64 protein-coding genes and 1 pseudogene (1 of these 65 cut by a window edge) are annotated in these 54,496 nt (G+C 56.7%); 43 read left to right on the top strand and 22 right to left on the bottom strand.

The window, feature by feature from the left end; genetic code table 11:
* From Q7U49_RS02830 to Q7U49_RS02790, 8 genes are all read left to right on the top strand, one after another.
* A protein-coding gene (locus tag Q7U49_RS02830) for a multiubiquitin domain-containing protein (protein WP_304762238.1) crosses the window boundary here: on the top strand, positions 1–181 show its 3' end. The gene continues 749 nt to the left of window position 1, outside the view; only the last 181 of its 930 coding nucleotides appear in the window; its start codon lies beyond the left edge, outside the window; the stop codon is at positions 179–181.
* Complete coding sequence (locus tag Q7U49_RS02825) at positions 181–1,587, top strand: ThiF family adenylyltransferase (protein ID WP_304762237.1); 1,407 nt, start codon at positions 181–183, stop codon at positions 1,585–1,587. The genes Q7U49_RS02830 and Q7U49_RS02825 overlap by 1 nt, the downstream gene beginning before the upstream one ends.
* Positions 1,588–1,591: 4 nt before the next feature.
* Entirely contained in the window at positions 1,592–1,930 is a 339-nt protein-coding gene (locus Q7U49_RS02820) for a DUF6527 family protein (protein WP_304762236.1), read from the top strand.
* 32 nt (positions 1,931–1,962) lie between these two features.
* Positions 1,963–3,906 (top strand): hypothetical protein, encoded by a 1,944-nt coding sequence (locus tag Q7U49_RS02815; protein ID WP_304762235.1) that lies wholly within the window; start codon positions 1,963–1,965, stop codon positions 3,904–3,906.
* A 622-nt stretch (positions 3,907–4,528) separates the two neighbouring features.
* The gene (locus Q7U49_RS02805; protein WP_304762267.1) at positions 4,529–5,584 is read left to right on the top strand and encodes a hypothetical protein; all 1,056 of its coding nucleotides are present in this window, start codon (positions 4,529–4,531) and stop codon (positions 5,582–5,584) included.
* Positions 5,585–5,620: 36 nt separating this feature from the next.
* Positions 5,621–6,379 (top strand): hypothetical protein, encoded by a 759-nt coding sequence (locus Q7U49_RS02800; RefSeq protein ID WP_304762234.1) that lies wholly within the window; start codon positions 5,621–5,623, stop codon positions 6,377–6,379.
* The gene (locus Q7U49_RS02795) at positions 6,376–6,987 is read left to right on the top strand and encodes a hypothetical protein (protein WP_304762233.1); all 612 of its coding nucleotides are present in this window, start codon (positions 6,376–6,378) and stop codon (positions 6,985–6,987) included. The genes Q7U49_RS02800 and Q7U49_RS02795 overlap by 4 nt, the downstream gene beginning before the upstream one ends.
* Complete coding sequence (locus Q7U49_RS02790) at positions 6,869–7,582, top strand: lytic transglycosylase domain-containing protein (protein WP_370653951.1); 714 nt, start codon at positions 6,869–6,871, stop codon at positions 7,580–7,582. The genes Q7U49_RS02795 and Q7U49_RS02790 overlap by 119 nt, the downstream gene beginning before the upstream one ends.
* Here Q7U49_RS02790 and Q7U49_RS02785 read toward each other — a convergent pair.
* Positions 7,512–8,066: a hypothetical protein gene (locus Q7U49_RS02785; RefSeq protein ID WP_304762231.1), complete on the bottom strand. Its 555-nt coding sequence runs from the start codon at positions 8,064–8,066 to the stop codon at positions 7,512–7,514. The two genes, Q7U49_RS02790 and Q7U49_RS02785, sit on opposite strands and share 71 nt — an antisense overlap.
* 32 nt (positions 8,067–8,098) lie before the next feature.
* Positions 8,099–8,455, bottom strand: coding sequence for a hypothetical protein (locus Q7U49_RS02780; protein ID WP_304762230.1), 357 nt, complete (start codon positions 8,453–8,455; stop codon positions 8,099–8,101).
* Between the two features lie 221 nt (positions 8,456–8,676).
* On the opposite strand from Q7U49_RS02780, the gene trbB reads away from it, so the two are divergent.
* The 3 genes from trbB to trfA all read left to right on the top strand — a co-directional run bounded on the left by trbB (position 8,677) and on the right by trfA (position 11,417).
* Positions 8,677–9,642: a P-type conjugative transfer ATPase TrbB gene (gene trbB, locus Q7U49_RS02775; RefSeq protein WP_304762229.1), complete on the top strand. Its 966-nt coding sequence runs from the start codon at positions 8,677–8,679 to the stop codon at positions 9,640–9,642.
* A gap of 12 nt (positions 9,643–9,654) precedes the next feature.
* A complete protein-coding gene (locus Q7U49_RS02770) occupies positions 9,655–10,131 on the top strand; it encodes a hypothetical protein (protein WP_304762228.1) in 477 nt (158 codons plus the stop codon).
* Positions 10,132–10,535: 404 nt separating this feature from the next.
* Positions 10,536–11,417 (top strand): plasmid replication initiator TrfA, encoded by an 882-nt coding sequence (gene trfA / locus Q7U49_RS02765; RefSeq protein WP_304762227.1) that lies wholly within the window; start codon positions 10,536–10,538, stop codon positions 11,415–11,417.
* A gap of 14 nt (positions 11,418–11,431) precedes the next feature.
* Here trfA and Q7U49_RS02760 read toward each other — a convergent pair whose 3' ends face one another.
* Positions 11,432–11,575 (bottom strand): hypothetical protein, encoded by a 144-nt coding sequence (locus Q7U49_RS02760; protein WP_304762226.1) that lies wholly within the window; start codon positions 11,573–11,575, stop codon positions 11,432–11,434.
* A gap of 414 nt (positions 11,576–11,989) precedes the next feature.
* On the opposite strand from Q7U49_RS02760, the gene Q7U49_RS02755 reads away from it, so the two are divergent.
* From Q7U49_RS02755 to Q7U49_RS02705, 11 genes are all read left to right on the top strand, one after another.
* Positions 11,990–12,331: a TrbC/VirB2 family protein gene (locus Q7U49_RS02755; RefSeq protein ID WP_114969351.1), complete on the top strand. Its 342-nt coding sequence runs from the start codon at positions 11,990–11,992 to the stop codon at positions 12,329–12,331.
* Between the two features lie 26 nt (positions 12,332–12,357).
* Entirely contained in the window at positions 12,358–12,681 is a 324-nt protein-coding gene (gene trbD, locus Q7U49_RS02750; protein WP_011801884.1) for a conjugal transfer protein TrbD, read from the top strand.
* 3 nt (positions 12,682–12,684) lie between these two features.
* Complete coding sequence (locus Q7U49_RS02745) at positions 12,685–15,129, top strand: helicase HerA domain-containing protein (protein ID WP_304762225.1); 2,445 nt, start codon at positions 12,685–12,687, stop codon at positions 15,127–15,129.
* Positions 15,130–15,287: 158 nt separating this feature from the next.
* The gene (locus Q7U49_RS02740) at positions 15,288–15,989 is read left to right on the top strand and encodes a hypothetical protein (protein WP_304762224.1); all 702 of its coding nucleotides are present in this window, start codon (positions 15,288–15,290) and stop codon (positions 15,987–15,989) included.
* A gap of 14 nt (positions 15,990–16,003) precedes the next feature.
* On the top strand, positions 16,004–17,680 hold the full coding sequence (gene trbL, locus Q7U49_RS02735; RefSeq protein ID WP_304762223.1) for a P-type conjugative transfer protein TrbL: 1,677 nt from the start codon (positions 16,004–16,006) through the stop codon (positions 17,678–17,680).
* Between the two features lie 9 nt (positions 17,681–17,689).
* Positions 17,690–19,186, top strand: a complete 1,497-nt coding sequence (locus Q7U49_RS02730) for a toprim domain-containing protein (RefSeq protein ID WP_304762222.1) — start codon at positions 17,690–17,692, stop codon at positions 19,184–19,186.
* A 185-nt stretch (positions 19,187–19,371) separates the two neighbouring features.
* Complete coding sequence (locus Q7U49_RS02725) at positions 19,372–19,956, top strand: type IV toxin-antitoxin system AbiEi family antitoxin domain-containing protein (protein ID WP_304762221.1); 585 nt, start codon at positions 19,372–19,374, stop codon at positions 19,954–19,956.
* Positions 19,949–20,821, top strand: coding sequence for a nucleotidyl transferase AbiEii/AbiGii toxin family protein (locus Q7U49_RS02720; RefSeq protein ID WP_304762220.1), 873 nt, complete (start codon positions 19,949–19,951; stop codon positions 20,819–20,821). The genes Q7U49_RS02725 and Q7U49_RS02720 overlap by 8 nt, the downstream gene beginning before the upstream one ends.
* A 162-nt stretch (positions 20,822–20,983) precedes the next feature.
* Entirely contained in the window at positions 20,984–21,637 is a 654-nt protein-coding gene (locus Q7U49_RS02715; protein WP_304762219.1) for a VirB8/TrbF family protein, read from the top strand.
* Positions 21,580–22,764 carry a TrbG/VirB9 family P-type conjugative transfer protein gene (locus tag Q7U49_RS02710; RefSeq protein ID WP_304762218.1) on the top strand — a complete coding sequence of 395 codons (1,185 nt, stop codon included), beginning with the start codon at positions 21,580–21,582 and terminating at the stop codon, positions 22,762–22,764. The genes Q7U49_RS02715 and Q7U49_RS02710 overlap by 58 nt, the downstream gene beginning before the upstream one ends.
* Positions 22,716–24,233, top strand: a complete 1,518-nt coding sequence (locus Q7U49_RS02705; protein ID WP_304762217.1) for a TrbI/VirB10 family protein — start codon at positions 22,716–22,718, stop codon at positions 24,231–24,233. Before Q7U49_RS02710 ends, Q7U49_RS02705 begins: the two co-directional genes overlap by 49 nt.
* Before the next feature lie 138 nt (positions 24,234–24,371).
* Here Q7U49_RS02705 and Q7U49_RS02700 read toward each other — a convergent pair whose 3' ends face one another.
* The 4 genes from Q7U49_RS02700 to Q7U49_RS02685 all read right to left on the bottom strand — a co-directional run bounded on the left by Q7U49_RS02700 (position 24,372) and on the right by Q7U49_RS02685 (position 27,398).
* A complete protein-coding gene (locus tag Q7U49_RS02700; RefSeq protein ID WP_304762216.1) occupies positions 24,372–25,082 on the bottom strand; it encodes a UPF0149 family protein in 711 nt (236 codons plus the stop codon).
* Between the two features lie 411 nt (positions 25,083–25,493).
* Positions 25,494–26,228, bottom strand: a complete 735-nt coding sequence (locus Q7U49_RS02695; RefSeq protein ID WP_304762215.1) for a cytochrome c biogenesis CcdA family protein — start codon at positions 26,226–26,228, stop codon at positions 25,494–25,496.
* A gap of 12 nt (positions 26,229–26,240) precedes the next feature.
* Positions 26,241–26,621, bottom strand: a complete 381-nt coding sequence (locus tag Q7U49_RS02690; RefSeq protein WP_304762214.1) for a thioredoxin family protein — start codon at positions 26,619–26,621, stop codon at positions 26,241–26,243.
* 69 nt (positions 26,622–26,690) lie between these two features.
* Positions 26,691–27,398: a hypothetical protein gene (locus Q7U49_RS02685; RefSeq protein ID WP_304762213.1), complete on the bottom strand. Its 708-nt coding sequence runs from the start codon at positions 27,396–27,398 to the stop codon at positions 26,691–26,693.
* On the opposite strand from Q7U49_RS02685, the gene Q7U49_RS02680 reads away from it, so the two are divergent.
* A complete protein-coding gene (locus tag Q7U49_RS02680) occupies positions 27,386–27,667 on the top strand; it encodes a hypothetical protein (RefSeq protein ID WP_304762212.1) in 282 nt (93 codons plus the stop codon). The two genes, Q7U49_RS02685 and Q7U49_RS02680, sit on opposite strands and share 13 nt — an antisense overlap.
* An 8-nt stretch (positions 27,668–27,675) precedes the next feature.
* Here Q7U49_RS02680 and Q7U49_RS02675 read toward each other — a convergent pair whose 3' ends face one another.
* On the bottom strand, positions 27,676–28,032 hold the full coding sequence (locus tag Q7U49_RS02675; RefSeq protein WP_304762211.1) for a hypothetical protein: 357 nt from the start codon (positions 28,030–28,032) through the stop codon (positions 27,676–27,678).
* A 252-nt stretch (positions 28,033–28,284) separates the two neighbouring features.
* Between Q7U49_RS02675 and Q7U49_RS02670 the strand changes: the two genes are divergently transcribed.
* The 5 genes from Q7U49_RS02670 to Q7U49_RS02650 all read left to right on the top strand — a co-directional run bounded on the left by Q7U49_RS02670 (position 28,285) and on the right by Q7U49_RS02650 (position 31,429).
* Positions 28,285–29,430: an FAD-dependent oxidoreductase gene (locus Q7U49_RS02670; RefSeq protein WP_304762210.1), complete on the top strand. Its 1,146-nt coding sequence runs from the start codon at positions 28,285–28,287 to the stop codon at positions 29,428–29,430.
* A gap of 118 nt (positions 29,431–29,548) precedes the next feature.
* Positions 29,549–29,773 (top strand): nitrate/nitrite transporter NrtS, encoded by a 225-nt coding sequence (nrtS, locus tag Q7U49_RS02665; protein ID WP_304762209.1) that lies wholly within the window; start codon positions 29,549–29,551, stop codon positions 29,771–29,773.
* 29 nt (positions 29,774–29,802) lie between these two features.
* Positions 29,803–30,399, top strand: coding sequence for an RNA polymerase factor sigma-70 (locus tag Q7U49_RS02660; RefSeq protein WP_304762208.1), 597 nt, complete (start codon positions 29,803–29,805; stop codon positions 30,397–30,399).
* Positions 30,396–30,590 carry a zf-HC2 domain-containing protein gene (locus Q7U49_RS02655; RefSeq protein WP_304762207.1) on the top strand — a complete coding sequence of 65 codons (195 nt, stop codon included), beginning with the start codon at positions 30,396–30,398 and terminating at the stop codon, positions 30,588–30,590. Before Q7U49_RS02660 ends, Q7U49_RS02655 begins: the two co-directional genes overlap by 4 nt.
* A 116-nt stretch (positions 30,591–30,706) precedes the next feature.
* Complete coding sequence (locus tag Q7U49_RS02650) at positions 30,707–31,429, top strand: transglutaminase-like cysteine peptidase (RefSeq protein ID WP_304762206.1); 723 nt, start codon at positions 30,707–30,709, stop codon at positions 31,427–31,429.
* A 9-nt stretch (positions 31,430–31,438) separates the two neighbouring features.
* On the opposite strand, the gene Q7U49_RS02645 is transcribed toward Q7U49_RS02650, so the two are convergent.
* From Q7U49_RS02645 to Q7U49_RS02625, 5 genes are read right to left on the bottom strand one after another with little or no spacing between them, the layout of a single operon-like run.
* Positions 31,439–32,206: a YiiX/YebB-like N1pC/P60 family cysteine hydrolase gene (locus Q7U49_RS02645; protein WP_304762205.1), complete on the bottom strand. Its 768-nt coding sequence runs from the start codon at positions 32,204–32,206 to the stop codon at positions 31,439–31,441.
* Between the two features lie 41 nt (positions 32,207–32,247).
* Positions 32,248–32,742 carry a DoxX family protein gene (locus Q7U49_RS02640; RefSeq protein WP_304762265.1) on the bottom strand — a complete coding sequence of 165 codons (495 nt, stop codon included), beginning with the start codon at positions 32,740–32,742 and terminating at the stop codon, positions 32,248–32,250.
* Positions 32,743–32,758: 16 nt separating this feature from the next.
* Complete coding sequence (locus Q7U49_RS02635; RefSeq protein ID WP_304762204.1) at positions 32,759–33,544, bottom strand: DUF2063 domain-containing protein; 786 nt, start codon at positions 33,542–33,544, stop codon at positions 32,759–32,761.
* Positions 33,541–34,434, bottom strand: coding sequence for a DUF692 domain-containing protein (locus Q7U49_RS02630; RefSeq protein ID WP_304762203.1), 894 nt, complete (start codon positions 34,432–34,434; stop codon positions 33,541–33,543). Before Q7U49_RS02630 ends, Q7U49_RS02635 begins: the two co-directional genes overlap by 4 nt.
* A gap of 28 nt (positions 34,435–34,462) precedes the next feature.
* Positions 34,463–34,777, bottom strand: coding sequence for a DUF2282 domain-containing protein (locus Q7U49_RS02625; RefSeq protein ID WP_304762202.1), 315 nt, complete (start codon positions 34,775–34,777; stop codon positions 34,463–34,465).
* A 237-nt stretch (positions 34,778–35,014) separates the two neighbouring features.
* On the opposite strand from Q7U49_RS02625, the gene Q7U49_RS02620 reads away from it, so the two are divergent.
* On the top strand, positions 35,015–35,650 hold the full coding sequence (locus Q7U49_RS02620; RefSeq protein ID WP_304762201.1) for a DsbA family protein: 636 nt from the start codon (positions 35,015–35,017) through the stop codon (positions 35,648–35,650).
* A gap of 37 nt (positions 35,651–35,687) precedes the next feature.
* Here Q7U49_RS02620 and Q7U49_RS02615 read toward each other — a convergent pair whose 3' ends face one another.
* The 5 genes from Q7U49_RS02615 to grxC form a co-directional block, all read right to left on the bottom strand.
* Positions 35,688–36,803, bottom strand: a complete 1,116-nt coding sequence (locus Q7U49_RS02615; protein ID WP_304762200.1) for a YeeE/YedE family protein — start codon at positions 36,801–36,803, stop codon at positions 35,688–35,690.
* Positions 36,804–36,864: 61 nt separating this feature from the next.
* Positions 36,865–37,341: a DUF302 domain-containing protein gene (locus Q7U49_RS02610; protein ID WP_304762199.1), complete on the bottom strand. Its 477-nt coding sequence runs from the start codon at positions 37,339–37,341 to the stop codon at positions 36,865–36,867.
* 39 nt (positions 37,342–37,380) lie between these two features.
* Positions 37,381–38,097, bottom strand: a complete 717-nt coding sequence (locus Q7U49_RS02605; protein ID WP_304762198.1) for a hypothetical protein — start codon at positions 38,095–38,097, stop codon at positions 37,381–37,383.
* 19 nt (positions 38,098–38,116) lie between these two features.
* Complete coding sequence (locus Q7U49_RS02600) at positions 38,117–38,797, bottom strand: c-type cytochrome (RefSeq protein ID WP_304762197.1); 681 nt, start codon at positions 38,795–38,797, stop codon at positions 38,117–38,119.
* Positions 38,798–38,887: 90 nt separating this feature from the next.
* The gene (gene grxC, locus Q7U49_RS02595) at positions 38,888–39,145 is read right to left on the bottom strand and encodes a glutaredoxin 3 (protein ID WP_304762196.1); all 258 of its coding nucleotides are present in this window, start codon (positions 39,143–39,145) and stop codon (positions 38,888–38,890) included.
* A 102-nt stretch (positions 39,146–39,247) separates the two neighbouring features.
* Between grxC and Q7U49_RS02590 the strand changes: the two genes are divergently transcribed.
* The 7 genes from Q7U49_RS02590 to gor all read left to right on the top strand — a co-directional run bounded on the left by Q7U49_RS02590 (position 39,248) and on the right by gor (position 47,412).
* The gene (locus Q7U49_RS02590; RefSeq protein ID WP_304762195.1) at positions 39,248–40,093 is read left to right on the top strand and encodes an AraC family transcriptional regulator; all 846 of its coding nucleotides are present in this window, start codon (positions 39,248–39,250) and stop codon (positions 40,091–40,093) included.
* Between the two features lie 159 nt (positions 40,094–40,252).
* Positions 40,253–41,035: a 3-hydroxybutyrate dehydrogenase gene (locus Q7U49_RS02585; protein WP_304762194.1), complete on the top strand. Its 783-nt coding sequence runs from the start codon at positions 40,253–40,255 to the stop codon at positions 41,033–41,035.
* Between the two features lie 14 nt (positions 41,036–41,049).
* Positions 41,050–41,844: an acetoacetate decarboxylase gene (locus Q7U49_RS02580; protein ID WP_304762193.1), complete on the top strand. Its 795-nt coding sequence runs from the start codon at positions 41,050–41,052 to the stop codon at positions 41,842–41,844.
* 3 nt (positions 41,845–41,847) lie between these two features.
* On the top strand, positions 41,848–42,948 hold the full coding sequence (locus tag Q7U49_RS02575) for a patatin-like phospholipase family protein (RefSeq protein WP_304762192.1): 1,101 nt from the start codon (positions 41,848–41,850) through the stop codon (positions 42,946–42,948).
* A 16-nt stretch (positions 42,949–42,964) separates the two neighbouring features.
* Positions 42,965–43,903, top strand: coding sequence for a DUF3179 domain-containing protein (locus Q7U49_RS02570; protein ID WP_304762191.1), 939 nt, complete (start codon positions 42,965–42,967; stop codon positions 43,901–43,903).
* Between the two features lie 11 nt (positions 43,904–43,914).
* Positions 43,915–45,987 carry a bifunctional diguanylate cyclase/phosphodiesterase gene (locus Q7U49_RS02565; RefSeq protein WP_304762190.1) on the top strand — a complete coding sequence of 691 codons (2,073 nt, stop codon included), beginning with the start codon at positions 43,915–43,917 and terminating at the stop codon, positions 45,985–45,987.
* A 48-nt stretch (positions 45,988–46,035) separates the two neighbouring features.
* Positions 46,036–47,412 (top strand): glutathione-disulfide reductase, encoded by a 1,377-nt coding sequence (gor, locus tag Q7U49_RS02560; protein WP_304762189.1) that lies wholly within the window; start codon positions 46,036–46,038, stop codon positions 47,410–47,412.
* Between the two features lie 23 nt (positions 47,413–47,435).
* Here gor and merR read toward each other — a convergent pair whose 3' ends face one another.
* On the bottom strand, positions 47,436–47,855 hold the full coding sequence (merR, locus tag Q7U49_RS02555; RefSeq protein ID WP_304762188.1) for an Hg(II)-responsive transcriptional regulator: 420 nt from the start codon (positions 47,853–47,855) through the stop codon (positions 47,436–47,438).
* Between the two features lie 79 nt (positions 47,856–47,934).
* Here merR and merC point away from each other — a divergent pair, with 79 nt between their 5' ends.
* Both merC and merA read left to right on the top strand, forming a co-directional pair.
* Positions 47,935–48,357 (top strand): organomercurial transporter MerC, encoded by a 423-nt coding sequence (gene merC / locus Q7U49_RS02550; RefSeq protein ID WP_304762187.1) that lies wholly within the window; start codon positions 47,935–47,937, stop codon positions 48,355–48,357.
* A gap of 75 nt (positions 48,358–48,432) precedes the next feature.
* Positions 48,433–49,824 (top strand): annotated as a pseudogene (gene merA, locus Q7U49_RS02545) (mercury(II) reductase); the annotation flags it as partial.
* A 29-nt stretch (positions 49,825–49,853) separates the two neighbouring features.
* On the opposite strand, the gene Q7U49_RS02540 reads toward merA, so the two are convergent.
* The 3 genes from Q7U49_RS02540 to Q7U49_RS02530 form a co-directional block, all read right to left on the bottom strand.
* Positions 49,854–50,090 (bottom strand): zf-HC2 domain-containing protein, encoded by a 237-nt coding sequence (locus Q7U49_RS02540; protein WP_304762186.1) that lies wholly within the window; start codon positions 50,088–50,090, stop codon positions 49,854–49,856.
* Positions 50,087–50,707, bottom strand: a complete 621-nt coding sequence (locus Q7U49_RS02535; protein WP_304762185.1) for a sigma-70 family RNA polymerase sigma factor — start codon at positions 50,705–50,707, stop codon at positions 50,087–50,089. The genes Q7U49_RS02540 and Q7U49_RS02535 overlap by 4 nt, the downstream gene beginning before the upstream one ends.
* A 233-nt stretch (positions 50,708–50,940) precedes the next feature.
* Positions 50,941–51,240 (bottom strand): DUF4148 domain-containing protein, encoded by a 300-nt coding sequence (locus Q7U49_RS02530; protein WP_304762184.1) that lies wholly within the window; start codon positions 51,238–51,240, stop codon positions 50,941–50,943.
* A gap of 278 nt (positions 51,241–51,518) precedes the next feature.
* Here Q7U49_RS02530 and Q7U49_RS02525 point away from each other — a divergent pair, with 278 nt between their 5' ends.
* From Q7U49_RS02525 to Q7U49_RS02505, 5 genes are all read left to right on the top strand, one after another.
* Positions 51,519–52,088 (top strand): carboxymuconolactone decarboxylase family protein, encoded by a 570-nt coding sequence (locus tag Q7U49_RS02525; RefSeq protein WP_304762183.1) that lies wholly within the window; start codon positions 51,519–51,521, stop codon positions 52,086–52,088.
* Positions 52,089–52,100: 12 nt separating this feature from the next.
* Positions 52,101–52,409 (top strand): hypothetical protein, encoded by a 309-nt coding sequence (locus tag Q7U49_RS02520; protein WP_304762182.1) that lies wholly within the window; start codon positions 52,101–52,103, stop codon positions 52,407–52,409.
* Positions 52,410–52,428: 19 nt separating this feature from the next.
* Entirely contained in the window at positions 52,429–53,124 is a 696-nt protein-coding gene (locus Q7U49_RS02515; protein ID WP_304762181.1) for a haloacid dehalogenase type II, read from the top strand.
* Entirely contained in the window at positions 53,121–54,095 is a 975-nt protein-coding gene (locus Q7U49_RS02510) for a YeeE/YedE thiosulfate transporter family protein (protein ID WP_304762180.1), read from the top strand. Before Q7U49_RS02515 ends, Q7U49_RS02510 begins: the two co-directional genes overlap by 4 nt.
* Positions 54,096–54,231: 136 nt before the next feature.
* A partial coding sequence (locus Q7U49_RS02505; protein WP_304762179.1) for a DUF4372 domain-containing protein occupies positions 54,232–54,496 on the top strand: 265 nt, incomplete at its 3' end.

The raw sequence follows: 54,496 nt of genomic DNA, 5'->3' as shown, positions 1-54,496 counted from the left end.
CAACCTCTGGTTGACATTGGTGTCCGCAGGTCGCTACCCGACATGCGCGGATCAGCCGCACGCTTTCATGGGCCACAACTGGCAACGCTGGTCTCGCCACAACAACAGCTGGCGGCCGGGTGTCGATGGCCTGCACACGATGATCAAGCGCATCGAGCACGCGCTGGCGGAGGCCAAATGATGTCGGCCGTAGCGTTGGACATCATTTTGCTGGAATCCCATGAAGCGGCGCTGCGCGCGCTGCTTCATCGAGAGAACGGTTCGGAGGCAGCTGCCTATGTGCTGTTTGGCAAAGCCGAAATTGCGGCCGATCCTTGGTCCAAGCAGCCGCGCATCCGCCTGATCTCGCACGAGGTGGTGCCCATCACATCCGACGAGATGGTCTCGTCCTCCTCGGTGCACGTGACGTGGTCAACGCAGGGATTCATGCGGCTGCTGGGCCTGGCACAGCACCGTAACCTCGTCCCCGCACTGGTTCACACGCATCCAGGCGCGGGTGCGTTTTTCTCCGACCAGGACGATCGCAACGAAGCTGAGCTGGCGCGCACCACCTTCAACAAGGGTGCACAGGGACTTGCCAGTATGGTCTTCGGTCAGCACGATGCCATCGTGGGGCGCCTGTGGAAATCAGCCAAGGCATCCACGAAGGCGTCGTCCATATCCATTGTCGGAAGCAAGATCAAGATCTGGCGCGCGGACGCTGAACGCGAAGATACGGAGTTTCTAGCTCGGCAGGCAGCACTGTTCGGCAAGGGCTTCAATCCCATCGTGCAGGCACTGCGGGTAGGGGTGATCGGTTGCGGCGGAACGGGCAGTGCCGTCGTTTCGCTGCTGACTCGGCTGGGTGTCGGGCATCTCGCATTGATGGACAACGACACGATCGACACGACCAATCTCAACCGTGTCCACGGATCGCGCGCCGCCGATGTACCCGCGAAGCTGGCCAAGATAGACATCCTCGCACGTGAAATCGAGGCTTGCGGCTTGGGCACCCAGGTTGTTACTCGGCGTGCATGGGTGGGCGACCCATCGCTACGTGACGTTCTGCGGTCTTGCGATGTGCTTTTCGGCTGTACCGATGACAACCAGGGTCGGCTCACCTTGAACCGACTTGCCCACTACTACGGCATTCCGTTGATCGACGTAGGGTTGCGCATGCGGTCGGCCAAAAGCGGTGTGGACTACGATATGACTGGCCGCGTCACGACAATCAGGCCGGGTAACCCTTGCCTGATTTGCCTTGGCGTCGTCAACGCCCAGCGTGCTGCAGCTGAAGGATTGCAGCGCAATGATCCGGCAGAGTTTGAACGCCGCAAGGCCGAGGCGTATGTGGAGGGAGGTGGCGACCCAGCCCCAGCAGTGGTCACGTTCACTACCAGTATTGCTTGCGCCGCAGTGGATGAGTTGATCCAGGGTTTGACAGGTTTCCGCGGCCAAGGTGGAATGACGCACAACCGCATTCGCCGATTCGACCGTGTGGAGGATCGTTCAATGACGTGTCGACCGATTCCGACATGCCCTGTTTGCGGAACCGAGGCCACCTGGGGCCGCGGTGACGTGAACCCCTTTCTTGGCGTGATCGGGTAACTGTATGAACCGCTTCTTTGCGTTGATGCTGCGCCGCCTCGGGCTTCTGGACTTCAACTTTCTCGTGAAACGAGTCGATCGGCATCCGGGCAAGATCGAGATACCTGCCGGCGAACTTTGGTTAGTGGTGGCCGGTGGGGTAAAAAAATGGGCGTGCTTGAGTTGCCCAGGCGGATGCGGTGTTCAGATATCGCTTTCGCTAAATCCCGAACGTCGTCCACGTTGGGAGGTTGAGCATGATTTTTGGAGGCGCCCAACGGTTTCCCCCTCGATCCATCAGCAGAAAATGTGCAGATGTCATTTTTGGATCCGGAAGGGACTGATCGAATGGTGCAAGGCTTGAGTACTTGGAAGGTTAAAACCAGATCGGAGACCATGCGGAACCCAGCCGTCGACGCCACTACGGTGCCGTTAAAGTGGGCGCACGACGCGCAAACCGGCGAGCCGCGTTACATCCACGATCCCGAAGTCGCGCAAGGTGGGTGCGTATGCACCTGCCCCGCGTGCAAACTTTCGCTGATCCCCGTGATGGCAGGCCAGCCGCTTCGAACACGCCCCACGGCGCATTTCCGTCATCCAGCAGGCGCGCAGAAGGATGACTGTTCTGTGGTTGCAGCACGCCTTGCCGCCACGCGACACCTGCTGGAGACAGGCTTTATCGATCTTCCACGGCGGAGAATGTCGGCGACTGCCAAGGGCTTCAGCGGCCAGGGCTATGAGGTCTGGGTTGAAGCCCCGGCCGCACGCGTTTCCATTGTCAGCGCGGCATTGCATGACTACGCGACGGCCCTGCTGACGCTCGACGATGGACGAGAGTTGCTGGTCGACCTGACAGGTCTTCGCGAAACCGACAGCGACGGCAGCGGACGCGCCATCGTCACGCTGTCGCTTTCCGATCCAACTATCGCGATGCTCGGACCCGAGGAGATTCGCGCCCGGCTGCGCATCCTTCCGGACATCCGGTGGTGCGCCCATTGGAATGATCAAGAGCTAACCACAGAGGCCAATGCAGCGGCCACGCAGGCCGCACGAGATGCTCTGGACGGCTGGCAGGAGACCGACGAATCGGACTTTCGCTCGCACCTGCCGCTCGACACGGACGCCGCAACCATACAACGCTGGCGCCGCGAAACGCTGCTTCACCGCGAAGTCAAGGCTATCCTTGAGCAAGCCTCGTCGATTGCGACGCCCGGCCTCGAAGTCGAGGTCACCCGCGATCCGCCCGAGGAGTTCGGTGGCGACTGGGAAGAGGACAGAATTCGTAAACTTTGGATGACGGCCTCTCGCAACCTGGTGTTGGATGAGGTACGACTGGAGCGGCGCCTGGGCAGCATCGTGCCTGACGTGATCGCTACGCTCGGAGGACGCCAGATTCATACCCACGGCGGCACCATGACGATGGTCAGCGGAGACTTCGAGGAGGATGTCGAAGACACCTACAGCCAAGCTTGGCCGCTGACCTTATTGGCCGAAGTCACGGTGACCCATGGAATCGACGAAGAAAAACTACGCCGCATCCGCGAACTCGATCTGCCAACACTGGAGATCAACATCGGCTCATTCGGGGGGCGAGTGACCTTGGACGGGCTGCGCACCCTGATCGTCGACCAGACGATAGGCAAACGCTGGGTTCACCATCCCGTCTGGCGCATCAAGCGGAAGATGCTCGAAGCAGAAATGGACCGACACCCGATCACCGTTCGCTATCAAGAGCGGCTGCTTGAATTGAGACGCCCTCGCCTCCTCGCCACACCGGCCTCAGAGTGGGCCGTCACCTACCTCTCGGCGGCAATGCGGTTCTACGACGCCAACGCCCGCATTAAGAAAGCACGACGGACACATCGAGGCAACGAGCCAAAGCCCTCGCTCCTCGGGCCAGACAGCGAACAGTGGGTGCAACTCATGGAAGCCGCTGAGGCCCTCGCGGCACATGGCATGCCAGGCGCTGCCGATGTGGTCATGGTAGAAGATGCTGGCGTCATTCCACGCATCCTGTCCATTCAGCAGAACCGCGGCGTCGGCTACGCAGTCGACACCGGGTTTCAGGTTCTCAACGCCGTCATGCAAAGCGGCACCGATACCCAGCAGTGGAATACGCTCTACCCTATGGCAGTCAAGGCCTACGGCCTTGAGGCGCAGTTCACGCAGAAGCAGGCCGATCTCTATGCAGCATGGCGCCAATCCATCATCGACAAAGTAGCGTCAGGCGATGAAGCATGTCTCCGACCCGCGCGGTATGACGCAGTGCTGAGCTTGCTGTTTCCCGAACTTGCTTCTCGCATCGCCACCGGCTATGGGCGTATGCAGGAAACGCACTAGCTACAACTCGGGCAGAAGCTCAAGTCATCCCCCCGCGAGCGCCAAAGATGGCGGGCAAGGCAGTGCAACATGGGACTCAGTCCCTCAAGCCAAGTGCACACAACCAAGCATCGGGCTGACTAAAGCATCCTGCTGCCACCGCTCGCCGTACCAGGTGAACCGCATGATCCGAGCGATCACCGTCATGCACTTCACAGCCCACGATCTTGCGGCTGGACAACTCCAGAATCAGGTACAAATGAAACCAACGACCCATCACAGTCGCAGGCAAATAGGTCAAATTCCAACACCAGACCTGGCGTGCTGCGCTGGCAAAGTGTGTCGTGGGCGGTCGCACTGTTTTGGGCGCTTTGGCGCGTCCTCGGTGAGTGGTTTGTCCTTGTGCCCGTAGTACCCAGTTAAGCTGGACTCGCTGGCCAGATGCACGCCTTCGTAAGCCGACATGGGAACGATACGGGCAGGTGGTACTACGCAGAAGCGCGACTCATTGGTCACGCTAAGCAAGATGGCGCGATCGTCTAATCTCAATGCATGGCAGGGTGTGGGACGCACCGCTTGTGGTCCACCATCGCCCTTGACCAATCCCTCATGGGCTTGCCAGCATTGCAAGGTGCGCGCGTCAATGCCTGCGATCCTGCAGGCTAGGAGAAGTCTCGCTCCAGCCTCAGTGACCGTCGTGATGCCCAACTTCAAGTCAAGCGAAGCGCGACGCGTGGTGTTTGAGTGCGGGTCTCGGGGCAACGCCCTGAGCAGGGGGCCGCTGCCAAGTTTTTGTGCAGCAAAAAAACGTGGGCACAAGGCCCTTACCCTGCACACTTCAGTTGCGGCTACCCCCCACGTTGCTGGTGAATTGATTCGCCTGTCAGCGTGCCTGTCATGCAGGTTGTGCCTGCTGTCGTGCCGCCTGTCGCACCACAACTTGCACCCTGTCGGTATGGGGATTATGCAAAGCATCAGCTCAGAAATCGATTCAATTCTTCGTGAAGAAATTGAACTTGCCCAAAAGGACGACCCCGCTCTGATCGTGCGGTCGGCCTTCGAGGTCATTGAAGATTTTTTGGGTCAGGGCATGTCGCTGGAGAGAATCGCATCTGCGCTTCAAAAACATGACATAAAGATCACCAAGGGGCACCTTGTTCGCCACCTTGGCATAGTTCGGGAAGAGCGCGGGCTGAAGCCATTAAAAAGAGGCAAAAAACCCAGGTTCCCCGGTGCAGCGGCTCCGGCCCCATCAGCGTCATGTCTTCAAATTCAACCGCTTACGCCTGCCAAAGCTCAAGGTGATACGCCCTACTCTGCTCTTGCTGCCGAGACGGACTCCGCGCCCATGGCAACCGAACTGACTCGCAACCCTGATGAACAGGCAAAGCCGGTGACCACAGATACGGCGCGGTCAGGTGGAAAACATGGCGCAGCCCAACCAATTGGGGCAAGTCAAACTGTATTTCCAGACGAAATCACCAGGCTCAAATTCATCGAAGTGAAAGGCGAATTGCTGGACGTCACCAGGATGAATATTGATGACTATTTGACCGTCTCCAAGACTATCCCTGACAACGCAAAAATCCCCGACGGCATGTTCGAAATCATTGCCGCAGAAAACAGGATACGAGGCATGTACGAACGCGCGCTACTCCAGTATGACGAAGCCATCGCCAAGTGGAAATCAAGCCAATAGCTTCTTGCACGAATTTAAACAACTCAAAGGATGGTCATGATCAAATCGTATTTTGTGGACGGCGACAAAGGCGGCGTGGGCAAAAGCTTCGTCTCCCGGTGCCTGGTAGACAGCTTCATCAACCATGAAGTGTCGGGAATGCCAAAGATTGACAAATTGATTGTCATTGACGCGGATCCCATGAACCCGGATGTGGTGTGTGACAACGGCTACAAAAATGAGGCTGTCAACAACATCCATGTCATAGGCCTGCAACGCCCAATCAAATCAGAAGACGACTGGCTGAATCTGATCAACGAATTGGCTGAAACCCAGATCAATGAAACGGACAAAATCCGCCTTGTTTTTTCCTTGCCGTCTGCGGCCGGTCTTTACATCACGGAGTCAGTGTTAAGCCTGATGGCATTGATGAATCCGACACCGATCTGGGTGATGGGCATTGATGCATCGAGCACGAATCAACTGGAGGCCCGCGTTGGCAAAAGCCCCATGTTTTACCAAAACGGGGTGGTGCTGATCAATCTGAAGCACGGGCCCGGCAAGTCTTTTGAATTCTGGGACAAATCAAGCATCCGGAAGACCCTCTTAAGTGGCGAGGACTATGCATGGTCGGAGCTGGAATTGCCTGCCATGATGCCGCGCGCGGCCGAGTTAATCGGTTCGATGCCCCTGCACACGGTGATCGACAAGGGCAATTTTCCGGGATCCGGTGTGGCCATCGGCACGCGCACGGTCGCCCAAACCTACCGTGGCATTGCCGGACGCAAACTGGCTGCCCTTGAGTCTTCCAGATGAGTGGTGCTGATGATGAAGATCGGCGCATCGGCAACTCCATTTCCGGGGTCATCTCGCCTTTGCCCGCCGCGGCGCTTGCACGCCGCGCTGGCACCTTGATTGATGAACTGGCGGCCCGGCTCGCGCCCTCTGGCCTGCCATCTGATGTGCAACACATTGTTGACGTGGCGGTGCGTGCCGGCATGGGTGAGAGTGATCCCAACTGGATCTGGCTCTTGCCAGTATTGTTGCGCCAGGTGCCTGCTGCAGCCATGCGCATCGAATTTGAAGCGCTGTCTGGCGCATTGGTCAAAGGTGCGCCGGGGCAGGCGAAAGGACCTGGTCACGATGATGACAGCCTTGAGTCGATTGTGGTCATGATGACTGCCATGCGTGGGGAACTGCAAAAATTCCCGCGCCGTGTCGGTGAGACGCTGAAACCTGCAGTTGCTGAGGCGGTAGTGGATGCTTTGGAGGCTGCGCCTGGGCGGGTCAAAGTTGACCTGGATGATGCCAAGCTCCTGGCTGCAGCCCGCGAGGCATTCATGTCGCTTTACGTGTTGGCCGCTGTCGGGTTGGGTGCGTTTTCAACCGTGGCGGCTTTCATCATCGGCTCCAAATTTGGGTGACGGGGGCGCCGTGCTTGAGCTCTTGATGATGTGTGCACCCGCCGTCGATACGGTCACCATGGCCGCTGTTGTGAAGCAGGAATCCGGCGGCCAGTCCTGGCTGGTCAACAACAACACGACAAGAAAATCAATGGCCTTTGAGTCCAAAGCTGTGGCCGTGGCCGCTGCGGTGGCGGCTGTCGGCCGTGGCGAAAGTGTTGATATGGGGTTGGCGCAAATCAATAGCAAAAATTTGCCCGCGCTGGGGCTGACTGTGGAACAGGTGTTCGACCCCTGCACCAACATTGCTGCCGGGGCAAACATTCTGGCTGCGAGCTATGGAAGAGCCGGCTCGCTCGGCGGCGCCCTGAGCATGTACAACACCGGCCGGTCGGATTCAAAAATCGGGGCTACCTACGCCCAAAAGGTGTTTGGACAAGCCGGAGTGAAGGTGCCAGCGATACCCGGTGGACATCTGGCAAAACTTCCTGAAACATCTTCTTTTGCAGCCAACCCTGCCGCCATGGCGGCCGTGCGACTGACGGTTACGCCGTCGCCGTTTGCTGCCGGGCTTTCGCCCGTGAGGACGGCTTTACAGCCCGCAAATTGGCGTTGAACCGCTTTTGTGCGCTGGCGACAATTTGCTTTTTGAGTTGGGACAAAACGGCCCGGCCATTTGCACCCGTGAAGCCAAAGGCATCGCCCAAGTCGCTACCGGCCAAATTGTTCAGTTCATCAATTTGGTCCAGTTCCTGGCAGAACACCTGCTCAAATTGCAGCCGCTTGTCGAGCTGATCGGCCTTTTCATTTGGCGACTCAAACTCGTCGTGAATGTCGATCTCGCCAGCATCGTCTTCGTCACCCACGCCACCCAATCGTCTGCCACTGCCACCCAAGCTTTCCAGGTTGTTGCCCCTGATTTTGTGCTTCAGTAGCTCAAACAGTGCGCCTTCATGGCCGGGTCGAAAGATATCCAGGTTCTTGTTTTCTGATTGCCGAGTGAGATAAAAAACAATAATTTCCTGCTCAATATCCCGTGCATCTTCACGCAGTTTGAAAGCCCATTTTTTCGACAAGGATCTGAAGTGTTTTGTATCCATCAAGAACCACCTTTGCGGATTTATTAAGCTATTCACCAAGCAGGCGATATTTGCAAGCTATTCGTCTTGATTAGTTTCTCAATCTGCCTTTTCAATGAATCTGGCAACTCGGCAAATTCTGTCAAGCGTTTGAACCCGGCCACCATCGCCTTGAGTGCGGCCTGCAGCGCTTTGATGGTAATTTTCCATGTACGGGCTTGACCTAATTTCTGCCAGGTTCGGCTCAGCAAGAATGCCTTCTGTAGCAATTTTTGATACGCTTGGTATTTCTTGACTGCCGCCACAAACGCAGAGTCACTGTTGCAAACCGTCTTCAAGGTTTGAAGACTTTTGAGTTCATCCGAATTGGCCGTTTGAACGATGTGGTTGGCAACTTCCGATACCTTCATTTTGATCCCCTGCGAATGTGTTGATGTCGGTAAATGTACCGAGTGGCCACAATTTCACAAGCAGAATAAATACCTCGAAATAAGGCCAGTGTCTGGCCAATATTCAGACAGCCGACAGCCAGTATTCAACCGCAATACCCCTCAAATTCAGTCGTCTTTACGGGTTGACTTACCTCAAAAAGTGGTTGCGCCGACTGATTGCGGATGTGCGGTATGCCCGCATGAGCCCACACCAAAACACGTCCAGCCATGAGTTCCACCGCAGGTCGGATGATGCGCTGCGGCGCGCCCTCGGGACTGACATCCTGGCCGCCCTGGCTGATGACCAGGTGGTGGAGATCATGCTTAATCCGTCTGGCGACCTCTGGACCGATTCCCATGTAGGTGGGATGCAATGCATTGGCAAGATTGACCGTGTACGAGCCATGTCCATTGTTGCCACGGTGGCGGCCATGCTGGGTACCACGGTCAACGCGGACAACCCGATTCTGGAATGCGAGTTGCCCTTGGATGGTTCGCGGTTTGAAGCCTTGATTCCACCGGTTGTGCCAGCGCCAACTTTTGCCATCAGAAAAAAGGCAACACTGATTTTCAGCCTGGCTGACTATGTTCGCACGGGAGTGATGACTGAGCTGCAAGCCACATTGATCAAAACGGCGGTTGCAGACAGAAAAAATATCCTGATTGCCGGGGGCACTGGCTCTGGCAAAACGACTTTGGCGAACGCCGTTTTGAATGAGATTTCCAACATTACCCCGGATCACCGGATCGTGATCATCGAAGACGTACTGGAGCTGCAATGCAGCGTCAAAAACACGGTATTTTTAAGAACGTCTGCCAATATTGACCAAGTCAGTTTATTGCGAGCCACGCTTCGCTTACGGCCAGACCGGATTGTTGTGGGTGAAGTCAGGGACAAGTCGGCTCTGGCGCTGCTCAAGGCCTGGAATACAGGACACCCTGGCGGCATTGGCACTGTGCATGCCAATTCCACTGGTGCGGCTTTGGTAAGAGTCGGCCAACTCATTCAAGAGGCTGGCGTACCCGCAGCGCCAAAGTTGATTAGCGAAGCGGTCAACCTGGTGATTTCAATCAAAAGAAATTCAACTGGTCGGATGATCGATGAAGTCGCCGAAGTTACCAATTGGTCGAGCGCCATTGGTTTCGAGCTGAGACGACTTGGATGAGTCAGAAAAATCATGCGTGACCTTGCGATATTCAATCACCGTCATGACAAGCTCATCAACACCATTTTTATTCAAAAAACATATGGCAAGTTAATGTTGGCCCTTGAGTTGCTGCTTGTCTGCGCCATGCAATTCGAAATTGTTTCCGGCAATTTTTATGGTCAAGCTGCATGTCTTGTGCTTGGCATGATATTTGTCAAATTGGCACACCTCGCAACACAATCAGGAAACGGTAAGGCGGCTCAAATAGAGTACGTAATCAAACAAAAAAACAGGGTCAGGGATGAACATCAACAAAATATTGTCAGGATACTGCGGCGCGCTGCAATCGCAAGGGTTGTGGCGCAATCATCGGTTCTTTGGTCGGCCATAAAAGCAATCGTTGCAGCAGAACTGCACGTGCGTTCAATCGTCAAATCGGTCCTGTGCACGGTGACCGACACGCTCACGCCCAAGCTTTCTCCGTGCCCGCCAACCGCCTGCGCGTGAGCGTCGGCGGGTTATCGATCCCGTCCGCCGACTGCGTGGGCGCGCAAAACCTCCAAGAATCTCGCTGGGATCAACTTTCAAAAGTTGATCAGAATGCAAAGTTTGGAACTCCTGGCTGCTGCTGATGTTGCGGCAATACTCAAGATCAGTGAAGCATCTATTTGGAATTGGCAATACGGGCGAAAAACACCGCCAGTCGGCTTCCCTCCCCCTGTAAAAATTGGCACATCGGTTCGGTGGCGGTCATCGGACATTCAGGCGTTTATCTTGGGTTTGCCACCCACGACCACCGGCCGCATCGCAGTGCCCGGACTGGCACAGGCAACCTCGACCACGGTCGTACTGACCAAGCCGGTACGTGGCCGTGGTCGGCCTCGCAAGAATCAGACTGGCGCGTCGGGTTGATGCGGCAAAAACGAACTTTTGAAGAAAACCTGGCACTGGCCAAGGCACGGGTGCAACAAGCTGCGGCACTGCAAACCGTCGTTGCAGAAAAGTCTTTGGAGGTGCAGTTGCCACTGTGGGCAGAGGTTTGCCGGGGAGTTCCCAACAGCGTCCTGAGATCGGCACTTTTTGGCGTGGTGCGACGTGGCCCAAGGTCTTTCCAGCAGCGCGTGCAGAAGGCCAGCGTCGAAGGTATCAAAATCATTCACACCGGTCCGCAACTGGATCAGCCTGATTTGGACGTCTGGGAACAAGCCCTGCAACTGGCCAGAACTGGCGGGCTGGGGTGCAGGATTCAGTTCACTGCTTCACAATTCTTGAAGTGCATTGGACGTGGCAACGGCAAAAGCCAGCATGAGTGGCTGAAAGGCGCATTTGCGCGCTTGGCGGCCAGCGTGGTAGAAATCAAGGATGGCCACCGGGCCTATTTTGGGGCCATCCTGAGCCATGGTGGCAGGGACGATCAGAGTGGCCGTTACGTGATTGAAATGAATCCGAAGCTCATCGAGCTCTATGGCCTGGACGGCTGGTCAAGTGTGGAATTTGGCCAGCGCATGGCACTCAAAAAGCGACCCCTTGCCCAATGGCTGCACGGGTATTACAGCTCTCATGCCAAGCCCTTCCCTGTCAAAGTTGACACCCTTCATCGGCTGTGCGGCAGTCAAAATTCAGCCATCAAAGGGTTCAAGCAGGACCTGAAGTCAGCCCTGGAAAGACTGGAAGAAGTCACCCACTGGACCTGGAAAATCGATGCTTCAGACTTGGTGCACCTGTCAAAACTGCCAACTGCAAGTCAATCAAGGCACCTGCTGAAGCGTGGTCGATTTCGCGGACTGCCCTGAGCCCGAGCGTCAAATCAAGTAACTGTGACCCAGTTGCCTGGCTGCAAGCCAGGCAACTTGGCAAACTCGCGGGTGTTGTCGGTGACCAGCAGGGCCTGTTGGCTCAGGGCGTGAGCGGCAATCATGGTGTCCGGCGAGCCGATGGGTGTGCGTGCCACGGCGCTCCGGGTCAGCCCGATGCAGGGGCAGTTTTGAACGCCGCAGATTAGAGATAGATTAAAGACAGATTAGCTGCTTTTTGCACCACCCCCAAGCCATTGATTTGCCTTGAGATTTTGACAATTTTCACTTTGTCGCGGTATGTGCTATGCCGTGCTCCGGTACCTGCTATGCCGTGGTTTGGTATGCGCTATGCCGTGCTGGTATCTGCTATGCCGTGTTCGCCGGTATGTGCTATGCCGTGGTTTTGTGGATAACTTTTGCCGTCCGGCTGCTGCTCTATCACTCCGTCAGACCCGAGTAGTTGAGCTGTATTGCACGGGGGCGCTACGCGTCGATTTGTTCATTTGCAGTCCAGCGGTATCAAGCACCAGCCAAACAGGCCGGTGTCTTTTTTCCAACTGGAGTAGATCGTGCATTTCCAAACAACCAAGCCTACCAAATCACTCAAAAAGCTGGTCACACCAGTCATCTCGGGCATGGCCGCACTGGTATCCCAGGTGGCCCACGCTGGCCCAGCCCTGCCCTGGGACGGCCCGATCACCACGGTGGTCAACAACCTGACCGGGCCAGTGGCCACCGGCATTTCGACCGTGGCCTTCCTGGCTGCAGGTGCGGCGCTGATTTTTGGTGGTGACGACTTGGGTGGGATTGCAAAGAAATTGCTGTACGTGGTGCTCGGCGTGGCACTGATCGTTTTTGGCGCCAACTTCCTGAGCATGATCGGTCTGGTCAACAGCGGCGCCTTGATCTGATGGTCCGTCGTTTCTAATCGCAAATCATGGCTGATCAAAGCAAAGATAGCGGAGCTGACTTTTCAGTACCGCTGCATCAATCCATGCTCAGGCCCATGCTGCTGCTGGGCGCTGAGCGAGAGCTGATCCTGGCACTGGGCATCGTGGCCGGTGTGTTCATTGTTTCCTTGTTTCAACTCTGGGCCGCCATTTTTGGTCTGATTTTGTGGGCCGTCGGCGCATGGGTGCTGACTCGCGCGGCCAACTTTGACCCCCAACTCTCCAAGACCTTTGCTCGCAGTTTGCAATACCGCAAGCTGTACAAGAGTGCCGCAACACCGTTTGCGTCGCCGCGCAAATTCGGAGGCTGAAAAATGCTCTTGAAAGAATTTCGCAGCCAGGCCCAAGGCCTGCCGGATCTGTTGCCCTGGGCGGCGCTGATCGACAACGGCGTGGTACTCACAAAATCTGGTGGCCTGCTGGCGGGTTTTGAATTTCGCGGCCCGGATCTGGACAGTGCCACCAAAGAGGAACTGGCGGCCGTGTCGGCTCGGATCAATGCGGCCCTGGCTCTTGATGATGGCTGGAGCCTGAATGTGGATGCCGTGCGCCGTCAATCCCCTGGTTACCCTTTGGACGGCGCTTTTCCGGACCGTACCACCCGACTGCTGGACGATTGCCGCCGTCTCGCCCATGAAGGCGATTGGGCTGGCTTTCAAAGTGACTACACGCTGGTCTTGTGCTGGCATCCGGACCGTGATGCTGCGGCAAAAGCCGAGATGCTGTTTGTGGACGGGGCTCAAAAGACTGGAGTGGCAGAGCGCAGTTTGACTCGCTTCAAAACTGTTCTGGCTGAAATTGAATCGCGGCTGGCAGGAACGCTCAAAATCCGTCGCCTGGTGGACACTGTCGACACTGAAACCGGATCGGTTGAGAGTCAGCTTCTGGCGCATTTGGCTTCTTGTGTCGCTCTGGCACCACGCGCCAGTTTTGTCATGGGCACGGTGCCAATGTACCTTGACGCGGTACTAGGCCAACACGACTTTGTGACGGGATTCGAGCCCCGGATTGACGACAAAACAGCTATTTGCATCGCCGTGACGGGCTTTCCTGGCGCCAGTTTCCCCGGCATTCTGGACTTCTTGTCACGCTTGCCGGTGGAATACCGCTGGTCAAATCGTTTCATTTTCATGCCGGTGCGTGAAGCGGACAAGGCCCTTGGCAACTACCGTTCAAAGTGGGCGCAAAAGCGGCTGTCACTGATGAACTTGATGCGCTCAAGCCAGGGTGGCGGCGTCACCCACGTGAATGCGGATGCGGACGACATGGCTGCCGACGCTGTAGCGGCGATGGCTGAGGCGAGCAGTGGTTTAGTGCGATTTGGCTTCTACACCAGCGTTATCCTGCTCTCCAGTGCCAACCTGCAGCAATTGCGTGATGCGGCGCAGTACGTGACCAAGATGATCGCCAATGCGGGGTTCTCAGCGCGCGTCGAGTCGGTCAATGCGGTGGAAGCTTATCTGGGCAGCATGCCTGGCAATCTGTATGCCAATGTGCGTCGCCCGCTGGTCAACACCTTGAACCTGGCGCACTTACTGCCCCTCACGGCCATTTGGGCCGGTCCGGATGCTCACCCGTGTCCGTTCTATCCTGAACATTCGGCGCCGCTGTTGCAGGCAAAAACTGATGGTGCAACGCCATATCGAGTTTGTTTGCACGCTGGCGATTTAGGCCACACGGCCATTATTGGACCGACCGGATCGGGCAAGTCCACGCTGTTGGCAACGCTGGTGGCGCAGCATTTTCGGTATCCAGGCGCGCAAGCCTTTGTCTTTGACAAGGGCTATTCCATGTTCCCCTTGGTGGCTGCGGCCGGTGGCCAGCATTACGAAATTGCCGGCGAATCAGACAGCATCACGTTTTGTCCCTTGGGGCAAATTGACGGTGAAGTTGAGCGCACCTGGGCGGCTGAATGGCTTGAAAGCCTGGCAGAACTGCAAGGTGTGGCCATGTCACCAGAACTGCGCAAAGAGCTCTTTCGCGCCGTCAACCAGTTGGCGGCCTCCACAGACTGCGCGGAGCAACGCACGCTGTCAAATTTTTTGCTGACATTGCAGGACAACCGTCTGCGTGAAGCTTTGGAGTATTACTCGCTGCGCGGATCAGCGGGGCGGTTGCTGGACGCCGAAAGCGATGGACTGCAGGCGGACATCTTCCAGGTCTTCGAGCTTGAACACCTGATGGCTCGCGGCGAAAAGATTGTTTTGCCCGTTCTTGCCTATCTGTTTCACCGGCTTGAACAGCGTTTTCTGGGTCAACCCACCTTGTTGGTGCTTGATGAGGCCTGGATCATGCTGGGGCACCCCGCCTTCAGAGCCAAGATTCGCGAATGGCTAAAGGTGTTGCGTAAATCGAATGTGGCGGTCATTTTTGCCACCCAGTCCCTGAGCGATTTATCTGGCAGTGGCATTGCCGATGTGATTTTCGAGTCCTGTCCGTCAAAGATTCTGTTGCCCAACCCGCAAGCGCAAACCGAGGCCTTGTGCGGGCTGTATCAAGCGATTGGACTCAACCGTCGGCAAATCCAGATCGTCAGCAATGCCATACCTAAGCGCCAGTATTACCACCTGCACCCGGACGGCTCCCGCGTTTTTGAATTGGGACTGACGCCACCGGAAATGGCCTTTGTTGGGGCCAGTGGACGCGAGGATTTGGCGCGGATTCGTCATCTGCAAAAGCTCGATGCGCTTACCTGGCCGTCTGCCTGGCTGCGGGAGCGCGGCCAGTTCGACGCCGCTCGTTTGTGGGATAGCTATTGACTGTGACAGGTCAGCAAAGAGCATCTGGCCCGACGCTCGCACAGACCTCCCCTGTGTCACCACGGTTTTACTGGTTGTTTGATCGTGGGAGGGCCACTTTTTGCGTCAACTTGCGTCTGGCCGGTATAGGGCAACCGTGTTCAATAAAGGAAATCCCCATGAAGCCCAAGAAGCTGCTTTCCAGCGCCGCAGTGGCAGCTGCCTTTGCTTTTGCGTCAATACCATCCGCTCACGCCGGTGGTGGCGGCTTTGTGGGTGCCATGGAAGCCACCCAGTGGCTGAACAACGCCGAGCTGGTCAATGTCTATTCAAGCAATCTGGAACAGCTGCAGCAGCAAATCCAGATGTACCAGAACATGTACCAGAACACGCTCGGCATTCCAATTCAGGCGTGGAGCGGCATTGCGGCGCGTTTGACCTCCTTGGTGAGCACGATTCAAAACACGCAAGGCATTGTGAATGCAACTGTCAATTCCATCACCGACATGCAAACAACCTACGGCAACGGCAATTTGCTTTCGAACCAACAGCAAAATCTGGTGAATTGGAACAAAGGCTTGAGCAACCAGATTGGCGCGGCGTTGCAGCAATTGGGCTTGAATGCCAACAATTTTTCGACCACCCAAAGTGCGTTGCAGCAAATTCAGTTGGCATCCCAGACTGCCGCGGGCCGGTTGCAAGCAATTCAGGCTGGCAATCAAATTGCCGGCATGATGGTCAATGAAACCCAAGCACTGCACGGCACCATCATTGCGGCGGAACAGGCCCGACTGAATGCCATCGCCAAACAGGAAAACGAAAAGTACCAGGACGAGCTTTTGTACCGCAACTTCTTTCGTAACCATTCCGGCCAATACTGAGCGGAGTGCTATCGATGCGGGTCGCCATTTTTCTGCTGCTGTGCGGCATCACGCCATGGGCGAATGCCGCTGGCATGATGGACACGCTGGTGAGTCAGGTTCAAGGGGCATCCGGCGGCTGGATGGCGACTGCTTTGGGTTACGCCACCAATTTGTTCTTTGGCCTGGCTGCACTTGAATTCGCCTGGTCGGCGATTCAGCTCACGCTCAAAAAGTCAGAGCTTTCGGAAATCATGGTGGGGACCTTGTTCAAGGTCATGTCCCTGTCATTTTTTGCCATGGTGCTGATCAAGGCGCCTGAGTGGATTCCCGCCATCATCAATTCCTTCAAGGCGGCCGGTGCTGGTGTGGGTGGCACTTCCGTGTTGTCGCCGTCCGCTGTTTTTGACCAAGGGCTGCAAGTGGCCGCCAGCCTGATGCAATTCTCCAATGATGCCGCGCCCAGCACGGGCAGCATGATCATCAACACTTTGACAAATTCGGGGCAAGGCCTGGGCAAATTCATGCTGAGCGCCATCATTGTGGGTGTTGCCTCAGTTTTTATTGTCCTTGGCTACGGGCTGATTGCGGTTCAACTGCTCATCACCCTGGTTGAGTCGTACTTGATCATTGGCGGGGGTGCGTTGATGCTGGGGTTTTCCGGCTCGCGCTGGACCCACAATTTATCGGAAAAATACTTTGGCTATGCGATCTCCGTTGGCGTCAAACTGTTCACCATCTACTTGATCATCGGCTTTGGTGACAGCTTCACCCAAGCGCTGAAAGATACCATTGCGGCTGCCTACGCAGCGCACCCGGAGGGTCCCAGTTTTGGTGACTATTTAGGTGTGGGTGGCGCATCGCTGTTCTATGGTGTGACTGGCTACATGGCACCCGGCCTGGCTGGGTCGATGCTGAACGGCACGGTGGCGATGTCGCTGCAAAGCGCAGGCACGGCGGCGGGCATGGTGGGCGGTGCGCCGGTGGCGGCGGGCCTGGCTGCAAGTGCAGCCGGTACACGGGCATTGGGGCTTGCTGGTGGCGCCATGGGCGCATTGCTGCCTGTGCAAAAGGCAGCGGGTGCGATTGGTGGCTCTTCTGCTGGTGTCGGCTTTGGCGGTGGCATCAGTGGTACGGTCAATGCCAATAACCCATTTCAGCCTGCTGCTGGTCCAAGCAATACCAGCAATACCAGCAACACCAGAAAATCCAGCAGCGCAAACAGTGGCGGCACCGGTATAGCGCCTTTCCTGGCTTTGCCGGGTCCATCCGTTTCACCCACTGCATCCAGCTCGGCTAGCCAGTCTGCTAGGGCTCGCACACCAAGTGAAGGCTCTGGCCCTGACAGCGCAGCGCCTGGTCCGTCTGAGAGTCCGATGGCTCGACGTGGCACGAATGCGAGCGGCCAAAGTTTGGGCCAGACCCAAGCGCCCGGTTTTGTTGACCCGCGTTTTGATCCATCTGCCACGCCGGGTGGTGGCGCAAATCAAAGCACCAACGAAACCGGCGGCACGTCTGCTAATTCATTCGATGCACGGTCTTTCCAACAGCGATTTGAGGCGGACTACAAGCAACATCCGGGCGGCATGGCAGACAAACTCAACAGCTTTTCGAAGCGTTTGCAACATGCTGCGGATCGAAGAAAACCGCATTGGGTGAGTGATGGTCATGTGGGTCACGCACCAGGCTTGCGCATGGGGCTCGATACCTGAGGTATCACGGTGCGCTCGCTACAAATCATTGAGAACTACCTCGTTGCACGTGGCTGCGAGATTCAAAAGGTCAAAGACCATTTGGTTGAATTTCGTTTGCCCGGCGAGACCAGTCGAACGCCTGGCGGGCGGCTGTCCGTGGCGCGCGATGGTTCTCTCAAAATGTGGCATCGCTACGCCGAGAAAGGACTGGCAGCGGGTGAGCCGTGGCACGCTGCTGGAGGCATCCGTCTTGGAGCCAAATCAACCCCGGCAGTTGGCACGCACATCCACCAATTGATGGTTAGCAACAAACTGACGGCGCTGACCAAAGTGCCGAAATTCTCTTCAGAACCCGAACAACGTCGCTGGTATGACCCAGAACAAGTGTGGCGGTCGGCTGATGCACTGCTGCAATCGGCGGGGTTTGTTGCGTCGCGGCTGCATGGGCGCTACAGCGATGGTACGGATCAAAAACCTGTCTACAAGTTGCTTGTCTCCAAAGATGGTCTTGCAACAGCTTTTTCATTCCGGGGCGATATTGCTCTTCCTGCGCCCTGGCGCGAAGGCCGGCAAACAAGCGATGGCAAGAAAACCATGTATGTCACGGGACGCGATTTGGGACTGGATGGTGATCTTGCGCCACCCCCGTCATCATCTGCTTCACCGCGCCCGGCGCCTGCTGAGTTGCGTACAACTGACCTGGATTTGAATCGAGACACTTGCAAGTCCTGGATGGCAGGTGTCACCCCGCCAACTGACCATCGTCACCTTGTCAAAGGCAATGCTGTTCTGGATGGCACGGAGTTGCGGGTGTACCCCCCAGGGCACAGATTTGCCGGCACGATCCTGGTCCCCATGTTTCGTCCTGATCCGATGGGCGGGCCAGACACGCTGGAACTGTGTGGTGCGCAACACCTGATGCGCAAAGTCGCGTTCAACACCGACAAAATCATGGCAAAAGGCTCTCACACCGTCGGCGCCTTTGTGCCTTTACCAGGGCTTGATTCATTGATGAAGACAATGGCCGCCGATGGCCTGGCGCCAATACAAGCTTGGCTGGCGGTTGCTGACAAAAGCAAACCGCTGGTAATCTGCGAGGGGGTGGCCACCGGACTCGCCATTCAACAAAGTGGTGCGGGCAATACGCTGTGTGCGTTGTCGTCGAACAATGTGATGGCGGTCGCAAAATGGGTCAAGCAAACGGGCATGTCGGATTTGTTTTCGGGTGTCGTCATTGCAACAGATCACGACATCGGCCGGACTGAGGCTGGAAGACTCAAATCAAACGCCATCCCACGGGCTTTGGAAGCTGCCAAGGTGACAGGGTTCGCTTTGGCTGTGCCGCCGGCGAACAGTCAAGTTGGCGCTGATGCACGGGACTTGCTCGGCCAGGGCGGTCCCCAGGCAGTGCGTAACTTCATTGCCAGCGCTGCATCGGCTGCGGAAGTGGAGAAAGCGAGGGCTGACATTTTTTTGCCTGTCAAAGAAAGTCAACAGGCTTCTGAGCCTGAATTCGAACGGTGAAACCAAACACCAACAGACCGAGCAGTGACCAGATGGGTATTCAGTTAACTAGCCGCGTGGCTTGCAACGCATTCATCGGGTGATGGTGAATTGAAAATGATATGAATCATAGAGTAATATCAGGTGAAATCCGATGTTTTGTATCAGTGAATTCCAAGAATCAACCATCCCAGCGAAATAGTGCTGTGGCCCATCTGCAGGCCACGGGCATGTCGCGCCTGAGTGAATTGACTGCAAAGGGCATTACTGCAGCGACGGTGTCGCGCCTTGAGCGAGAGGGCGTTCTCGTTCGCCTTGCCCGAGGGCTGTATCAGCTTGCAGACGCATCTCTCGATGTGAATCACACCCTTGCCGAGGCATCCAAACTTGTTCCCAAGGGGGTCATCTGCCTGACGTCGTCCCTGGCGTTCCACAGTTTGACTGACCAGATTCCACCCAAAGTCTGGATGGCCATTGGTTCGAAAGACTGGCACCCCACATTTAAATATCCGCCGGTTCGTTTCGCTCGTTTTTCAGGGCCGCGCCTGCTACATGGTGTTGAAAGCCACGTCATTGACGGGGTATCCGTTCCGATCTTCGGCGTGGCTAAAACCATTGCAGACTTGTTTCGGTATCGGCAGACCATCGGCATCAACGTCGCGCTGGAAGGACTGCGCGAGGCACTAAGACAAAAAAAGGCTTCGCCCGCCGAAATTGCAAGAGAGGCGGTTGACGCCAAAGTCTGGAAAATCATGGAGCCGTACATGAGTGCGTTGACATCCCATGGCTGAGCCCAAGAAACCGCGAGACGTCGGCACCTCGGTGCGCGCCCGCCTGCTGACGCTGGCACGCCAGAAGGGGCAGTCCTTTGACCTTTTGCTGACTCGCTACGCCAATGAGCGACTTCTGCATCGGCTCAGCCTGTCGCCCCATCGCGATCGGTTCGTACTCAAGGGTGCGATGTTGATGACGACGTGGTTCGATGATCCGCATCGTCCGACACGCGACGTTGATTTTCTGGGTTATGGCGATTCGGCTCCGGATGCGATGCTCGTCACGTTTCGTGAGATCTGCGCCATTGAGGTAAACGACGGCATGGTGTTCGACATCGATGCGATGCGCGTGGAGTTGATCCGCGAAGAGCTTGAGTATGGTGGCTTGCGTCTTCGCACCACCGGGGGGCTCGCTGGTGCGCGTATTACCGTCATCATTGACATAGGCTTTGGCGACGCCATTGAGCCCGGCATTGATGAGGTCAATCTGCCGGTCCTGCTCGATCTGCCGCAGCCTAGACTGCGCGTCTATGCCCGCGAGACGGTGATTGCCGAAAAATTTCAGGCCATGGTCATGCTCGGGTTGGCCAACAGCCGTATGAAGGACTTCTATGACGTGTGGATTCTGAGTCGGAGCTATGAATTTGAGGATGACCGCCTGCCTCGGGCCATCGCGGCTACGTTTGAACGGCGTGGCACGGCCATTCCGCGTGAGGCACCCTTGGCATTGACGCAGGCTTTTGCGTTCGACTCAGGCAAGCAGCTACAGTGGGCTGCCTTCGTTCGCGATTTGGCCATCGAAATCCCAGCGCTTGAAACGGTGGTGACAGACCTCGCCGGATTTTTGATGCCAAACGCGCGACGTGCTAGAGAGCGGTCTTAGCTTGATCGGCTGGGTTCTTGCAATTGCTGCAATTCTTTCAGCGTACAGCGGGTAGTTTTCCCGTCGGTTGGCACTGCGCTGCTTGCCAGAGCGATCGATGCTCATTTTGTGTTGCTTGCGCCAGATCGGTATTTGGCAACAGCACTCAAAAAGGACGCTTGCATGTCAAAACAGAATCCATACCTCAACGCTCGCCGGGAGTGGGATGAGCGATACGGTGGATTGATCTCACGCGCGCGCAATTGGCAACTGATGGCCGCCGGCTCTTTGGCTGTCGCGGTGGTGGCCGTGGTGGGCATAGCGTTCGTCGGATCCCAATCAAAGATTCAGCCGTTTGTGGTGGTCACCGACCAACTCGGCTCGCCTGTTGCTGTTGCCCGTCCTGCCCCGGTGGCACGGGCTGATTTGGACAAAAGGCTGATGGTTGCTCAATTGGCAGCCTTCATCAAAGACGTGCGCTCCATGTTGCCGGATGCTGTAGCCCAACAGGTCACACTGAACCGGGTGTATGCAATGGCGGGGCGCGACGTGGCCGGATTCTTGAATGAATTTTTCAAAGACAACTCGCCGTTCTCGGTTGATGGCTCTGTCACGCGTGTCGAAATTTCATCCGTCATTCCTCAAGGGGGCGAAACCTACCAGGTGTCGTGGGTGGAATCAAAAGCCAAGCCTGGCGCGGCTGCTGTTGCGGAGCATTGGAAAGCGGTCGTCACGGTTGGGATTGATGCCAAGCTGGCGGAAAGCCCAAAAGTTGCGCTTTGGAATCCCTTTGGTATTTACGTCAAATCCATCTCCTGGACAAAAGAAGTTCTGTAAAGGTCGTCCTCATGAAAACATCCCTCCTCACTGTTGCCATTATTTCCATGACTTCGGGCACATTTGCAGAGTCAACTTCGGCTGCACTATCCACCACACCAGCCACCGTCGAAGCCATGGGCGCCGACGTTTCGACCCCGACGTCCACGGCTGCGTTGAATACCCTGATACTCCCGGCAGTTCGTGCCCTGCCATTGCAACCTGCCCCTGCAAAGCAAACAATCGCTGCAACGTCAGAGGTGTTGACACCACCCATGCTGCCAACTGCCAAGGTGCAGATCAGAAAGCTTTCCGCCGCCGATGCCGCAAGGCTTTCAGCGGCGCAACGCTGGGAACAAACGGGCGTGGCTGAAGCGTTGGTGGGTGCCAGTGGTGCTGTCGAATATCCCTATGGCTATTCACGTCCGACCATTACCTGCGCACCCTTGCACGTCTGTTCGGTCGCGCTGCAGGACGGTGAGGCTGTGACCAGTGTTTCGATTGGCGACACGGTGCGCTGGCTAATGCAGAACGCAACCGCCGGGTCAAAGCCGGTGATGATGCTGAAACCCACTCAGGCAGGCCTGTCAACCAACCTGGTTGTGACAACTGACAAGGGCCGCATCTATTACATGCACCTGGTGTCCAGCAAAACCGAGTATGTTCCCATGGTGAGCTGGTATGACCCGGCAAACATGACGCGCGACTTGAGCGCTGAGGCACAAGCGACAGCACGGCAAAAGGCAGAATTTGAGGCAACGATTGCCGCCACCAAACTGGCCGCAGAACAAGCCAGGACCCAACGTGTCGTCGCAGACAAGTCTGTTGGCAAACTTGATCCAACCACGCTGGATTTTGGCTACACCTGCACGGGTGACGCGGCTTTCAAGCCGGCACGGGTCTTTGCCAATGACACGCACACGTTCATCCAATTGCCGCCCGGTACAGCAGCCAGTGATGCACCCGCAGTGTTCAACAGTTCGAACAATGAGACCGAGTTGCTGAATTCACGGCTTGTGAACGGCTACTACATCATCGATGGCAAGCCGGCCAAACTCAGTCTGGTGCTTGGTGTGGGTGCCAGCGCGCAAACCATTCAATGCGAAAAATCAGGGCAGAACAGTTTGTTCAACTGGGGTGCCAAATGATCTTCAGACTGGGCAAGAAATCCCCGACTGACGATCCGATGAGCGCTCAGGCGGACATTGATGTTGCGGCCATTGATGGCCCTGGTCAGCCGCTGGAAATTCATACGCCGCCACCCGGTACCAAACGACTCTCCAAAAAAGGGCAATTTTTACTTTTGGGTGGCGCCTCGACGGTCGCCTCGGCCATTTTGATCGGCGTGATGATCAGCGGCAAAAGTGGTGATCAGGCTGACTCAAACAAGCAGTTGACGGCCAGTGATGCGCCGGGTCAATCGGCGCCGTACAAGGAAAACGCTGAAGACATCAAGCGGCGAGCCGTTGCCATCAGGAGTCAAACAACTTTTCAAACGCCTGATGGTCAACAGACAGGGCCGCTAACAACCCGCTCGTCAGCTCAAAATGGCATTTCTGGTGGAGCTCAAGCGGCCAGCGGCGGTGCATCACCGCCGACACCCGCTGAGGCACACCGGTTGTGGCTGCAAAAACGAAAATACGAGCGACTCCAGGGTCTCATCATGGCTTCTGATTCGGCCGAAACATCCGACATCGGCAAGGGTGGCTCCGCGCTGGCTGCCAAATCGACTGCAGGGGGCATCTTGGGCGTGGGTGCTGAGGATGAGCGCCCGGTGGGGGGTCTGGATCAAAGGCTGTCAGCAGCCAATGGGCGCGCTGCGAATGCCCGCGCATCTGTCTCTGCCGAGACCGTGCGCACGGTGAATTCACCCTCCGGAATGGCAGGTACAAATAGCAATTCAGGATATTTGCCTGCCACTCCGGCCGCTGGCGGCCCTGTTGGTCAGGACCCGGCTGTGGTTGCCCAATCTCGCAACCGGGCGTTCATGAAGGAAGCTGCTGACAATGGCTACCTGCCGGAATTACTCAAGGCTCAAATGGGGGAGTTTGAATTGACGGCCGGCTCGGTCATTCCCGCGGTCATGCTGTCTGGCATCAATTCCGATCTGCCTGGCACCATCGTGGCCCAAACCCGCCAGACTGTTTATGCCACCAATGAACCAGACGCTGTGGTGATCCCACAGGGTTCGCGCCTGATCGGCAGGTACTCTGCTGATGTCGCCTATGGTCAATCACGGGTGCTGGCGGCGTGGGATGAACTGATCTTGCCCAATGGTTCGCGGATTTCCTTGCGCGGCATGTCGGCGGCCGACGGTCAGGGTCAATCCGGCATGGAAGATCAGGTGAATAACCACTTCTGGAAAACCTGGTCATCGGCTCTGCTGGTGTCGTTTTTGGGGGTTGCCGCCCAACAGTCGCAGCCGCAAAACCAGGGTGCGTTCAACACGCCGACCGGCTCGGCTCAAGCCTCTGCCGCTGCCATGAATTCCTTGAGCGATGTCAGCTCAAAGATTTTGCAAAAGAATCTGAACATTTCACCAACCCTGCAAATTCGTCCTGGCATGGCGTTCAACGTCATGGTCAACCGGTCGATCCTCTTGCCGATCTACCGCTGATTTTGAGCACATTAAAGCGAAGCCGAAAATCGTCATCTGGATGGCGCATTGTGTGGTCAAAACGCTTGTTCGACATCCGATAGATGACACCATCGTTGGCAATCAGAGATTTTCTGCTGGACAGTCCCATTTCAGGACTCAATGTAGAACTGAAGCTGCACCACAGCAAACCTTGTACTTTTTGTCACTGCCACAGGGGCAAGGTTCATTGCGCCCCACTTTTCCCTGCATAGACTTGGCAACCTGTCGCTCATAGACAGCGCGCCTGTATGGCAGCCAATATTCATACATGGCCACAACCGCCTCGGGGATCTGCAGTGCCAGCTTGCCGCGCTGGGCTGGTGTTTTTGTCTGCTTATCCTGCTCAGGCGAGAAGTCGTCTTCACCCAGCAATCCGATTGGCCGGTACCAGGCTTGCCCTTGAGGGGTTTTCAAAAGGGGTTCCCAATCTTTCCAGCACAGTTTCATACCTTCCGTGAAACCGTAGGCCCATCCTTCAGCGTCATCGTATTCTTTACCGCGATATTCACTGGTGCACCAGATGGGGTATGTCTCGCGTGGTAGTTGCTCCACTACAGCAATGATGCTGTTGAAGTGACGCATGATCAGGCTCAGGACGCGGTTAAGCTGCTCAATGCTTTTGACCGGTGGCATCATGCTGTCCCCTTCACCCCATATGCCTGGCATCCATTGTTGAGGCATCAGTGACGTAGGGCCAATGGCGATGGCATGCAAATACCCGTCAAGGGTATCCGAGGTCATGGATTCATCAGACTGCACCTCAAAGAGCAGGAATTGATCGAGTTCTTGCAACTCAATTTCTGTCAAAGGTTCGAATGGGGTGATCATGGGTTGGGTGGCATCAATTCGTTGCCCTATTATCCGACTGAGAAGCGTCTTTGTGAACCGGTCGCAGGATGCAGGTCGGACCACTGAATTTGTTGCCGTGCAACACCGGCGAAATCGAATGGCTGCTTTCTGACCATCATTTCATACATGTGGATTTTGGTTCCCAGCCAGCAGCAGTGGATCACAGAACGTCGCCATCGAACATCACCCAACCCGGTGCTGCCGGTTACGAAAGTCAGCTTACTGGCTGCCAAATCCATTGCCTGCCACACGCCATTCGTGACGGACTTCTTAGTGCCCTTATGCACAGTGCCCAATGAAGTCAGTCAGAGGTCAAGACTGGGGTCGGTAAAGCGGTCGTTCAAGCGAAGACAAAAATGCAACCTTTCATAATGGGTGAACGTGTCATCGCTATATTCCCACAGTGAAATTAACCCAGGCATCCGGCAACCACTGCAGAACCTGCGCTTCAAGCCATTTATCGCCGCCGGTCAAAATCGCAACCCCCATGGTACCGAGCAGCAGCGCAAAACCGTATCGCACGCTTTCGATTCGAGCCAAAACCCAGTCTCGCACGCGCATAAATCCACTTCGCGATGCGTAAGCAACCGCCACCAACGGGATCGCTGCACCCAGGCCAAAAATACCCAACACCAAGCCGCCACGTGCCACGCCACCTTCACTGGCTACCAGCGTCAGGGCCGACCCCAGCAATGGTCCGGAACAGGGGCTCCAGACCAGGCCGAGAACACTGCCAAGCATCAGCGCGCCCAACAAGGAGCCGCTGTCGAGCTTGGCTGATGCCGCGTTGGCCGAACTGGCAATCGGCAACATCCATTGCGTGAATCGTTCACCCAGGGCAGGAACAAGCATCACAGCAGCGAAGGCGATCAGCATTGCAGCGCCGCCTGTACGCACGGTGTCACCGTCAATGCCAAGAGCCGGGCCTAGCGCTCCGAGCACCATGCCAATCAGCGCAAATGAGGTTGTCATGCCCACGCCCATGGCGACAGGTGCGAAGCGGTTATCCTGCAAAGCGCCTCCCAATACCAGAGGCAATAGCGGGAATACGCACGGCGACAAAGTGGTCAAACTACCGGCAAACAGGCTTAACCCAACTTGTGGAACAGTCAATGCAAGGGACATGGTCGCACCGGGTCAAAGTGCCGACTTCAAGGCGCCGCGAAGACCCCCTGGTGAGGTATCGCCGACCACGCGATAGGTCTCTTTCTGACCATGCAACACCACCAGAGTGGACTGGGCTCGCACATTGAAACGGCGTTTAAGGTCTTTTTCCGTGTCGTAGTTGGCCACCAGCACTGTAATGTCCAGTCCAGCTTCTGACTTCAGGTCTTGCAAGACTTTCGTTTGAGCGCGACAAGTCGGGCACCAATCGGCATGAAAGTGCAGCGCCACCGGTTTGTCGGCCTTTTGCGCCTGCTCCAGCGCCGTTGCAGAATACGGTTTGATCTCTAACGCATGTGACACCAACGCACCGACGACAAGGAGCGTCGAGAGGATGAGTTTTCCAATTTTCATAAGAACCTTTCTAAAACGTATTTCACAGTCAAGTTGCAGCAATTTTGTTGGATTGACAACGGTGCCACGTTATCTGCCACGCCGAATGGACTCTGTCTCCAGTGCATCCATGTCGGCAATCCAGTCAATCGGCGTCAAGCTCAACACTTCAAGATCCCGGTCTTGCAGGGCTTTCGCCAGGCTAGATCGACGCCTCATGCGCCCGTCGCGCCGTATAAGCAGCTCATTGATCAACGGTCGATACAAGCGAACAAAGCCCGTCAACCAGTTGCATGAGTGTTCATAGCCTTCCATCTCGCCCATCCCAAACCGATCAACACAATCCATGGTGGTGGCCGCATCAAACCAGTGGCCATCGGTGACCCATTGGTTCACAGTGAACAGGCCAACGGGAAGACCTCGCGCATCAAGCGAAATCGCAAAAAGATGTGTCGGCTCGGTGCGATTCCACCTGGGTTGGCCTGGTTTCAAATACCGCCTACGTCCAGTCGCGGTGGCATGCCAAAACAAGTGCAAATGCCCGTGCTCCTGGTCACCATCGCGGTGCGAGTGGTAGTAGAACTGGGAGCCTTTGCGCACGTCTACCAGGTCATCCGGCGGGTAGTGTTCAAACTCCAATACCTCGCGACCTGCGATCCAGTTCTGAATCAAAGACCCATGCTCCGCTGTGGCTGTGGAGAACGCTGAAACGCTGGTGCGCGCGCTGCGCAACGCCAGATCGATCTGCGTGTCGGAAGCAGCGCGCCAATGCTGTCGGAGATGGGATGAAGCTGTCATGGATTGAAAAATCAAAACCGGTGACCAAGCAGTCACCGCGAATCAAAAGTGATGCAGACTATTGTTTTGCAGCACAAGCGCCACATTTGGCTTTGCAGGCGCCACATTTCTGCATGGAGCTTTTGGCACCACACTTGTTGCCGCCGCAAGCCCGGCACATCATGGAACAGCCGCCCAGAGCTGCCGTGGTGACCACAGCCATTGCCAGAGCTTTAGCGAGAGTTGAAGACATTGAATACATGGTGATGCTCCTGAATGTTAAGAAATGACGTTTGGCTTACTGTTTGACGGCTGCGCAGCCACCACTTTTGGTCCCGCATTTGGCTTTGCAGGCACCGCACTTGGCCTTCACCTTCTTGGCTTTATGAGCTTTGCTTGCAGCACATTGCGGCATCGCTGCTCCACACTTGGCTTTGCAGGCTCCGCATTTGGCCATGCTCGATTTGGTGCCACACTTGGAGCCAGCGCAACCAGCCGCAAAAGCACCACCCGAAAGGGCTGCGGCAGTGACGACGGCGGAGGCGATAGTTTTGGCTATTTTGGAAGAGAGATGGTTCATAAAAAATCCTTGAGAGGTGAAACGGGCGACATTTGCGGAAAAACTCAGAAGGTCAAGTAAATACAAGACTTTCATGGACATAGTCGTTTGACATTCAAAAATACTTACACAGGCATCAAAATCTTTTCCGCGCGCCCCCCGAAAGGGCCACACCAGCCATGCGCCTACGCCAATTGAGTCCGTGATGTGTAACAAATCTGGGTTCTGCCGCGACTAAACCTCACGTCACCACTTCAGAGAGAACCCAATGTCTAGAACTGTTCTTATCGCCCGCCGGCGCGCCTTTATCGTCTCGGTTATGAAACCGCATTTGCGTTAGGCGACCCAGTGACAAAGAGACTTGTTTTAGTAGGTGGTGGCCATGCGCACCTGTCGGTCCTTCGTGCCTTGGCAAAAACACGACCAGCAGGACTGGATGTTGTCCTGATCACGCCTTCAAAATACCAGAACTATTCAGGCATGTTGCCTGGCTGGGTTGCGGGACATTACACACAGGCTCAGTGTCGTGTTGACCTCGATCCATTGGTTCAGGCCGCTGGTGCCCGTCTGGTACTCGACCAGATCGTCGGCATGGACGCTGCGAGGCGCTGTATTGGCTTTGCCGATGGTCTGCACGTTGAATATGACTTGCTGTCGCTCGACGTTGGCAGCGAAACCGATACATCCTGGCTGGAAACCCTTGGGGACAAGCTGTTACCGGTGAAACCATTGGACAACTTCTTTGCCAGTTGGCCGCGTATTTTGGCGGCAGCCAAGGCGAAGAAGAACTACAAATTGGTGGTGGTCGGCGGTGGCGCTGCAGGGGTTGAGATGGCGCTTGCCGCACAACAGGCCTTTACACGTGCCGGCGTTGACGGGCATGTTGACCTGGTCGCCTCTGAGTCCGGATTGCTGCCCGGACACGCTAACGCGGTTCAAGCTCGGGTGCAACGGTTTGCTGTACGCGCCGGGTTGGGCTTGCATTTTGCACGCGGTGTGGGCTCAGAAGACGGCGTTTTATTGGCTGATGGTCACCTTGTGCCAGCCGACCAGGTGATTGCCGCGACGGGTGCACGCCCGGCCGTTTGGCTAGGACTGTCCAAACTTGGTCTGGACGAGCGTGGCTACATCCTGGTGGACAAGTATCACCGCAGTGTGTCGCACCTGAATGTTTTTGCTGTGGGTGATGTCTGCGCCCGCACCGATGCCGTTATGTCCCGCTCCGGGGTGCACGCCGTGCATGCGGGCCCCGTCTTGGCTGAAAACCTGATGGCGATAGTCAATGGCGGATCATTGCGGCCGTACAGCCCTAAGCGCCGCTCCTTGTACTTGCTGGCGTGTGGTTCGCGTTATGCAGTGGCTTCCTGGGGGCGCTGGTCGACTGAGGGACAATGGGTTTGGCGCTGGAAAGACTGGATTGATCAGGGCTTTATCCGGCGGTTTTCTGCGAATCCTCGCTCGCAAACACCCCAAATGCTGGAGAACACACCATGAGTTGGTTCAAACAAGTGGGCCGTTGGCTTGGAAGTGCGCAGCCTGAAGAAAAAGTTTCGACCGGGACAACGAGCCGGCATTTGCTGGCGACTTCAACCGCATACCAAGGGGACCATTGATGCGAACACTCTTTCAAGCCGACTGCTCTGGCAAGATTGTGAAAAATTCACTGCGCATCGCCTTGATGGTGGGCAGTATTTTGAACCTGGTTAACCAAGGCAGTGCCATCCTGGCGGGCACTGGCATTTCGTGGATTCATATGGCGTTGAATTATGTCGTGCCTTACTGCGTCGCAAGTTACAGCGCGTCTAAAAACGAATTGACACCGCGAGGAAACCAATGATGAACACTTCTCCCATTGAAGGCCTGGGCTTGGACGCGACTGACGCAACCATCTTGTCTGACACGGCATTTTTGAACGACTTGCGCCGTCAGATGGTGAAATTTGCAACGCTGCAACTCTCCAATAGCCACGCGGCAGAAGATGCTGTGCAAGAGGCGCTCATCGGCGCACTCAAAAATGCCAAGTCTTTTGCCGGTAGAGCGGCGTTGAAAACCTGGGTTTTCGCCATCCTGCGTAACAAGATTGCAGATACCTTGCGGCAAAAGCAACGCATGGTGGATGCCAGTAGCCTGCTACGAGAAGATGAAGAAGGAGAAGACTTTTCTGAGTTATTTGATCAAAAAGGCTTTTGGCAGGCCGATGAAAAGCCCGCCACCTGGGGCAACCCACAAAGCGCCCTGCAGCAGAACCAGTTCTGGCAAGTGTTTGAGGCGTGCCTGGAAGGCTTGCCTGGCCACCAGGCCAGAGTGTTCATGATGAAAGAGTTTGTCGAGCTAGACGCTGCTGAAATTTGCAAAGCAGTCGGCATCACCACCACCAACCTGAATGTGATGATGCACCGCTCCCGGCTGCGCCTGCGCGAGTGCCTGGAAAACACATGGTTCCTCAAGGGAGAACGCGCATGATGAATTGTCAGCAGGCCACACGCCTGATTTCGGAATCGCAAGAAAGATCACTCTCATTGACTGAAAAAATGACTTTGAAAATGCACGTGATGATGTGCTCGGGCTGCAAGAACTTCAGTTTGCAGGTGCCTTTCCTCAGTAAGGCCATGAAGGCGTATGCCAACCGCGAAGATGATGAGCTAAAAAATTGAGGCCTTTTAATATTTCTGGATGAACAGTACCTTGCGCCATACGAGCTAACTTCTCTCATTGCAGATGTACCGTGATCCCGCCAAATTTCATTACTCTTGGTCCCACGGCTTCATGCATGTCGATACAGCAATCACGGAGGTGCCTCAAGTATCAAAGCATCCTTCCGTTGCTTGATTGCGCGCCTGATGTTGCTCAGATATTTATCTGGTTGACTCGCCTTGGCCTATGGCTAATTTTCGCAATTTCAGTTGCAGCACCTAACTTAGATAAAACCCAAACTTTGGCACTGGAAAGATATGGTCCACAAGCGGCGGCCGTCATCGATGGCTGGAAGAGACTTATCGCAGAGTCTCGTGATCTTGAAGAAATTGAACAACTCAAAAGAGTGAATCTATTTTTCAATCGACAGATGTTGTTTCGGTCCGATAAAGACATTTGGCAACAGGAAGATTACTGGGCGACACCACTTGAATTTGTGGGGCGGGGGGCGGGAGATTGCGAGGACTTCACGATTGCAAAATATGTCACTCTTCAGATGCTGGGGTTCAAAAATGATCGATTACGGTTGATCTACGTTCGTGCAAAAAGCAGCTCTATTTCTGAAGCCCATATGGTGCTTGGATTTTATCCTCAGCCCAATGAGGAGCCCTTGGTACTTGACAATCTGATCAGCAGTATCCGCAAGGCCAGTCAGCGCCCAGACCTGCAACCGGTCTTTAGCTTTAACGATTCTGGTCTTTGGGTTGGTGGGGCTAGCGCGTCTGCTGCCGACCCTGTGGCCAGGCTATCACGTTGGCGCGACGTCCTGGAGCGCATGCACGAAGACGGAGTCCGGTGAGCAACGCACTCATTTTCCGTTGACATCACGCCAAACCAGGCTTTGATAATCGAATCCGGCTTCTATTGTGGGCTTGATCACTTCAAAATATGGAGATACATCAAAGTCACGTGGTGCGAACAAGCTATGGTGGCGCACGCTCAGAATTTCATTGACACATGCCGGGCAATCCGGCCTGTCGTCGTTTTGAACTGATGTGATGGGCAGAATTGGATAGCGAATGGATTGAAACGCCTGGGCAATCAGTGTTGAGCAAATGGCGCGTGTCGGGTCGCCGCTGCCAAGCGCCAACATGTTGCGCCGAAAGCTTAGGGGCACCGGCGGTGTGGGAAACAGGTAGCGCGCCAGATCGATCACGTTGCGCAAATCGTATTGGCTGCCTATGCGGTCGATAGCGAAGGCAGTCAACTTTTGGCAGTCTTCTGGAGTTAAGCCAACGGGGCGACAAATACGGGAATGCAGTCCGGCGAACGCGCTGATGCCGACACTGCGCACACCCGCTACGGTGTCAGCCTCCACAAAACAGTGTTCAGAGTTTGTGCCTGGTTTGGCCAGGGCATTGCCGACATAAAGCGCCGCGTGTGACCAGGTGGACTGCGTCAGGTATTTGATGGCGGTGCTGACCCGGCTATTGCCTTCCACCAGCAACACGTCGCCAGGGCGCAAAGTGGCAAGCAAACGTTCGGGTCGTGTGGCGGGTACCGCAGAGTGAACGTGCACCTCGCGCGCCAGATAGCGTGCCAGATGACCGCCCAGCCAACCCAGTACCGTGTTCATGCTGATAGCCTTGGGCTTAACTCCAAACAATCGCTAAATGCTTACTGGTAACGCCGGGCAATCCAGTGGTCCAGCGACAGTTTGCCCGGCCCATGCACCATCAGGTACAGCAGCACGGCGGCCCAGGTGCCGTGGGTGGGATAGGCATCGGGGTAGACAAACAGCTGAATCGTCATCGTCATGCCTAGAAGCGCCAATGCCGACAGACGGGTCGCAAAGCCGAGCAGGATCAGAATCGGGAAAAGGTGCTCGGCCGTCGCCGCCATGGTGGCTGCAATCTCGGGCGGAACAATGGGCAAACGGTATTCATCCCTGAACAAATCCACCACCGAATCAGACAGGCGTGGCCAACCCAGGGTGAATTCGAGGTTGACGATGTCAATGGCAAAGCCCTGAATCTTGGTTTCACCCGACTTCCAGAACACGGCAGCGATGGAGAAGCGCGCCACAAACGCCACCAAGGTGTTGGGGATGCGCTCTGCGATGCTGATGAACTGCCGGATCAGGCCGGGTATCAAGCCCTCATTCGCAGGCATGGCTCGGCCCAATTTTTCAGTGCGTGTGTTCATGGTGTGTCTCTCCAGTGTTCAAGTGGGTGATGAGCTGTAAGCGAAGCAGCAGCGTCAGAGCGTTGGTTAAATCAAATTCTGGGTCCATGCTGCTTGCCGCTTGTGCAGCATCGGCTAAGGTTTGGCCAGCTAGCAAGGTGTTGACAAATGTCCGGGTCCCGGTGGTAAGTTCCACGGTGTCCACATCCAGTGCGGCTCGGTACACCAACATCGACTGGGCCAAATCTGGATCGACTGATGACGCGCACACCGCACCTTGGTGCGCCGCCCAAATGGAACAAATGGCGAAAGTTGATTGGATGACATGCACTGACGGGTGCAACACCAATCGCAAAGACATGAGTTGTTCTGGATCGGCCAATGCAGCTTGTAAAACCTCAGGGTGAATAGGTACGACATCTGCCGCGTGATAAGCCAGCACCCGAACCAATTCCAGTCGCGCCACGTCGGCCAGATAAGGCACAGAGGCAGCTGGCGGGAAGGACTCCACAAACTCTGCAAAGCCGCGCCCGTAATAAGCCATAACCTTTGATTGCGGTGGGCTGCTCTGGGCAAACACCCGTGCCATGGCCCGGAAAAATTCTTCACCCACCAGCGTTTGCACGACTGGGTAAGTATCAGCCAGTGCATCAATCAAGGACACCATCACGTTGTTGCGGTACACCGCAAAACGAATTTCAGGGTCTGATCCGTTCCAGGTGGTCAAGCCGCTGGGGCAAGGCAGTTCGGGGTTGAGCAGTGCGTGGGCAAACGCGGTTTGGGTGTTCATGCGTGTACCTCCTCAAGCACAGCACACAACTGCCTATCTGCCAGATTCGCCTCAGCCAGCAAAACCGGCCAGGTAGGAATGTCGTTGTCGCGTTCCAGCAAAGTTGCAACGGGGCCGGTCAGCCCCAGCGTGAAGGCATACAAGTCCCACACCGCCTGCGCCACTGGGGAGCCGTGGCTGTCAATGAGTAGTCTGTCATCTTTGCCGTCGACCTGCTCTGCAAAACCTGCCAAGTGAATTTCGCCCACTTGCGCCAGCGGCAGTGCTTGGACGACGGCTTTCGCGTCGCGCTGATGGTTGACGCTACTGACATACACATTGTTCACATCCAGCAACAGTCCGCAACCTGTGCGTCGAACCACTTCAGATAGAAAAGTGGCTTCGTTCCAGGTGGATGCAGCAAATTCAATGTAGGTGGCTGGATTTTCCAGCAACATGCGCCGTCCCAAGTGCGACTGCACCTGGTCAATGTGATCACACACGCGCTGCAGGGTCGCGGTGTTGTAAGGCAGCGGCAGCAAATCGTTCAGAAATACATCACTGTGTGTCGACCAGGCCAGATGCTCGGAAAAGGACTCTGGCTGGTAGCGTTTGAGCAAGACTGTCAATGCATTTAAATGGTCAAGATCCAACGGCGCGTCCGCCCCGATGGACAAACCCACGCCGTGAATCGACAACGCATAACGTTCACGGATGCGGGTGAGGTAATGGTGAAACGGGCCACCGGGAACCATGTAGTTCTCGGCATGAACTTCGAAGAAACCGATGTCTGGCTGGGTGGCCAGAATCTCCTTGAAATGTTCCGGCTTGAGCCCCACACCCGCCCGAGCGGGCAAGGTGTGAGCCCGAGCAACCTGGGGCTTCGTCAGTTTGTTGGTTGGGTTCAACATGCCAGGTGCTCCGTTCGATACGTGTGGATCAGGCCTTGACTTCCTTGAACTCTTTGGTTTGCCCAAAACCGGTAGGAGACGTTTTGGAGACGGTCTTTTCGCAAGTTCCCTTGGGCACCATCGACCAGGCATTGCCCTGGAAATCGACCTTGGAAGTGCCTGCGCACGTGGTGCCTGCACCCGCTTTGCAGTCGTTCTTGCCTTTCAGGGCAACGCCAAAGCACTTTTCGGTGTCAGCCGCTTGTGCCGCAATGGGTGAGGCAGCAATGGTCAAGGCAGCGCTCATGGCCAGAGCCAGTCCGGCAACGGTGGCGTAACGGGAAGTTGTCGATGTAGCTTTCATTTGAATGTCCTTTAGGAGGTTAACGGTCAGTAAAGAGTAGGTGACGCAACGCACGGAACGTGTTGTGATTACCGTGCTGCTTCTATAGTCGTTGTGGCTGCCAGGTTCTTACACACCACAAAAATAAAAAATAAATTGCTATGTAGTCCGCAGCTAGTTTCGCAATATCAATTTGAGCTAGGGGCCTAAATGTCTTGTAGCTCCCGGTCCCAGCTTTAAACCAAAGACAATCGTTCCATGACAACAGAATTGCTTTACTTTCACGATCCGATGTGCAGTTGGTGCTGGGCATTTCGGCCGGTGTGGACCGACTTGTGCAACCAGTTGCCAAGGGATTTGACGGTGCGGCGCGTGGTGGGCGGCTTGGCTCCAGATAGTGACGAGCCCATGTCACTTGACATGCGCCTCAAGCTCAAAGGCATCTGGCAAACGATTCAAGAGCGCGTACCCGGCACTCGATTTAACTTCGCCTTTTGGGACAACTGCTCACCCAGGCGTTCAACCTACAACGCTTGTCGCGCTGTGCTGGTTGCTGCGCGGCTCTCGCCCATGCATGAAGACCGGATGATCCACGCGATCCAGCAGGCTTATTACCTTGAAGCTCGCAATCCGTCTGACATTGGCACCCTGGTGGATCTGGCAGTTGAGATCGGTCTTGACCGCACGCTGTTTGCGACTGAACTTTCAGGTGCAGCCGTGCAGGCGCTGCTGCTTGATGAGGTCACCTTTGCGCGCAGTGCACCCATCAACGGTTTCCCAAGTCTCGTTTTGCGTACTCCCCTGGGGCCACACCCGCTTAGCCTGGACTACTGCGATGCAGCACCCATTCTTCGGCAAATTGAAACGACCTTAAGGAACACCGCCGCAGGTTAAGCCTCCTTCGCCACTCATCAAGGGTAAACCAGACGACTCAATCTGCCATGCCAAATCGCCTGCGCAGTTGAATGCCAAGCCAGGTTCCCGGCAGCGCGGCAGCAATCCATAACCAGCCATGCAAGCTACCGGATGCCACGCCCGAGACGAAGGCACCAATGTTGCAGCCGTAGGCAATACGTGCCCCGTAACCCAGCAGCAATCCACCCAGCGCTGCGGCTGCCAGAGATCGCCAGGGAAAGTCCCACTTGGGTGCAAAACGCCCGGCCAGCGATGCCGCACACAGCGCCCCGAGCATGATGGCCATGTCCATTAATGAAGTGGTGTCCTCCAGCAAACCACCCGCCAGCGCTTCACTCTGAAACTCGCCCTGCCAGAAGCCGCTGGAAGATGCTTGCCAACCCAGCGCCTGCGCGGCCTTGGCACCCCAGAGCGTAAAGCCCCAGGTGATCGACCAAGGGTGACCAGCGGTGACCAAGGTGCCCAAGTTACCCAAAGCCAAGACCACTGCCGCTGCCAGCACCGGCCACGGGCCAGAAAGAAGTCGTGACAACGGTTTACGCACATTTAACGGCGCTGGTGACGGCACCGGCTCGGCCAGTGCGTCCAACAGCCAGGCCAGCGCACCGATCACGCCAAGTTGCAACACCAGCGCAGATTTCCAATCCATCACATCGGACAACGCCACGGCCTCATGTGATGGTAGTTGCTGCCACCAACCCATGTGCAAGCTGGCCCAAAACGAGCCACCACAGGCGCAGAGAAGTACCACCACCATGCGCAAACTGCCTCCGCCTGCGGTGTAGAGCGTGCCTGAGCCACAAGCACCGGCGATCTGCATACCAATGCCAAACATGAAGGCACCCACTGCCACCGAAACACTCAATGGAGCCCCGGCACCACCAACTTCCTGACCCAGAATGGAGCCATCCGCCAGCACTGGCGCAATGAACAAGGTGGTCAGGCCCAACAGCAGCAGTTGAGCCAGTACACCGCGCATGTCGCGCGCCACGATCATGCGCCGGTAAGCACTGGCAAAGCCAAAAGAGGCGTGGTACAGGGCCACGCCCAGCATCAAACCAATGAACCAAAGCGCGACCAGCCGCCAGTCGTTTTTCCAGAGCTCTCCAGCAGCCAGCGCCAAGGTGGCCATACCCAGCACCAGTGGCAAAGACTGGCGCGTCGGCGTCTGCCCAACCTCAGTGAACTGTCGCTTACCCACCGACTGCATCGTGCACGATGCGATCGAAGATCGGGTCAAGTTCCGCAGCCATATCATTGAGCTTTTCAGACTTGTACGGTGCAAAAACAGTGCTGGGTGTGCGGTACGTCAGGCTGGCGGTGCCATCCGGGTTTTCGGTTACATAGAGGCGGATCGGAGCCTCAATGCCTGCGGGCACACTGGCTCGCAACATGCGCACGGCATAGTCGTTGCGAAACACCATGAGAACGACATTTCCCGGGATTTTGATGCCGCGCCCTGCCGCCCCTGCGCTGGCGCTGGCCTGGGCGACCATACCCATTTTTTGCTGAGTTACAGCCGCTTCAACGCGTGCGACCAAGGAGCCAAAGTCATGCTTGCTGGAAAAAGTGAGTGTCCCTGGCAGTGCAGCCGATTCGGCCATTGCCGTGTTGGTGGTTGCCAGAATGGCAACCAGGGCCAGAGTCGATGTGAAAGTTCGTTTGTTCATGGTGAGGTTCCCTGTGTGATTGATAAGACATCGGGGGTATTAGGGCTGTTTGTCTTCGGTCAAAAGAGCATCCACGCTGCTGATCTGTCCTGCCACCGAGATAGCCACCCAACTGGTGATGTCCAGTGCCCGGTCCTCAAACACATCGGTGCCCGGATGCTGCGCGGCCCACTGTGCCACGGTGGCATCGCGTTGCGATAACAACTGGCGCATTTGGGGACGAAACAGCACAAACATGGCACTGATCCAGCGGTTCACCGGCCACGATGGGGCGGCGTGGTCAATCTGAAAGCGCTCCAGCAGTTGCATCACATCCGCGGCGCTGTACCAGGCCTCATTGGTCACCCAGCGGTTGGTGGTGAACAGTCCGATCGGAAAACCATAAGAATCCATCGAGATACCTATCAAATGTGATAGCGCATCACGTCCGTCTGGCCATGGCTCAGTGGCATTTTTGTGCTCAATTGGTTGCATACCGTCGGGCATGCCGGGCGGGCGCAAAAACGTGTGAAAGTGGCCGTGTTCGCCGTCGAGTCCACGGTGTGCATGGTAGTAATACTGTGACTGGGTGTCGCGGTCAAACACATCGTCGTCGGGGAAGTGGTTCAGCTCCACAAACTCGCCTTCCCCGCGCAGCACCTCGCCCACAATGTTGCGTTCGGCCTTGGTCAGCACGCGGTAACACTCGGTGATTTCCGCACCGGCAGCGCGCATGGCCAGCAAATCGTCATGCGACAAGGGTTGCAGATCGTTCACAACGACAGCCTGTCAGTCATCACATCTTGGCTGTGCAGGGATTCTTTTTGGCGGCACACGGGTTTTTTGCTGCACATGGGTTCTTAGCAGCACAGGGGTTCTTGGCCGCACACGGATTGTTAGCTGCCGCACCGGATTTGTACTTGAAGGTTTTTTGTATTTCGGCGGTGTACGCTGTCAAGGCCGCCAGCTCGCGAGAATCCCAGGCCAGGGGCTTTGCCGCCATCGGTGCCACGATGCAAAACTGCACCATTTCGTCGAGGGCAATCTTTTTCAGACCACCTTTGTCATCAGCCATTTGAACGAAGTGGGGATAGGGTTGCGCAAATGTCTGGGCAAAGGATGCGCCACCGGTGTGACAAGTATTGCAAGACAGCCCGTTGCTGCTGAGTTTTGGGTCTGAAAATAGCTTTTTTCCTTGCGCAATCAGTTCAACAGAATTACCTTGCGCCAACTTCGTGCCAGCGGGTCGTGTCACCAGTTTCGGGTTGACTTTGTCGCTGGCGGCACATGGATTCTTGGCGGCGCAAGGGTTTTTTGCCGCGCAGGGGTTCTTGGCGGCGCATGGATTTTTCTTGCGCGCAGTGCAGGGCGAACGCGGGGCACACGGGGTTTGCGCAAAGACAGCCGGTGCACCACAGGCCAAGCCAAACACAGAGGCCAGAATGGCGGAACGAATGGCGGACGGATTTTGTTTCATGAATGTCTCCTCAAGTGGGTTGGGTGTCGGACCAAAAAAACGGTCCTACTTGCTTAGACGTTGCCAGATCACTGTTTCTTACACAGCACCTCAAGCTTGCAACAGCGCATCCAGCCGCCCCGCCTTGTCCAGCGCGTTCAAATCATCAAACCCACCCACGTGCAAATCCCCAATATAGATTTGCGGCACGGTACGCCTGCCGGTTTTTGCCGACATGGCTTCCCACAAGCCGGGCTCGGTGTCAACACGAATCTTGTTGATATGCGCCACCCCCTTGCGGGTTAGCAAACGCTCAGCGCTTTGGCAATAGCCGCAACCCTGTGCGCTGTACATCGTGATGTCTGCCATGGTGTTCTCCGGTTCGGTTTGAAAACTCAACTTTACCGGGCGAATCGATACGAAAGGTGTTTCAAAGTATCATCAAGATAACCATTCGTATCAAAAAAAGCCATGGACAGACTCACCACACTGCTCTCACATTTTTCCCTGCATGCTGGCGTGTTCTATACCGGCAACATCTGCGGCATTCATGACTTTGCGCAAGACAGTTTGCGCGGACACATTCACTTGATCCGGCGCGGTCCGGTGCAAGTCATCGGCGTGAAGCATGAGGTCTTTGACATCACCGAGCCCACCTTGTTGTTTCTACCCCGCCCCGATACGCATCGTCTGGTGGCGGATGACCGCGCGGGCGCTGACGTGGTCTGCGCCACGGTTCAGTTTGGCGGTGGTGGTCGCAATCCAATCACCGATTCTCTGCCGAGCGTCGTAATGGTCAAGTTGACTGAACTGGCCGGTGTCGAATCACTGTTGGGGTTGATGTTTGAGGAAGCCTTTGCCAACCACAATGGCCGCCAGGCGGTGCTGGACCGCCTGTGTGAAGTGCTGATGATCCGGCTCCTGCGCTACTGCATTGACCAGGGTTTGACGCAAGGCGGCACCTTGGCAGGTTTGGCCGATGCCCGATTGGCCAAAACCATCACCGCCATTCATGACGACCCTGCGCAGGAGCGTGATTTATCCAGCATGGCTGCATTGGCGGGCATGTCACGGGCGCGCTTTGCTGTGCGCTTTCGTGAGGTCACCGGCGTTACCCCGGCTGACTATCTGGCATCCTGGCGCGTGATGACGGCGCAGGGGCTGCTCAAAAAGGGGCGGCAACTCAAACATGTGGCAGACGACGTAGGCTACGGCAGCGCCAGCGCGCTGACGCGGGCCTTCGTACGCAAGTTAGGGTGCTCACCCACTGAATGGCTCAGGGGTGAGGAAGAAGCCATAACTGCCGTGTCTGCATGAGACGATCGGTTCATAAAACGAGACGTAGGGTTCAAATTACATCTGTGCGCCTGTAATCATTGCGTGCAGAGCATCGACTAACTTGAAGAAGCATCGAACGCCCGTTTGATGTCAGGCCAGGCCGTGAACACGGCCGCAATTCTCTTCAAGGAACCCCTCATGTTCACAGGAAAAACAGCACTCATCACCGGATCAACCAGCGGCATTGGCCTGGGTATTGCCGAACAATTTGCCAAAAGTGGGGCCAACATCGTGCTTAACGGCATGGGTGATGCCACCGAGATCGAGGCCACCCGAGCTCGCCTGGAGGCCACTTACCCGGTCAAAGTGCGTTTCCATGGGGCCGACATGAGCCAACCCGAGGCGATTGAGGCCATGTTCGCATCCGTGAATACCGAGTTTGGTGGCGTGGACATTCTGGTCAACAACGCGGGTATCCAGTTTGTGGCCCCGGTGGACGAATTTCCAACGGCCAAGTGGGATGCCATTCTTGCCATCAATCTGACTTCGGCTTTTCACACCACACGGCTGGCCTTGCCGCATATGAAAAAGAAACAGTGGGGCCGCATCATCCAGGTGGCATCCGCCCATGCATTGGTGGCCTCGCCCTTCAAGTCGGCCTATGTGGCGGCCAAACACGGCATTGCTGGGTTGACTAAAACGGTGGCGTTGGAAGTGGCCGAACAAGGCATCACCGTCAATGCCGTTTGCCCCGGTTATGTCTGGACCCCCCTGGTAGAAAAACAGATTCCAGAAACGGCCAAAGCGCGCGGTATCACCGAGGCCGAGGTTATTCAGAACGTACTGCTCGCCGCCCAGCCAACCAAGAAATTTGTCACCGTCGAGCAGGTGGCAGCCCTTGCAGGCTTTCTGGCCAGCGAGGCGGCCGCCTCTATCACCGGGGCGGTGATTCCGATTGATGGCGGCTGGACGGCCCACTGAAGGCACCCTTCCACATGAATAGCCAGGACATTCTTCAATTGCCGTCGATGCCGGCAGCATCGCCATCGTATCCCCGTGGCCCCTACCGCTTCATTGACCGCGAATACCTGATCATCACTTACGAGTCAGACCCACAGGCCATTCGTGATGCCTTGCCAGAACCGCTGGAGCCCGACGGTAGCAATACCGTGCTCTACGAGTTCATCCGCATGCCCGACTCTGCCGGGTTTGGCAGTTACACCGAGTCAGGGGTCGTGATCCCGGCGCTGTACCGGGGTGAACATGTGAACTTCACGGCTCAAATGTACCTCGACGATGAGCCGCCGATTGCCGGTGGGCGTGAGATTTGGGGCTTCCCGAAAAAGCACGGTCAGCCCAAGTTGGCCGTGGTGCAGGACACGCTGACAGGCACGCTGGATTACGCTGGTGTTCAAGTGGCCGTGGGCACCATGGGTTACAAGCACCAGCATTTGCTCTACGACGTGGCGGGCAAGAAGCAGTGCTCCTCGGCATCCATCATTGAAAAAATGAGTAAAACCCAAGTCAACCTCAAACTCATTCCTGGCGTGGACGGTGAACTTGCCATTGCCCAGCTGGTGGCCTATAACCTGACGGACATTGCCGTGCAAGGTGCCTGGTCAGGCCCGGCGCGGCTGCATCTGGTGCCCCATGCCAATGCGCCGGTGGCTGATTTGCCGGTACGCAAGGCCATGGGTGGCCTGCATTTCATCGCCAATTTGACGCTGCCGTACGGCCGCGTATTGCACGACTATCTGGCCCCCGTAGCGGCCCTACCCACAGGAGCATGAACCATGACAAAAACCACATCAAACAAACTCCCTGGCCAAGTCGTACTGGTCATGCAAGGCGGCGGCGCACTGGGGGCCTTTCAGGCCGGTGTGTATGAGGCCATGCATGAGGCTGGCATTGAGCCTGACTGGGTGGTGGGCACCTCGATTGGGGCCATCAATGGAGCCATCATCGCGGGCAACAAGCCCGCCAATCGGCTGGACCGCTTGCGCGAGTTCTGGCAGCAAGTGGCCAGCGCCCATACCTCCTCGGAGATTTGGGACGCCTTTGGCCTGGGCAAGCTGGTGCACAACTTGGGCGCTGTGTCGTCGGGGATCCCCGGCTTCTTTGCGCCCAACCTGCCTGCGCACTTTGGCGCACAGGTGCCACTTGGCATTGCCAATGCCAGTTATTACAACACTGCCCCGCTGCGTGACACATTAGATCGACTCGTCAATTTCGGACTGATCGCGCAGGGAACAACCCGCTTGACCCTGGGCGCGGTCCATGTCGCGTCCGGGCGCATGCGCTACTTTGACAGCCGTGATGACGCCATGGGGCTCGAGCACGTGATGGCATCCGGTGCGTTGCCGCCGGCTTTTCCGGCAGTAGAGATTGAGGGGGAGCATTATTGGGACGGCGGCATCTACTCCAACACCCCAATCGAGGTGGTTATGGACGACAACCCACGGCGCGACGCGGTCATATTTGCGGCCCAGTTATGGCAACAGGCCGGTGACCTGCCAGTGACCCTGGCGCACGTCAGCAGCCGCATGAAAGACATCCAGTTTGCCAGCCGCGCCGAAAGTCACACAGCGCGACAACAACAGATTCACCACCTGCGCCATGTGGTGCGCGAGTTGGGGCGCTTGCTGCCAGCGCAGGCACGGGGCACGCCGGAGGCCAGGGAATTGCTGGGGTGGGGCTGCGGCACGGTGATGCACGTGTTGCCCATGCAGGCGGCGGCACTGCGCGGCGAGGATCACACCAAAGACCTTGACTTCACGCCAAGTGGTATTCGAGAGCGTTGGAATGCCGGGCGCGAGTTTGCAAAGCGCAAAATTTCAGAAGCACCGTGGAATGATGCGATTGATCCGGTGATGGGCATTGTGGTCCATCCCTGACGCGAGCACACGACAGATGGCTCAGCGCACCATCCTTAACCTCCTGACAACAGGCCTGGTTGCCCTGGCAGCGGCGACGCTGCAAGCGCAGGAAATGAACGGTTTTGATCTGCGGGGGGCGTCGATTCCGGCAGATCAAATTCACGCGGGCGGCCCGCCCAGGGATGGTATTCCGTCCATCGACAAACCCAGGTTTTTGCCGGCAGCACTGGCCACCTTCATGCGTGCGGACGACCAGGTGCTTGGTCTGGTGCGCAACAGCGTTGCACGGGCCTACCCGATTCGTATTCTGAACTGGCATGAGGTGGTGAACGACCGTTTTGGCGATGAGGTGGTGACCCTCACGTTTTGTCCACTTTGCGGTACTGGTGTTGCATTTGATGGTCAGGTCGATGGGCATGCCTTGAGTTTTGGGGTCTCCGGTCTGCTCTATAACAGCGACGTGCTGATGTATGACCGACAAACCCAATCGCTGTGGTCGCAACTGCTGGGGCAGGCGATCAGTGGACCCATGAAGGGTCGGCAATTGCGCATGCTGCCATTGACCCACACCAGTTGGGCGGATTGGCGCCAAAGCCACCCGGCCACGGTCATTCTTTCAACCGATACCGGTGCATCACGCGCCTACGGACGCGACCCCTATGCCGGCTATGACAGCAGCAACCAGATATTATTTCCGCTGGCCTTCCGCTCCGCTGGTTTTCACCCCAAGGAACGGGTGCTGGGGATTCAAATTGGCACCATCGCCAAGGCTTATCCGTTTGTCGAGCTCGGTAAAACGAGCGGCGTCGTGACCGACCAGCTTGGCGGCACCCGGTTGACAATCCGCTTTGACCGTGCCGCCGCGCGTGCCACCGTTCACGCGGCGGATGGCCGGCAATTGCCGGGCGTGGTAGGGTACTGGTTTGCGTGGTACACGTTTCATCCGGACACCAAAATATTCCGGGCAAAATAAATCCGCCGACCATGACGATCCACTTTGCATCCATTCGCGCTCGCCTGATTCTGGCGTTCTCGGTGCTGCTCGGACTGTTGTTGGCAGTCGCGGCGGTGTCCTTGCAACGGCTGGAAGTCCTGACCGCCACCACCCAGGAGATTGTCAACTACCAGGCGCGCCGTGTGTTTATGGCCCAAAGCATGAATCTGCACGCGCAAGCCGCGGCAATCGATTTGCTCAAACTGTTGCAGACCCCCGAGCGCGACCAACGCGTGCCGCTGTATGCCGCCATGGATGAAGAGATGGCGGCATCCGCCAAAGCGGTCCATGACCTGGCTCAAACCGGGCTTGCCGCCGACCTTCAGAGTTACATCGGGCAGGTCACCGACTTGCAGCAGCGCTATGCCACGTTGCTGCAGGAAACAGTTGAATTGCTGGAGATCGAAGGACCGACCAAAGCGCGCACCCACTTCGAGGACCGAACCCACAAGGTCCTCAACACCTTGCTTTTTGAATCTCGGGCGCTGGAAACCCACTTGCAGCAAATGATGCAATCCAGACTGGAACAGCTCAGGGAATCAGCGACCCAGGCCACACATCTGGTGGTTTTGTTGGCGCTTTGCGCGCTGGTCGCCGGCACCGGCCTGGCCTGGGCTGTTGCGCGCGGCATTGTCTTGCCTTTACAAAAAGCCGTGTCCATTGCCAAGGTAATTGCCAGCGGTGACTATCGCCAGGATGTGCCGAACGGACGTCGCGATGAAGTCGGCGCTCTGCTGCGCGCGCTGCGCGTGATGCGTGACAGCATCTCCAACCGAGAAGAAAAAATTCTGCGCCTGGCCTATATCGACCCATTGACTGATCTGCCCAATCGCACCCGTTTTATGGAATTGTTCGACGCGCGTGTCAGCAACGCGTCGGGCGCCTTGATGTTGCTGAATGTGGACCGCTTCGCGCCGATCAACAACGCGTTGGGCTACAAGGTGGGTGATCACCTGTTGTGTCAAGTAGCCTTGCGCATCACGCGCTCAGCAGGAGAATCCAGCCTGGTGGCCCGTCTTTGGGGTGACAAGTTTGCCATCATGTTGGCTGGCGTTGACCAGCTGACGGCGGCAGACAAGGTGCAACAAATTCTGGCAGCCGTGCGGGCGCCCATGACAATCACTGGTCAGCGCCTGGACATTGACGCCAGTGTGGGTGTCACGCTGTACCCACAGGATGGCACCGAGATCACCACGCTGCTGCGGCATGTCAATGTGGCCATGACTGTTGCCAAGCATCGCCAAGATAGCATGGTTTTTGTCTCCGAACTGGACAACGAACCCGATCATCAACAACTCTCCCTGCTCGGCGAGATGCGCGATGCCTTGGTGCAGGGTGAATTTATCATTTACTACCAGCCCAAGCTGAACCTGAAGCAGAACAAAGTTACCGCGGTTGAAGCACTGATCCGCTGGCGGCATCCGGTCAAGGGCCTGATCCCGCCGATGCAATTCATTCCATTTGCCGAGCAGACAGGTTTTATTCGCGAGATCACGCCCTGGGTGCTCCGCCAGGTGATTGAAGATGCAGCCGATTGGCGGCACTCAGGAATTTCACCGGTGGTATCGGTCAACCTGTCCACCCGTGATTTGTTGAATCATGGCTTGGTGGAAGATATCCAGCGCTTACTGATGCAGTCGGGCATGTCTGCGGAGCAACTTTGTCTTGAAATTACTGAAAGCGCCTTGATGGATGAGCCGGAATTGGCGCTCAGGCATTTGAATGAACTTTCAGCCTTCGGACTCAAACTGTCCATTGACGACTACGGCACAGGTCAGTCCTCGCTGGCCTACGTCAAGACTTTGCCGGTGGATGAACTCAAGATCGACCGTACCTTTGTCACCGCCGTTGATGTCACCCCCAGAAACGCCGCTATCGTTCGTTCCACCATTCTTTTATGCCGGGAGTTGGGGCTATCGGTGGTTGCCGAGGGCGCCGAGACCGCCGAAGAACTGGCCTGGCTCAAGTCCAATCAGTGCGATTTTGTGCAGGGTTACGGCGTTGCCAAGCCCATGCCCCTAACTGACTTCATTCCCTGGGTACAAAAATTTAACCATTCCTGATACTTGCGGGAAAGATCTTTAGCTCTGTCCTCAACTGATTGAAAAATTATGACTTCATACGACTACCAACTCTTCGTCATCGGCGGCGGCTCGGGCGGTGTGCGCGCAGCGCGTATTGCCGCAAGCCTGGGCGCACGCGTGGCCATTGCCGAGAACTTTCGTTATGGCGGCACCTGCGTCATTCGCGGCTGTGTGCCGAAAAAACTGCTGGTCTACGCGGCCCACTTTGCCGAAGACTTTGCCGATGCCCAGGGCTTTGGCTGGACCGTGCCCGCTGCCGAGTTCTACTGGCCCAAACTGATCGAGGCCAAGAACAAGGAAATCACCCGCCTGAGCGGCCTCTACGAAAACAACCTGATCGGCGCCAAGGTGGCGGTCATGCATGGCGCAGCACACCTGCTGGATGCACACACGGTGGCGGTCAACGGGCAGCAGCTCACGGCCGAGCACATCCTGATCGCCACCGGTGGCACACCCTTTGTGCCGCAGATTCCTGGCATTGAACATGCCATCACCTCCAACGAGGTGTTTGATTTGCCGCAGTTGCCCCAGCGCGTGCTGATTGTCGGGGGCGGCTATATCGCCGTCGAATTTGCTGGCATCCTCAATGGTCTGGGCGCGCAGGTCACCCTGTGTTACCGGGGTGAGCAGGTGTTGCGCGGCTTTGACGACGACGTGCGGGCGCACCTGTTTGATGAGATGGTGAAAAAAGGCATTGCCGTGCTGCTGCACCAGGACGTGGCGCGTATTGACAAACTCGCTAATGGCAGCCTGTCTGTGGATGTATCAGGCGCACACGCTTCAAGCCACATGGTGGATGCCGTTTTATACGCCACCGGCCGTGTACCCAACACCATGGGCCTGGGTCTGGCCGAGGCGGGCGTGGTGCTGGACAAGGCAGGCGGTGTGATGGTGGATGTTTTTGGCCATAGCAGCATCCCCAGCATTCACGCGGTCGGCGATGTCACCAACCGCATCGCGCTGACGCCGGTGGCCATTCGCGAAGGCGCGGCGCTGGCCAACACGCTTTTTGGGCCAAGCCCGGTCAGCGCCGACCTGACCACCGTGCCCTCGGCCGTGTTCAGCCAGCCGCCCATTGGCACCGTGGGGCTGACCGAAACCCAGGCGCTGGCGCAGTATGGCGAGGTCGACATCTACAGCAGCAAGTTCCGCAACATGCGCCACACCCTGTCGGGACGCGACGAACACACGCTGATCAAGCTGGTTGTGGACAGTGCCAGCCAGCGCGTGCTGGGGGCGCACATGGTGGGGGCCGATGCACCCGAGATCATCCAGGGCCTGGCCATTGCAATCCGCATGGGCGCGACCAAGGCCGACTTTGATGCCACCGTAGCGCTGCACCCCTCCGCGGCGGAGGAGTTTGTGACTCTGCGTGAAAAAACCACCCGGACAAAGAACCATTGACCGGTGCTGCACAGCCGACAACTTCACGGCCCTTTCAAAGCGGCAATCAGCGGACAAGCCACCTCGCCGGTGGTGGCGCAGCATTGCCTCACCAGCGCAGCCAGCACGGCTTCCATGCGGGTCAGCTCGGCCAACTTTTGTTGCACATTGCTCAATTTGAGCTCGGCCAGCCCACGCGCCTCATCGCAGTGTGTGCCGTCTTGCAACCGCAGTAGCTCAAGAATTTCGTCCAGGCTGAAACCCAGTTGCTGTGCCGACTTGACGAACCTGACCCGCGCCACGTCCCTGTCGCCATAGCGGCGAATGCTCCCCAAGGGCTTGTCGGGTTCCGATAGCAGGCCCTTGCGCTGGTAAAAGCGTATGGTCTCCACATTGACCTCGGCGGCTTGGGCAAATGCACCAATGGTGAGACTGTTTTTAAGACGGCCCAGTTTATTTTCCATAAAGTGCTTGACTCCGTACTTGACTACAGACTTATCTTACGCTGTCCGCAACCTCACACTGATCAACCGGAGACACTTTATGACCCTGATAACCCGTATCGCCGACAAAGCCGGCACCTTTGGCAGCGTCGTCTCGGCCTTTGGCTGCGCCGCCTGTTTTCCCGCCATCGCCAGTATCGGCGCTGCCCTTGGTCTGGGCTTTTTGCAGGGATACGAGAGCTTGTTCATCAGCCGCCTGATGCCCTTGTTTGCCGCGCTCGCTCTTTTAGCCAATGCGCTGGGCTGGTTGGGCCACCGGCAATGGCACCGCAGCGTGCTGGGCATGATCGGCCCGACGCTGGTGTTGGGTGCCCTGGGATGGCTGGGAGGCGAAGGCTGGCCAATCAGCCTGCTGTATGCGGGCCTGGGACTGATGCTTGCGGTCTCCATCTGGGACTTGCTGTGGCCCAGCAACCGCCGCTGCGCCCGAGACGGCTGTGAACTGCCGACGACTCCAGCCTGAAACCTTCCATAGAAAGAACTCCGCATGGCTACTGACACTTGTACCAGCTGCACCTTAGCGCCAGTGGATGCCAGACTACACATTGTCATCATCGGCAGTGGTGGCGCGGCCATGGCGGCGGCACTCAAGGCGGTGGAACACGGCGCCCGCGTGACGTTGATCGAGCGCGGAGTGATCGGCGGCACCTGCGTCAACGTGGGTTGTGTGCCGTCCAAAATATTCATCCGTGCGGCGCACATTGCGCATCTGCGCCAGGTCAGCGCGTTTGACGGCGGCATCAGTCCATCCGAGCCTCACATCAATCGGCCGGCCTTACTGGCACAGCAGCAAGCGCGCGTGGATACGCTGCGCCAGGCCAAATACGAGGGCATCCTGGCCGGCAACGCGGCCATCGCGGTGCTGCACGGTGAAGCGCGTTTCAAGGACGACCAGCACCTTGTCGTTCATTTGAACGAGGGTGGCGAGCGCGTCGTAACGTTTGACCGCTGCCTGATTGCCACCGGTGCCAGCCCGGCCGTGCCGCCCATCGATGGCTTGACGGCCACGCCGTTCTGGACTTCCACCGAGGCTTTGGTGTGCGAGGCGATTCCGCCCCGGTTGGCGGTGATCGGCTCTTCGGTGGTGGCATTGGAGCTGGCGCAAGCCTTTGCTCGCCTGGGCAGCCAGGTCACCGTGCTGGCCCGCCACACACTGTTTTACCGCGACGATCCTGCCATTGGCCAGTCGCTAACCGCCGCTTTTCGGCTTGATGGCATGACGGTGCTGGAGCACACCCAGGCCAGCAAAATTGCCTACGTCAACGATGAATTCGTACTCAGTATGGCGAACGGCGAAATACGTGCCGACAAGCTGCTGGTCGCCACTGGCCGGGCGCACAACACGGCCGCTCTAAATCTGTCTGCTGCAGGCCTATCCACCACCGCGCAAGGTGCAATCCAGATTGACGTGACCCTGCGCACCAACGTGCCGCACATTTTTGCGGCCGGTGACTGCACCGACCAGCCACAGTTTGTCTATGTGGCCGCCGCTGCTGGCACGCGCGCTGCCATCAACATGACGGGGGGCGAGGTGCGGCTGGATCTGACGGCCATGCCCACTGTGGTATTCACCGAGCCGCAGGTTGCCACCGTTGGTCTGGACGAGACACAGGCGCAACGCGCCGGACTGCACTCCGAGAGCCGAACCCTGTCGCTGGACAAGGTGCCGCGCGCCCTGGTCAATTTTGAGACGCTGGGCTTCGTCAAGCTGGTGTCGGAGGTGGGCACCGGGCGCCTGCTGGGCGCGCAAGTGGTGGCCCCTGAGGCCGGGGAACTCATCCAGAGCGCGGCCCTGGCGATCAGGGCAGGCATGACGGTGCAAGAGCTGGCCGACCAGTTGTTTCCTTACCTGACGATGGTGGAGGGCTTGAAGCTGTGCGCGCAGACGTTTTTCAAGGACGTGACACAGTTGAGTTGTTGCGCGGGTTGAGTCAACGTTGTGACACCAGGCACGGGCATTCATCCGGCCGAATTTCCATGAGGAAGTGGTACGTCCGCGGAGTCATCACACACATCGATCGTGCCAATTTGCCCGCCCATTTTGTGGATCAGGTTGAGCTGATCCTGCACGTTTCGGCAATTGCCGCACATGCTCAGGTGCATGCGCAAACGCAGCTTGTCGACCATGTCCAGGGGCTCGTCCAGTGACTGGGAAATCAGTTCGGCTGCTCTTTGGCAAGAATGTAGAAATGTCATGGGTTGATCCCGGTAGTGTGTCCTTGGGTTGTCATGCACTGGCGCAAGCCCATGCGGGCTCGGTGCAAAATCATGCGGCAGTTTTCAGCGCTCAGGTTCAGGCGCTCACAAATTTCCGATGTCTCGAATCCCAACCATTCGCGCATCATAAACACCCTGCCGGTCTGCGCCGGCAAACGTTTCAGGCAGGCCTCCATCACGGACATCATCTGGCGCTGGGTCTCCTGTTTTTCGGGCTGCTGCCAGGACGGCACGGCTTCCTTGTAACTGCCCTGCTCGTCGTAAAGCCCCTCGGTTGGATCGGAGTCCACATCATTTTCATCTGCGTCAACCCAGGCGCGGCGCCGCTGATGGGGTGAGCGGTACCAGTCGGCAATTTTGTGCTTGAGGATGGCAACGGCCCATGTCATGAGGGATGCCTCGCCGCGATGGGCTTCGGGCTTTTCCAGCACCGCCACCAGCGATTCCTGCACCAGGTCTTCGGCCAGCGCGGGCTCGAACACCATCATTCGGGCATGGCGCAGCAGGCGTTGCCGAAGCCGGACCCACAAGTCCCCGGATGCATCGGGGTGAGTGGCTGACGTTGGCAACGCAATGGATTCAGTCTGGCTATTCATGGACGCACTTTGAAAAATTCGACATGGACGGGTATGGCAGATTTCTAAACATGCGAATTAGTCGCAGAGCTCACTTGGTTCTTACACTTTATGAAGCAGCACGAAGGTTGACCAGGCCTGAACGTGTCAGACCTGGTCTCCATGCGATGAAGTGGGTGCTGGAGGTTTGAACACCATCATGATCTGACAGAGTTGCGTTGGTGAACATGCCATGGCAGCAATCGCCCCAGCCTTCAACGGTGATCGCCCTGAATTTCGAGCAGTCCCTGCTGGCGCAACGCGATGACTTCCTGCTTAACCTGCGCACGCGTCAGAGTCGACGATTGGTTTTGCAGGCGAAAACTTTCTGCTTGCCTCATTCCATAGTCACTGAGTTGAACCAGCCCTGCTGCCTTTGCCACCTCCAGCTCGGCGATGACCTCGGCGCGCGTTTTTCCGGGGCCGGAAGTTACCTCGCTAATGGAGTCATGGTGGTCAGCCGATGCAGCAAACGAGGTGGCGAGCAGAACGGCGGCGAAGAGCGCGGTTTTCATGATGTTTCCTTTCGGGTTTGCGACGCTGCGGACTGCAGTGCCGTCATAACCTTGGTCGCATGGCCGCCGTCAAACGTGACAAAACTTTTTTTGGGAGCACGAGAAAGATATCACCCACGCTTGCGTGGCGATGCGGGTATTGCAAAAAGTGAAACGACGGGTAGCAAAACTGAGACGCACGCACACCCGTCAGCACACGGCGAGGCCTAACATTGAAGTCTGCGGCGCGATGATGCGCGCCACATGCAAAACCTTGTCAACCCATCCGGAGAAACCCCATGCCAAGCACCCCCATCATCAAAAACCTGCAACCAATCGACCACGCCAGCGCCCAGGGGCCGCAAAAGGAAGTTCTCGATCTGGCACTCAAGCAGGTCGGCTTCATCCCCAACATGTACGCCAACATGGCGAACGCACCGGCGATGCTCAGCACCTACCTGCACGGCTATGCCCTGTTTCGCAGCGAATCGGGCTTCAGCGCTACTGAGCAAGAAGTGCTGTTTCTGGCCGTGAGCCAATACAACGGCTGCAACTACTGCACGGCAGCCCACAGCATGATTGCCGACAAGATGTCGGGCGTGCCTAAAGATGTCTTGCAGGCGATTCGAGCACGCCAGCCGATTCCTGACGCCAAGCTCGCTGCGCTGGCGGCCATGGCGGTCGAAATGGTCGCGAAGCACGGCCAGCCGGACCGCGCGGTCGTGCAGGCGTTCCTGGACGCCGGCTATCAGGAGCGCGACCTGCTTTACATAGTGCTCGCCTCGGCGGTCAAAGCGCTGAGCAATTACAGCAACCAGGCGTTCGGCACCACGGTCGATGAAAAATTTGCTGCCTACAAAGTTGATTGAACGCTGCCGCTGATGACACCCAGTTTTGTACCTGAGAAGTTTGAACATGTCATGGGTTGCACGTCGGCCGATTTGCTGTCGTGGTTGCCAGGGGCATTACCCGAAGCAGCCTTGACTGTGGATGCAGGCCATGCAGATTGCACCGCCATACTGCCTGACGGCATCTTAAAAATCCGATGGTCACCTTTGCCCGATGCACGTATTGCCTTATTGACGATACCGCGTTTGGGCGTTTATTTTGAGTACAGCGGGCTCTCCGATGAGCGTCGCTACACCGTACAAAAGCGCTTTGATCTGGGTACCCAGCGCGGCGGTGGCTGAACTTTACACGGGACACAACATGCAAGTCAAGGCACTCACTTTCGACACCGGCGGCACTATCCTGGACTGGCACAGTGGCGTGTGCAGCGCATTTCAGAAGATGGGACAACACCACGGAATATCACGCGAATGGCACATAGTGACCAACGACTACCGCCGTCTCGCGATGAAGGGTATCGTCGGCGAGGTTCAACCTGCGTTCAACATGGACGATTTACATTGCACGGCGCTCGATGAAGTGTTGACGAAACACGGTCTGCTTCAATTTGACGCACAAGAGCGTTGGCAGATTTTTCGAGCCTGGCACGAACTCGTCTGCTGGACAGAATTCCCGGCTGCCCTGGCGCGAATCCGGCAAAAGCTACCGGCCATTTCGTTCACCATGCTTCCGTTATCCCTGGTATTGGAAGTTTCTCGAAGAAACGATCTAGATTGGGATGCCGTGATCTCGTGCGAAATGATCGGTGTTTATAAACCCAACCCACAGGCCTATTTGAAAGCGGCGCAATGGCTAGGCATGGAGCCATCTGAGATTTTGATGGTTGCCTGTCACAACTTCGATCTGAATGCCGCCCGTGCCTGCGGTTTCAGGACAGCCTTTATCCGCAGACCGGATGAATGGGGCCCAGAGGGGCCACCCGACCCAACGCCCCACCCGGATTGCGATATCGTTGTTGATAGGTTTGACGAATTGGCCAAGCTTCTGGGTGTATGAATCTGACGGATGGCTTAAGTATTTTGCTGGTTTTTTTGATCGGCTTTGCGGCTCACCGTGCCAGTCTGTGTACCGTTCGGGCTGTCATGCAATGGCTGAATGACCGTAAGGCCAGCGTCCTCATCAGTTTTATCAAGGCGGCAGCCTGGTCATGTTTACTGGCGGGTGTGTTTGTCTTGCTGGGGCTGCCCATCAACGGCGTGCCAGTGACCCACGGTGTCTGGTGGCTGGGTATTTCCGGTGGTTTCCTGTTTGGTATGGGGGCGGCCATCAATGGTGGCTGCTCGCTCTCAACCGTGCAGCAACTTGCGGACGGCGACAGTACCATGATGCTAACACTGCTCGCATTCGTGTCAGGCGTCGCTGGCACCATGACGCTAGAAAACCTGTGGCTTCCCCATGTGGTGCAGCCTCAAGCTTTGTGGTGGCAACAGCTGACGTTTTGGCAACATGTCACCTTGGTTTCAGTGCTTATGCTATGGGCCGTGCGAGAGTTGGTGATGCAGTGGCAGCGCCGCGACCAGAGCTTGTCTGGCCTGCAGCGGTTGGTGGCACCAAGCTACCGCCTGTCTTTTGGTGCCTTGCTACTTGGTGTGGCGAGCGGCTTGCTATTTTTGCTGGAAGGCACCTGGACCTACACCAACTACTTGCGTGAACAAACCAATAGCTGGTTTTTTGACGGTATTTCGTCCGGCTGGCTGCGGGGCATGCTGGTGTTGACCTTGTTCGTCGGCATGTTGGCGTCTTCGTTTCACCGAGGTTCGTTTAGTTGGCGTTGGCCAAATAGCAACCACTGGCAGCGGCGCGTTATGGGGGGACTTCTGATGGGCTCTGGCGGCGCCTTGGTACCTGGTGGCAATGACACCTTGATTCTGGTGCTGATTCCAACCTTGTCGCTGCAAGCGCTGGCCAGCTATGCTGCCTTGCTTGCGGGCATAGGAACCGTTTTGATGATCATGCGTTGTCAGTAGTGTCCCAACGTTGTTACATCGGAACGTCGTAAGTTAATGAATTACTTGTCAAATTTGGTGTTTCAGTCTGGTCTCGATTTGAACGTCGTCGAGAGGCAGACTTGTGGTTTTTTGCGGGTTTCCCCCCAAAACCACCATGCACCAAGGCAAGCTCGTATTCGCGCAACTCATGCTCTACCTGCCACTGAGCACATTTCGTCGCTGTGTGGCCAATCATCGTGGCGAACACAAGGTCAAGGACTTCTCGTGTCTGGACCAGTTCTTCGCCATGGCCTTCGCCCAGTTGACCTACCGCGAGTCTCTGCGCGTCATCGAGGTCAACCTGCGCGCTCAGGCGCGGCGGCTGTACCACATGGGCTTTCGCTGCCAGACGATTTCGCGCAACACGCTGGCCAATTCGA

This window comes from Rhodoferax sp., from assembly GCF_030653815.1.
Lineage (GTDB): Bacteria > Pseudomonadota > Gammaproteobacteria > Burkholderiales > Burkholderiaceae_C > Rhodoferax.
This window is presented reverse-complemented; position numbering and strand designations above follow the sequence as displayed.

Bases quoted from the DNA above. Each gene is read 5' to 3' on its own strand.
- Q7U49_RS02825 (WP_304762237.1), top strand. From the start codon at position 181: ATGTCGGCCGTAGCGTTGGACATCATTTTGCTGGAATCCCATGAAGCG.
- Q7U49_RS02820 (WP_304762236.1), top strand. From the start codon at position 1,592: ATGAACCGCTTCTTTGCGTTGATGCTGCGCCGCCTCGGGCTTCTGGAC.
- Q7U49_RS02815 (WP_304762235.1), top strand. From the start codon at position 1,963: ATGCGGAACCCAGCCGTCGACGCCACTACGGTGCCGTTAAAGTGGGCG.
- Q7U49_RS02805 (WP_304762267.1), top strand. From the start codon at position 4,529: ATGCCTGCGATCCTGCAGGCTAGGAGAAGTCTCGCTCCAGCCTCAGTG.
- Q7U49_RS02800 (WP_304762234.1), top strand. From the start codon at position 5,621: ATGATCAAATCGTATTTTGTGGACGGCGACAAAGGCGGCGTGGGCAAA.
- Q7U49_RS02795 (WP_304762233.1), top strand. From the start codon at position 6,376: ATGAGTGGTGCTGATGATGAAGATCGGCGCATCGGCAACTCCATTTCC.
- Q7U49_RS02790 (WP_370653951.1), top strand. From the start codon at position 6,869: ATGCCAAGCTCCTGGCTGCAGCCCGCGAGGCATTCATGTCGCTTTACG.
- Q7U49_RS02785 (WP_304762231.1), bottom strand. From the start codon at position 8,066: ATGGATACAAAACACTTCAGATCCTTGTCGAAAAAATGGGCTTTCAAA.
- Q7U49_RS02780 (WP_304762230.1), bottom strand. From the start codon at position 8,455: ATGAAGGTATCGGAAGTTGCCAACCACATCGTTCAAACGGCCAATTCG.
- trbB (WP_304762229.1), top strand. From the start codon at position 8,677: ATGAGCCCACACCAAAACACGTCCAGCCATGAGTTCCACCGCAGGTCG.
- Q7U49_RS02770 (WP_304762228.1), top strand. From the start codon at position 9,655: ATGCGTGACCTTGCGATATTCAATCACCGTCATGACAAGCTCATCAAC.
- trfA (WP_304762227.1), top strand. From the start codon at position 10,536: ATGCGGCAAAAACGAACTTTTGAAGAAAACCTGGCACTGGCCAAGGCA.
- trbD (WP_011801884.1), top strand. From the start codon at position 12,358: ATGGCTGATCAAAGCAAAGATAGCGGAGCTGACTTTTCAGTACCGCTG.
- Q7U49_RS02745 (WP_304762225.1), top strand. From the start codon at position 12,685: ATGCTCTTGAAAGAATTTCGCAGCCAGGCCCAAGGCCTGCCGGATCTG.
- Q7U49_RS02740 (WP_304762224.1), top strand. From the start codon at position 15,288: ATGAAGCCCAAGAAGCTGCTTTCCAGCGCCGCAGTGGCAGCTGCCTTT.
- trbL (WP_304762223.1), top strand. From the start codon at position 16,004: ATGCGGGTCGCCATTTTTCTGCTGCTGTGCGGCATCACGCCATGGGCG.
- Q7U49_RS02720 (WP_304762220.1), top strand. From the start codon at position 19,949: ATGGCTGAGCCCAAGAAACCGCGAGACGTCGGCACCTCGGTGCGCGCC.
- Q7U49_RS02715 (WP_304762219.1), top strand. From the start codon at position 20,984: ATGTCAAAACAGAATCCATACCTCAACGCTCGCCGGGAGTGGGATGAG.
- Q7U49_RS02705 (WP_304762217.1), top strand. From the start codon at position 22,716: ATGCGAAAAATCAGGGCAGAACAGTTTGTTCAACTGGGGTGCCAAATG.
- Q7U49_RS02700 (WP_304762216.1), bottom strand. From the start codon at position 25,082: ATGATCACCCCATTCGAACCTTTGACAGAAATTGAGTTGCAAGAACTC.
- Q7U49_RS02695 (WP_304762215.1), bottom strand. From the start codon at position 26,228: ATGTCCCTTGCATTGACTGTTCCACAAGTTGGGTTAAGCCTGTTTGCC.
- Q7U49_RS02690 (WP_304762214.1), bottom strand. From the start codon at position 26,621: ATGAAAATTGGAAAACTCATCCTCTCGACGCTCCTTGTCGTCGGTGCG.
- Q7U49_RS02680 (WP_304762212.1), top strand. From the start codon at position 27,386: ATGAAGCTGTCATGGATTGAAAAATCAAAACCGGTGACCAAGCAGTCA.
- Q7U49_RS02685 (WP_304762213.1), bottom strand. From the start codon at position 27,398: ATGACAGCTTCATCCCATCTCCGACAGCATTGGCGCGCTGCTTCCGAC.
- Q7U49_RS02675 (WP_304762211.1), bottom strand. From the start codon at position 28,032: ATGAAAGTCTTGTATTTACTTGACCTTCTGAGTTTTTCCGCAAATGTC.
- nrtS (WP_304762209.1), top strand. From the start codon at position 29,549: ATGCGAACACTCTTTCAAGCCGACTGCTCTGGCAAGATTGTGAAAAAT.
- Q7U49_RS02655 (WP_304762207.1), top strand. From the start codon at position 30,396: ATGATGAATTGTCAGCAGGCCACACGCCTGATTTCGGAATCGCAAGAA.
- Q7U49_RS02650 (WP_304762206.1), top strand. From the start codon at position 30,707: ATGTCGATACAGCAATCACGGAGGTGCCTCAAGTATCAAAGCATCCTT.
- Q7U49_RS02645 (WP_304762205.1), bottom strand. From the start codon at position 32,206: ATGAACACGGTACTGGGTTGGCTGGGCGGTCATCTGGCACGCTATCTG.
- Q7U49_RS02640 (WP_304762265.1), bottom strand. From the start codon at position 32,742: ATGCCTGCGAATGAGGGCTTGATACCCGGCCTGATCCGGCAGTTCATC.
- Q7U49_RS02635 (WP_304762204.1), bottom strand. From the start codon at position 33,544: ATGAACACCCAAACCGCGTTTGCCCACGCACTGCTCAACCCCGAACTG.
- Q7U49_RS02630 (WP_304762203.1), bottom strand. From the start codon at position 34,434: ATGTTGAACCCAACCAACAAACTGACGAAGCCCCAGGTTGCTCGGGCT.
- Q7U49_RS02625 (WP_304762202.1), bottom strand. From the start codon at position 34,777: ATGAAAGCTACATCGACAACTTCCCGTTACGCCACCGTTGCCGGACTG.
- Q7U49_RS02620 (WP_304762201.1), top strand. From the start codon at position 35,015: ATGACAACAGAATTGCTTTACTTTCACGATCCGATGTGCAGTTGGTGC.
- Q7U49_RS02615 (WP_304762200.1), bottom strand. From the start codon at position 36,803: ATGGCCACCTTGGCGCTGGCTGCTGGAGAGCTCTGGAAAAACGACTGG.
- Q7U49_RS02610 (WP_304762199.1), bottom strand. From the start codon at position 37,341: ATGAACAAACGAACTTTCACATCGACTCTGGCCCTGGTTGCCATTCTG.
- Q7U49_RS02600 (WP_304762197.1), bottom strand. From the start codon at position 38,797: ATGAAACAAAATCCGTCCGCCATTCGTTCCGCCATTCTGGCCTCTGTG.
- grxC (WP_304762196.1), bottom strand. From the start codon at position 39,145: ATGGCAGACATCACGATGTACAGCGCACAGGGTTGCGGCTATTGCCAA.
- Q7U49_RS02590 (WP_304762195.1), top strand. From the start codon at position 39,248: ATGGACAGACTCACCACACTGCTCTCACATTTTTCCCTGCATGCTGGC.
- Q7U49_RS02585 (WP_304762194.1), top strand. From the start codon at position 40,253: ATGTTCACAGGAAAAACAGCACTCATCACCGGATCAACCAGCGGCATT.
- Q7U49_RS02580 (WP_304762193.1), top strand. From the start codon at position 41,050: ATGAATAGCCAGGACATTCTTCAATTGCCGTCGATGCCGGCAGCATCG.
- Q7U49_RS02575 (WP_304762192.1), top strand. From the start codon at position 41,848: ATGACAAAAACCACATCAAACAAACTCCCTGGCCAAGTCGTACTGGTC.
- Q7U49_RS02570 (WP_304762191.1), top strand. From the start codon at position 42,965: ATGGCTCAGCGCACCATCCTTAACCTCCTGACAACAGGCCTGGTTGCC.
- Q7U49_RS02565 (WP_304762190.1), top strand. From the start codon at position 43,915: ATGACGATCCACTTTGCATCCATTCGCGCTCGCCTGATTCTGGCGTTC.
- gor (WP_304762189.1), top strand. From the start codon at position 46,036: ATGACTTCATACGACTACCAACTCTTCGTCATCGGCGGCGGCTCGGGC.
- merR (WP_304762188.1), bottom strand. From the start codon at position 47,855: ATGGAAAATAAACTGGGCCGTCTTAAAAACAGTCTCACCATTGGTGCA.
- merC (WP_304762187.1), top strand. From the start codon at position 47,935: ATGACCCTGATAACCCGTATCGCCGACAAAGCCGGCACCTTTGGCAGC.
- Q7U49_RS02540 (WP_304762186.1), bottom strand. From the start codon at position 50,090: ATGACATTTCTACATTCTTGCCAAAGAGCAGCCGAACTGATTTCCCAG.
- Q7U49_RS02535 (WP_304762185.1), bottom strand. From the start codon at position 50,707: ATGAATAGCCAGACTGAATCCATTGCGTTGCCAACGTCAGCCACTCAC.
- Q7U49_RS02530 (WP_304762184.1), bottom strand. From the start codon at position 51,240: ATGAAAACCGCGCTCTTCGCCGCCGTTCTGCTCGCCACCTCGTTTGCT.
- Q7U49_RS02525 (WP_304762183.1), top strand. From the start codon at position 51,519: ATGCCAAGCACCCCCATCATCAAAAACCTGCAACCAATCGACCACGCC.
- Q7U49_RS02520 (WP_304762182.1), top strand. From the start codon at position 52,101: ATGACACCCAGTTTTGTACCTGAGAAGTTTGAACATGTCATGGGTTGC.
- Q7U49_RS02515 (WP_304762181.1), top strand. From the start codon at position 52,429: ATGCAAGTCAAGGCACTCACTTTCGACACCGGCGGCACTATCCTGGAC.
- Q7U49_RS02510 (WP_304762180.1), top strand. From the start codon at position 53,121: ATGAATCTGACGGATGGCTTAAGTATTTTGCTGGTTTTTTTGATCGGC.